We start from the raw sequence: 57,671 nt of genomic DNA, 5'->3' as shown, positions 1-57,671 counted from the left end.
TCCAGCAACTGGGAGCTCGGGGTAAAATGTGCCAGCGTAATGGGCGCCATCCGGAGATATTCAGCCAGACACAGCGTCGCCTCTGTCGGCGTAATCAAGGAATTATCAATCAGGTATTTCTCAAGCCGGATGGAGCTCAATTGCGCCCGCTCCTGCGCCTGCTTCAACGCCTCGGCGGACATGCTTCCCCGACGCAGCAGAATATCCGAAATCCTGGAACTATGTGAAATTGCACTCATGCCGGTTCATCTAGAGAACGTCACGGGTATCCCGGGCTTCCCTGACCCCTTTTTCGGAGGCCCGGTGCCGGGCCCGCCAATAGAGCCCCAGTGCGAACAGAGGGACCACTCCCGACTCAATCAGCACAAACAGCGCCAGATCCCGCGGCAGGTCGGCCAGTCGGGCCGTCGCTTCCGGCAACAGCAGAACCACCAGGGGATACAATACGACAAACCCTGCCGGCAGGACCACCAGTACACATAAGGTACGCAAAAAATAGAGTAGGGACTTTTTCATCTTTCAAGGCCCATGCGGCGGCAGCGCACCATTCTCGTTCAGGTACTCGAGGACATCCTCTGGCAACCGCCCTGCACCAGACCATTTAACCCTCAACGGAGGAATCCCGGCAGAATCACTCCCGCCCAACCGGAAAACCAACGGCATACGGGGCAGAATGATACAGGAGGGATACTCGCCGTCATGGAGTTGAATATATTTCGCCAGCTTGGGCGGGAGGTCCCCGGTCCCATTGTACTGGATATACGCGCCGCTAATCTGATAGAGCCGTTCTTCGGGCGCCGCCACAGCGGCTGCCACCTGGACCGGCACCTGCTTGCGTTTGATCTCCGGCACCTTCGCGCTTTGCTGCTTGCCATACACCGACCAGACAAAACCGGCCTCTTCCAACTTACGCACCCGGTCAACGGCCAACGACCCCATTTTCTTTCGGTGCCGTTGATTGGCCACCCAATTCGCCAGATCCGGCTCCGAGGGACAGGAAGAAGGCACATCACAATGCCCGTGTTTCTTCTTGTATTTCACCAGCCGCTGGAACATGTCATTCCAAACCTTGTCCGCGGGAGACCACACGAAGCCCATCTGCGTCAAACGGGCCAAATAAACCTTGGAGAGTTCCCCGATCTTATGGCGATAGCGCTGCATGGCCACCCACCGCCCCAGTTGCACATTCTTTTTCCAGTTGGCAGGAACCTGACAGTCGCCATGCTCCTTGCGGTACGCCTCAAGTGCGTGAAACATATTTTCCCAGTCTACACTCTGACGAGCCATGGTGTTCCTCGCAATCGTTCAATTACCTGATGAAACATAAACTCCACGTGCGACATGATTCTGTCACGCATGATCAGTCTCTGACAACTTCTTTCGGCGGGACGTCACGGACGGGAAAGGGGTCACTCCACTCCGTGCCGGGCCAGCTTCAAAGCCTCATCAATATCCCCTTCGGTAAAGCGGTCCGTCAGCTTCTTCGCCAGATGCCCCCGGACGTCGTAAAACCAGAACTGGGGCAACGACTTAATGCCCATCGCCCCACACACCGGCGCTTCGAAACCGGGCGCAACAATCCTCAGGATCACGATCCGGTTCGATGGCTTGGTCGCAAGCGCCTCAACATAATTCCCCTCGCGGATACTCGGCAGGAGTTTGGGATTATGGAAATGGACAATATTGATGAACCCTTTTTTCAAATGTTCCTCAATATCCACCTCTTCTCCCTTGCTGATGGTCAGGGTGTTTTTGGAATCCATCTCCCGCCACTTTCCGGACCGCTGCCATTCGCGGGCTTCGGCCGGCGACTTGGGATCCCCACGGACGGCCCTTGCCGCGGTCGCCAGTTCCTCAGGGGTCGGGGGCGGCGGTTTCACGGGCTCAGGCGGCCGTTTCACTGTCAGTGACTTCAGCATAATCACCCGCTCATCAAGCGGCTCCCCGTCCTTGGTGAGGTGGAGGGTGAACTCATCGAACGCACGGAACTCCACATCCTCGTATTGACTGCGAGCCAACTCCAGGGACACCTTCAGCGGCGCCGGCGGAAGAATGGACTTCACATTGACGGGATACTCCGAGACCATGGCCCCGGCCTCCGATTTGAATATGAATTTCCGCTCCGAAAACCCTATCAAACGCCCTTTGACCACCTCGCCATTACTCAACGTCATGGTGTCGGCCCGGGCCCCAAGGAGGGACCCCAGCACAAGGAACAGACAGGCTATTCGCTTCATATCCCCTTCTTCCTTATTCCCACTCGATGGTCGCAGGCGGTTTCGAACTGATATCATACACCACGCGATTAATGCCGGAAACCTCATTGATGATCCGGGTCGAGATGCGGGCCAGCGTATCATACGATACCCGGGACCAGTCGGCCGTCATGCCATCCTGACTCTCCACAATGCGCAAGGCGGCCACATTCTCATAGGTCCGGCTGTCGCCCATGACCCCCACGGTCTGAATGGGAAGCAACACGGCAAACGATTGCCAGATTTTCGCGTACATCGGGTCCTTCTGCATTTCCTCCTGCACCCGGAGGTCCGCTTTCTGGAGCAGCGCGACCCGCTCTTCGGTCACCTCGCCCAGGATCCGCACCGCAAGCCCGGGTCCGGGAAACGGCTGACGGTCCACCACATAGCCCGGAAGCCCCAACTCACGTCCCAGCAACCGCACCTCATCCTTGAATAGTTCCCGGACCGGTTCAATCAGCTTGAATTTGAGATCCTCCGGCAGCCCACCCACGTTATGATGGCTCTTGATGGTCACCGAGGGCCCACCCAGCGGGGAGGCGCTCTCAATCACGTCCGGATAAAGGGTCCCCTGCGCCAGGAACTGCGCCTCGCCAAATTTGCGGGCTTCAATAGAAAATACATCTATAAAGGTCTTACCGATAATTTTGCGTTTCTGCTCGGGATCCGTGATGCCTTTCAGCCCGTCGAGGAAGAGCTTCTGCGCATGCGACACATGCAGGTCGATGCCAAAGGCTTTACCGAAAAGCTCCTCCACCTGCTTGGCTTCCCCCGCCCGTACCAGGCCGTTATCCACAAACACGCAGTGCAGCTGTTTGCCAATGGCGCGGTGCAACAGCGCCGCCACCACCGAGGAATCCACCCCGCCGCTCAACCCGCACAGCACATGGCCATCCCCCACCTTTTCACGGATGGCCACCACGCTCTCCTTGATGAACTGGGCCATTTCCCAGTCAGGCCGGCACTTGCAGATATCAAAGAGGAACCGGCTCAGCAGGGTTGCCCCCTGGGGCGTATGCACCACTTCAGGATGGAACTGGAGTCCATAAATGCGGCGCGCCGGATTCCCCATGGCCGCCACGGGACAGGTATCCGTTTTGGCCAGCACGGAAAACCCGGGCGGCAGATGTTCCACCTGATCCCCATGACTCATCCAGACATCCAGCGACGCAGGCAGATCACGGAACAGTGAAGACGAGTCCACCACCGAAATCCGGGCGCTGCCATATTCACGCGCATGGCCCGGTTTCACGGATCCATTCAGCAGCTTGGCCGTCATCTGCTGTCCATAGCAAATCCCCAGCACGGGCACCCCAAGCTCATAGATCGCCGGATCACACAGGGGAGACCCCTTGTCCAGGACACTGGCGGGCCCCCCCGACAGGATGATCCCTGCCGGCTTGCGGGCGGCAAGTTCAGCCGCCGTAATATTGAATTTCAACAGTTCCGAATAGACCCGCTGCTCGCGGACCCGGCGGGCGATCAGCTGACTGTACTGGGATCCAAAATCAAGAATGGCAATCCAATTGTGACCCTGCATAACGTTCAAGCCTTTCGAATTAATTCACGGAACTGGGTAAACAGATAATAAGGATCATGGGGACCCGGCGAGGATTCCGGGTGATACTGCACACAGAACATCGGCTCTTTCTTGTGCGACAGGCCCTCAACCGTCTGATCGTTGAGATTCACATGAGTTATGTCGAGGATGGTCTTGTCCAGCGAATCCGGATCGACCGAAAAATTATGATTTTGAGAGGTAATCTCCACCGCCCCCGTCCGCAGATTCTTCACGGGATGATTACACCCGTGATGCCCGAACTTGAGCCGGTAGGTTTTCCCGCCACAGGCCAGCCCTAATATCTGATGCCCCAGACAAATCCCCATGAGCGGGACCTTCCCGAGCAGCTCGCGCGCCGCCTCAATCGCATAGGTCACCGCCGCCGGATCGGCCGGCCCGTTGGAGAAAAAGACGCCATCCGGCTTCAGCTTCAGAACCTCGGCCGCAGGCGTCTGGGCCGGCACCACCGTCACGGCCATGCCATTCCGCCGCAGGCTACGCAGAATGTTCCACTTGATCCCGAAATCATACGCCACAATGTTCAGATCGGGCTTGGGCAATTCGCTCGCAATACCCCAGCTTTGGGACAAGGAGTCATTGGGATCCCACGGGTAGGCTTTCTTGCAGGACACCTTTGCCGCATAATCCTGACCATCCAATCCGCACCACTCCGCGGCCTTGCGTACGGCATCCGCTTCATTCACCTTGCCCGATACGCTCATAAAGCCACGTTGCGTGCCTTCCATCCTGAGCCGCGAGGTCAGCGCCCGGGTATCAATGCCCGCAATCGCCGGAATGGACCATTTGGCAAGATACTCCGGAACCGAGCCATCCGCCCGCCAGTTACTCGGGATATTCATGTCATGGATGATAAAGCCGCTGGCAAACAGTTGGCGGCTTTCCATATCGGCCTGGTTCATGCCCGTGCTGCCGATTTCGGGATAGGTCATGGTCACGAACTGCCCGCTGTAGGAGGGATCACTTAAAATTTCCTGATACCCGGCCATCCCGGTATTGAACACGACCTCTCCATAGGCATCCACGGGGGCGCCGACAGAATACCCGCGTAAAATCGTGCCATCTTGAAGCGCCACAAACGCCTTACGCTCCCGTTGTTCCGCCCAATTCCATTTCGAACCCATATCTGATCCTCCCAATCCGGAAAAAGTTCATGCACTCTACCGATTCCTCACTCACTTGGCAACGGTAAGACGTTTACACCGCTCCACAGGTTGACCTCCCCGCCCGCTTTCCCCTACACTCCCGCCATGAAGGTTGTGCACATAATCCCCGGCACGGCGGATGTCTTCTATTGCCAGAACTGCATGCGGGACAAGGAATTGGTGATGGAGCTCCGGGCGCTGGGCCACGAGGTGATCCTGGTCCCCATGTACCTGCCCCTCTTCTCGGAGGGCGAGGAAATGGGCTCCGCCACCGTGCCGATCTTTTATGGCGCCGTGGGGGTCTATCTCGCCCAACATATCCCGGCCCTGAGCCGCGCTCCGCGCTGGCTCAAGCGCCTCCTGGACTCGCGCCGATTGCTCCGGTGGGTGGCCGGAAAGTCCGGCACCACCCGCGCCAACGGCCTTGAAGCCATGACCCTGTCGGTCTTGCGCGGCGAAACGGGCGGGCAAAAGGCGGAGCTGGACCACCTGATGGAATGGCTGATCCAGCAGGCCAAACCGGATCTCGTTCACCTGTCCAACGCCCTCCTACTGGGGCTGGCCGGGCGCATCAGGCGGGAATTGAACGTCCCCGTGGTCTGCACCCTTCAGGATGAAGATGCCTGGATTAACTCCATGGAGCCGGGTGCGGCCCACGAGGCCTGGCAACTCATGGCGGAAAAAGCCCGGGACATTGCCGCCTTCCTCCCCGTCAGCCACTACTACAGCCACCTCATGCAGCAGCGGCTGACCGGCATCGACGCCACCCGTTTTCACGAGATCCCAATCGGCATCTCCCCCGAAGAATACCAACCGGCACTCATTCCCCCGGAAAAGCCGGTACTCGGTTATCTTTCAAAAATGAGCGAGTCACTAGGCCTGGAAGCCTTGGTCGACGCCTTTATCCAACTCAAGCAAACGGCCCCACTCCGGGCCCTTCAGTTGAAACTCATGGGCGGCCAGACGCCGGATGATACCCCCTTTCTCCGGCGGTTGCGCCGCAAGCTCTCGGCCCGGGGCCTGCTGGCCGATGTGGAGTTTTGCGAAGGACTCACCCGGGAACACCGCGTCGAGTTTCTCCAGTCCCTGACCGTGCTGTCAGTCCCCATGCCACACCCCGAGGCATTCGGCATGTTCATCCTGGAGTCACTGGCCTGCGCCGTACCCGTAGTCCAGCCCCGGATCGGCGCCTTCCCGGAAATCATCACCGCCACCGGCGGGGGCCTCTGCTATGACCCGGCTGACCCCGACGGACTGACCGGAGCGCTGAAGCGCCTGCTTCTGGATCCCGGCGCCACCCATCAACTGGGTCAAGCCGGCCACGAGGCCGTCCGCAAGGAGTATAACATCCACACCACCGCAGAACAGATTCTTGCCGTTTACAAGCAATGCCTGGCGGCCACGACCGTCCTGTTGACCTCCTGCCTGTTATGCCAGGCAACTCCCCTCCAGGAGCCTGCCTGCTGGCCGACCTATCACGGGGACTCCGGTCTGCGCGGTGTCGCGGCCACCCCCTTGCAAAGCCCCTTATCTGTTGGCTGGCGCGTCAATGTCGGGGCCCCGGTGTCACAACCGCCCGTGGTCTGCAAGGGAGTCATCTATGCCGTGTCCGACCGTGGCGAGGCCATCGCCGTGGGGCTGAACGGGGTTAAACGCTGGGCGACCGCCCTACCCCGGCTGCCGCAGCCGGAACGCTTTTCAACCCCGCCCCTCTGCGTAGACACCCTCCTGCTCGCCGGAACGGACAAAGGCCAGCTCTATGCGTTCGATACCGGAACCGGGGCCATCAAATGGAAAGTCAAAATCGGCGAGGACCTTTATGGAGCCCTCAACTGGCTTGAGCCGGACGGCCCCCACGGCCGCACCGCCCTCGCCCTCTCGCGAAACAATGGCAGCCTGACGCGGATCGAATTGACCACCGGACGGATCCTGTGGAGTTCCAAACCCGCAGGGCGTTCCGACGGGTCCCCTGCCGTTGGCCGCGGGTTCATTGTATTCGGGGCCTGCGATTCCGCCCTGCACTTCATCGCTCCGGCCTCAGGCGCCCCTCTGGCGAGAACCGGATTCGACGAGCGCGGCCCCATGGCGGGCGGAGTGGCTGTGGAGGGGTCCCGCGTCTATGCCGGGACCCGGGACGGGTCGATCCTCTGCGCCGACGCGACCACCTTCACCCTCCTCTGGACCAATCAGGTGGCGGGCAATGAGATCTTCACCACCCCGGCCGTCACCTCCAACCGGGTGCTGGCCGGATCCAGTGATGGATTCATGTATTGCCTGAACCGGGCGGATGGCCGGAAACTCTGGAGCGTTCCTACCGAGGGCAGTCCCGCCTCTCCCGTAGTGGCGGGAAACACGGTGGTGGTGGCATCCGGCGGAACGTTGTCACTGTTGAGTCTGGCGGAGGGACAGACCCTGTGGCACGACAAACCCTGCGATTCACTCTCCCCGCCCGCCGTGGCCGGCGGCAATATTGTTATTGGAACCGATGACGGATTCATTATGCTCTACCAACCCAAATGAATACACCCAGCCCCCTGCTACACCTCGAGAAGATCAGCAAAACCTATCCCACCCCAACTGAAGGCGGGCTGCCGGTTTTGAAGGAGATCACGTTAAAAGTGGCTGCCGGCGAAACCATCGCCATTGTCGGGCCCTCCGGCTCGGGGAAAAGCACCCTGCTGAATATCATCGGCACACTCGACACGCCGACCTCCGGGCAACTCCTGCTCGATGGCCTGAATCTCAATTTCCTGTCCGCCCGGGATCAGGCCCGGGTCCGCAACGAAAAAATCGGCCTGATTTTCCAGACGCACCATCTTCTGAAACAATGTAATGTCCTCGAAAATGTGTTGGTGCCGGTTCTCGTGAACCGGAAGGCGGCAGGTGCAGAGCCGCGGGCCCGGCGTCTGTTGGAGCAGGTCGGCCTGTCCCACCGCCTGGAACACCGGCCCGGCCAGTTATCCGTCGGCGAACAACTCAGGGTGGCCGTGGCCCGGGCCATGATCAACCGGCCCCGTTTGCTGCTGGCCGATGAGCCCACCGGCTCCCTGGACCATTCCGGTGCCGAACGTCTGGCGGATCTTCTGGTCTCCATGAATAAGCAGGAGGGCATGACCCTCATTGTCGTCACCCATTCGTTATCGCTGGCCAGGCGCATGGACCGGGTCTATGAACTGATTGACGGCCAGCTGGTATTGAACACCCATGACGCTGCTTAAACTCACCCTCCGCAGTCTATGGTTCTATCGCCGGGCTCATGCGCTGGTGCTGGCCGGAACCGTGCTGGCCACCGCCATCCTGGTGGGGGCCCTGTTGGTCGGCGACTCGATCCGGTTCAGCCTCACGCAATCCGCCCTGCTCCGCCTGGGCACCATTCAAACGGTCCTGGACAGCCGGGGTCGATTTTTCCCGGCAGACCTTGCCGTCCGCCTGCAGAACGAAACGGGCGCCACCGTCTCCCCTGCGCTCCTCTTTCGCGGCCTTGCCGTGCGCTCAAAAGAGGACGGCCCCGAACCCCGTCCCTGCAACGGCATCCAGATACTGGGAGTACAGGAGTCGTTCTGGACCTTCGCCGACGCCCCGAAACCAGTCCTCTCCCCTACGGGCATTGCCATTAATGCCAGGCTGGCAGACGAACTTCAACTCCACTTCGGGGATCCTCTTTCCATCCGGTTCAGCAAGCCAGCCCTGATGTCCCGGGACGCCCCGCTCTCGTCCCGGGAGAAGCAGGACACCCTCCGGGCGACCTTCACCGTTGAGGCGATTATCCGGGACGCGCAACTGGGCCGGTTCAGCCTGGCCGCCAATCAGCAAATCCCCTGTACCGTCTTCCTCAACCTGTCCGGACTGCAACAGGCGGCCGGCCTGCCCGGGCAGGCGAATCTTCTGCTGACAGACGGGCAGACCGACCTGAATCAGGCGCTTCGCAAGGTCTGGCGGCTCGCAGATGCCGGGCTGACACTGCGAACCTTTGAGGACGGCCGCCTGTTTCAACTTGAATGCGACCGGATCTTCATGGACCCGAAGGTCGACACCACCTTGTCGCACCTGCCGAAATCAGTTGGCGCCCTGACTTATCTCGTCAACTCCATTGCCCGGACAGGGAGCCAGCCCCTCCGCGAAACCCCCTACTCTTTTGTCATCGCGCTCTCGCCCTCCGCAGATTCAGCGCTGGGACTGGTGCCGCCTGACATGAACGATGACGACATCATTGTGAACCGGTGGCTGGCGGATCAACTTGAAGCCCGGCCGGGCGACTCCGTGACCTTGACCTATTTCGAGTTCAGCGCATTGAATCACTTTGTGGAAACGAACCGCGTATTCAAAATCCGCCGCATCGCGGAGATGGCTGAGTTTTCCGATGAGCGGACCCTGGCCCCGGAGTTTCCGGGACTGACCGATGCCGGGCGATGTGCCGAGTGGGATATCGGGATGCCCCTGAAACGCGACCAGCTTGAAGACCCCGCCAACACGACTTACTGGAACGATTACCGGGCGATGCCCAAAGCGGTGGTCACCTTGAAGGCCGGTCAGGAAATGTGGGCCAACCGGTTCGGAAGTCTCACCGCGATCCGCTTCCGCGCCAATGAGGGGGGAGCGGAGGCGATCACAGAAGCCCTGGAGCAACATCTTGATCCGACCGAACTGGGCCTCCTCTTCCAACCCCTCCGCGAGACCGCGCTCAAGGCGGCGGCAGAAGCCATGGATTTCGGGCAGCTTTTTCTGGGCATGAGTTTTTTCCTGATTATGGCCAGCCTCATGCTCACCGGTTTGCTTTTTGCCTTTGGCGTTCAACAGCGGGCGGAAGAAACCGGAGTGTTGCTGGCCCTGGGTTTTCAGCCACGCCAGATCCGCCGCTTATGGCTTCAGGAATGCGTCCTGCTTGCCGCCGCAGGGACGTTGGCCGGGGCAGTACTTGGAACTTACTACACCCGCGCCATGATCTGGGGTCTGAGCCATTTCTGGCAGGGAGCTGTTGCCCGGGCGGAAATTCAGTACCATGCCACAGCCTCCACAACCGCCTTGGGGGCCCTGATGAGCTTCGGGTTCCTCCTGCTTGCCCTCATCTTCGTCCTCCGGCGGCAGACCTGCCAGGCCATTCAGCCACTCCTTTCCGGTGAGGCCACAGACATACGATCTCCGGCGACTCCTCTCCGGAGGTCGAAACTGGGGTGGATCAGTGGCCTAACCCTTGCCGGCCTCGTCTCCAGCCTCCTCCTGATCGGATATGCCTCGGTGGCCTCCCCTCCCGACGCCTCCTCCCTTTTCTTTGCCGCCGGCAGTCTGCTCCTGATTTCACAGCTCAGCCTCGCCGCGCTGCTCTATTCACGTCTGGCCCAGCCCGGTGGCCGTCTGACCCTTCTGACACTGGGGTTGCGCAACGCCGGCCGCCATCCCTCACGGAGCCTGACCGCCGCCGGCCTGCTCGCCTGCGGGTGCTTTTTAATCCTGGCGGTCGCCGCCATGCAGGAGGATGTCGGGGGCCACGCCGCCCGGCGCGATTCCGGGACGGGCGGCTTCGCCCTGTTCGGGGAATCCACGCTCCCGATTCAAGCCGACCTGAGCCGTCCGGAAGGACGGACCCGGTTCAACCTTGACCTGCACCCGGACTTAAAATCAGCACGGATCGTCTCAATGAAAGTCAGGGAAGGCGATGATGCCAGCTGCCTGAACCTCAACCGCGCCCAGGCCCCCACCCTGATCGGCGTTGCCCCCCGCGACTTTCAACAACGGGGCGCGTTTCAAACCTCACCGGCCGGCGCCCCGCTCTGGACGTTACTCACCACCTCTTGTCCGGACGGCGCCATCCCGGGCCTGGCGGGAGATGCCAATACCGCCGACTGGGGCTTAAAAATGAAGACCGGCGCCCTGAACGGCGACAGCGTGATTTTCAGAAATGAGCAGGGCGTCCCATTCCGCGTAAAACTGGTGGGCACCCTGCCCATGCGCCTGTCGGTATTCCAGGGCTCCATTCTGATTTCCGCCCGTGACTTTGCCGCGCAGTACCCCTCGGAAAGCGGGTCGCGCCTATTCCTGATTGACACCCCTCCCGGTACCGAGACGCGAGTCAGGGAGGCGCTCTCTCTCAAACTGGAAAAATGGGGTCTTGCGATCACCTCCACGACTGAACGGCTGAAGTCATTTTACGTGGTGGAATCCACTTATATGGCCATGTTTCTGGTGCTGGGCGGACTGGGCCTGCTTCTGGGAACGGCCGGTATGACCATCGTGATTTTGCGGAATATTCAAGAGCGCCGGCATGAACTCGCCCTGTTATCCGCTACAGGCTATACCCGTCGCCAGATTCTCAAAGGGGTACTGGCGGAACAGGGGCTCATTCTCGGATCCGGCCTGGCCATCGGCGCAACCTCTTCACTGGCGGCCATCTGGCCCAGCCTTCAGGCCCCCGGGGGCGAATACCCCTGGGCGCTCATCCTGCCCCTCATCTGCGGAATAAGCCTTTTTCAGATCATCTGGATTCTGCTGGCCACCTGGATCGCGCTCCGGGCGCCCCTGCTCGACGCCCTGCGAAATCAGTGAAGCAACGCCTGGGTGGCCGCCACCAATGCTCCGGGCTGATTTACGGACAGATGCTGTTTCACGCATCTGGCAAAGGTAGACTTTGATCTCTCCGCCTTCCCTTCGCTTAACCGTTCATCATAAAGCACCACCGGCAGACCGCTCAGGCTGGTCATCACATCAATCAGCCGGGCCACCGCGGAACCGTTCAGGCGCGGGAGCACCTCCTTCATCACGACCACATCTGGATTCATCGTGACCGCTTTATCCAGGACATCCGGCCCATTCTCCACCGTGACCACCTCGAACCCGGCCGCCGAAAAGGCCGCCGTCATCCCCGGAATCAGCAGGGGATCATCCTCAGCCAGCAGCACCGTAAACATCTGACCCTGACTGCGGACAGGGCGTTTCTGGGTGGATGCCAGAATTTTGCGGATCGTGCGGACCAGTTTATTTTCATCACAGGGCTTGGTGAGAAACCCGGCCACGGCCACCGAATCAAAAAAGTTTTCCAGCATGGAGCGCGCCGTCAGCACCAGCACCGGATAGGCGGTTTTGCCATCAGCGCCGGTAATCTGTCGCAGAAACCCTAGCCCCCCCATTCCGGGCATACTGATATCCAGCACAATCAAATCCGGCCGGGTCTGATCCAGAATGGCAAGGGCCTCTTCGCCGCTCGTCGCCGTCACCACATCAAACCGCTCGCTGACCAGATAGTCCTTAAGCGAGATCAGCAAATGCCGTTCGTCATCAACCAACAAAATCCGGTCCATTTTATCACTCATGTTGCATCATTCTCCTTGCTCAGACATCCAACCGTTTCCGACCCAGCACCACTTCCTCCACGCACGCCCATAACTCCTCCTGATTGAAGGAGGGCAGGAGTCTCGGGATTTCAAATCCCTCCAGAATTTCCCGTTTGGCGACCGCCGGCTCCGCATCCGTTATCGCCAGTACCGGCACCCGTGCCAGGGATTCCCCCCCCTTGAGCATGGAGATCACGATGCCGCCATTCATACCCGCATGAATCCACTCCAGGATCACCAGATCCGGCTTTACTCCCGCCAAGGCGGTCTCCCAGGTGCCATCAGCCAGTTTACCGGAACTGACCCGGTAGCCATATTCCTCCAACCAGGCGGTCACCCGATCCCGCACGGCATCATCCTCATAGGCCAGCAGGGCCCAGGGCGGGGGAACCACCGGCATCAACAGGGAGACTTGAGTGCCCTTATTGAAGCCCGCAGGCGGACTGGTCACTTCAATCATCCCCCCATGCCGGACCATCAGATCTTTACAAATGGCCAACCCCAGGCCGGCCCCGCTCACATACTCGCCCACCCGGAAAAAACGCTCGGTGATCCGTGGCAAGTGTTCCGCCTCAATGCCAATCCCGCTGTCAATCACCTCGATCACATGCTGCCCGCTCTCTTTTTCGTTGGAACGGAGCCGGATCTTAATGAACCCCTTGGCGGTATTGTACTTAATGGCATTCTTGACCACATTAAAGATCACCCGCTCCATTTTTTGCGGATCACAGGCGGCAAACCCTGCCCCTTCCACCCCCAGATCCAAGCTCAGGCCCTGCGCCTCAATCTGCATTCTCAGCGATTCGATGGTTCGCCGGAGAAACCGGCCGAAGTTCACGCGCACCAGATTCAGGCGGAGCGTATTCGATTCAATACGACTCATGTCCAGAATGTCATCCACCGTCCGCTGCAACCGCTGACAGTCCTCTCGAATCATACTCAGATAGGTTTTTCCCTGTTCCGTCATCGGCCCGGCAATCCCTTTGACCATATTCCCGGCCATGTAGTTGATGGATGAAAGCGGGGTTTTCAATTCATGGGACACATTTGAAACAAACTGCGATTTAGCCCGGTCATGTTTCTGAAGCTGTTCGATGGCCAGATTCAGTTCCGCCTCGATCCGCGTCCGTCGCGCGATCTCCTGGCTCAGCTCCTCGTTGATCCGGGTCCGCTCACGCACCTCCGCCTCCAGCGTGTCATGCGCCGCCTGCAAGGCGTCTTCCGCCTCCTTGCGCGCACTGATATCCCTTATAAAAAAACAGAGGTAGGTCTTGCCCGAGAGGGTGATCTTGCAGGTGGAAATTTCAGAGGGCACGAGTGACCCGTCCTGCCTCGCGCATTCCGCCTGGATAAGGGTAAACCGGTCATTCCGCAGATTGTCACCAATGGTTGCGAGGACGTGTTCCGTCATCCCCAGCACAATATCCATGATGGCGGCCTGCTTGAATTGGGCCTGCGTGTATAAAAACGACTGGGTCGCGCGGACATTCGCATCGACAATTTTCCCGTTCAGTTCGGTGATGAAGGCCGAATCATAGACGTTCTGGAACAATTCGCTTAAATCCGAATTCTGGACGGCGATCTCTCCAAACGTCTTGCGCGGACGGGTCCCGTCCGCCGCCTGAGCCGGGGTTAAGTGGCGTGGCCACCGGCCGGAAGGGGCCGCGGGAATATCAATCCGCATCGTTTTTGAAGACTGGTTGTCACTTGCCATGTCGCGATTCCTTCCAGCACTCCGTGCGGTCACCCGAAGAGGATACGCATCAGGGCATCCCCCTGCATCGCGCCGAGGCTGCCGCGGAGGCAGTCCATCTCATTGAAGGCCGCCACGCCATCGGGAGGGATCCCGGGACACCGCACCGACACCGGCACCGGCGTGCGCGTATGTTTGCCCAACCGGATGGGAACGGGATGATCCGGCAACACGGCATAATTCGCATCCGGCCCCACCGCCGCCATCACCGGGCAGATAATTCTGGAGTCAAAATCCTCAATGGCCTTGATTTTAAGAGTCAGGTTTTGCTCATGGGATACTTCATCAATGGCCTCCAGATGCAAGTACACAAAATCATGGGTCTGAATAGCCTCCACCGCCGCGGCGGCCTTGCCCTCATAATTGGTATCGATGTACCCCGTTGCCCCGGAAACCGGCACCACATCCAGCCCCAGGCATCGCCCCAGACCGGTAATCACATCCACAGCGGAAATCACCGCCCCTGTGATGCCGTACTTATCCTTGAGCTTCCTCAATGCCCCTGCCCGCCCGCCGCTCCAGGGCCATATGCCGTTTGCCATCGTGCGTCCGCCCGCCTTCAGCCGCTGGTTCACCGGGTGATTCGTGAGCACCGCCGTAGCTTCGTCCATCAGCCGCCTTAACACCGTCGCGGTGAACTCGCCCGCCGGACTCAAGGCACAGGGTAGATGCCCCGCCACCGGCTCACCGTGATTATCATCCGGCTTATCAGTCTTGACCTGAGCGGAAAATTCAGGCCCCGAGCACACAAGAATGTTCCGATAGCTCAATCCGGCATGGAACCGGATTTGACCCGTCCCCAGATGCTCATTCAACGCCTCAATCAGGAGCGCGGCCTCAGGGGACGCAATCCGTCCCCCCGAAAAGTCACGCAGGATTCCGTTCTCAACGGTGGTCAGGTTGACCCGGAAGGCAATATCGTCCAGTCCCAGAGGTACTCCCCGCCCCGCCGCCTCGAGGGCACCCCGCCCGCAATATTCAGAAGGCAGATCACAGCCCATGACGGACATATTGGCGACTTCACTGCTGGTTGGAAAACCGGCCGGTAGTGTTAACAAAGTACCCGATCGCCCTTCCCTCGCAATCCGGTCCATCCCCGGTGTAGCCGCCACCTGTAAGGGGGTTTTACCGCCGAGCTCCGCCATCGGCTCATCCGCCATCCCGTCACCGAGGAAAATGATCGTCTTCCGCCTGCTCATAATCATCGAATCAGGCTGAGAAACTCGGACCGGGTGGAGGAATCATTGTGGAAACTGCCCAGAACGGATGAGGTCGTCATCACTGAATCCTGCTTCTCGACCCCCCGCATAATCATGCAGAGGTGGCGGCACTCCATGACCACACCCACCCCCTCGGGCTTGATGTAATCCATAATGTCATGGGCGATTTGAGCGGTCAGCCGCTCCTGAATCTGAAGGCGCCGAGCATGACAGTCCACGATACGGGCCAGCTTGCTGACGCCCAGGACTTTCTTGCGGGGTATATAGCCGATGTGGCATCGACCGAAAAACGGGAGCATGTGGTGTTCACAGAGACTGTACACCTCGATGTTTTTGAGCAGGACCATGTTATTGGCTTCCGCCGTGAACACCGCCCCATTCACGATCCGCTTAACGGACATCCGGTACCCGGACGTCAGAAACTCATAGGCGGCGGCCACGCGTTCCGGCGTCTTGACCAGACCCTCCCGGTCAGGGTTTTCCCCGATTTCCCCTAATAATTCCCTAATTAACCCCGCCACACGCTTCTTATTCATACATGCCTCACCGTTCGTCCCGGACCCTTGTAATTTCCACTTCACTGCAAAGCGCAAACCGGAGCGCCCCCAGCTTTTGAACCGTGACATCCACCTGTTGCACCAGCTCGGATTGCAGGGAAAGCTCGGCGATCCGCTGAGCCAACCGCTCGATCAGCTTATACGGTTTAGACTCGCTCTCCGCCAAAATCGCTTTTTTCAATACGCTGTAATCAATGGTGTGGCGGAGATCATCACTCCGGCAGGCGCGCCGCAAGTCCGCGTGCAAGGTTACCGTAATCAATAGTTCCTGAGGCAGGCGTCGTTCAAAAGCAGTAACGCCCACCCGGCACCGTACCCGAAGATCACGAATTCGTATTTTATCCATGTGCGTTCGCCAGCACTTCCCTTACGACGCTTACTAACCGCGAAGGCGAATGAGGCTTGGCCAGGAATGGGAACCCCCGGTTTTGAATTGTCTGCCACCGCGAACGCTCATCGGTATATCCGCTGCTGATCAACACGGCCAGATCCGGGTTGCGCGCCAGGGCATTCTCAACTAATTCCACACCATTCCCATCCGGCAGCACCACATCACTGAACACCAGGTCAAAGTGGGCTCCCGGCTGAGTGAGGGCCGACTCACCCTCCGCGACCGTCCCCACCGCCACGACCTCATAGCCCGCTGCCACCAGCACCCGCGACGCCAGGACGCGCACTTCAGGTTCATCCTCAACCAATAAAATCCGCTCTCCTTTGCCCGGCGGGACAGAGGTGGGGGATTCCGCCGTCGCAGGCGTCCGCTCCCCTTCCCTCACCGGAAGATACAGCGTCATGGTCGAGCCCTTCCCCACCTGACTTTCCACCTGAACCCAGCCATTGTGCTGCTTGGCAATGCCATAGGCGACCGAAAGGCCAAGTCCGCTCCCATGCCCGATCCCCTTCGTGCTGAAAAACGGCTCAAAGACATGTTTCAACACCTCAGGCTCCATTCCCACCCCGGTATCAGCTACAGAAACGGCCACAAATTCACCCGGGCGCGCCCCCATCATCCCGGTCGCCTGGACCTCACTCACTTTCACCTGTCTGGCGGAAATGACCAGGTTCCCCCCCGAGGGCATGGCATCCCTTGCATTGACCACCAGATTCAGGAGCAGCTGTTCCAGCTGACTGGCATCGGCATAGATGGGCGGAAGGTGCGGGGCGCACTCGACGCTAAGATGAATGTCCCCGCCCACGAGATGCTCGATCAGGGAGCGAACATTTTCAATAACCACATTCATTTCCATCACCGTCGGCACCACCATCTGGCGCCGGCTGAACACCAGCAACTGCCGCGTCAACATGGCGGCACGCTGGGCGGCCTGATAGATATTCTCAATGCCCTCGGCCGAGGATTCAGACTTCGAGGTACTCCGCATGAGCACTTCCGAATAGCCCATAATCACTTGCAGGATATTATTAAAGTCATGAGCGACCCCGCCCGCCAACTGTCCGATCGCCTCCATTTTCTGGGACAGAATCACCTGATCCTGAAGGCGCTTCAACTCGCTGATATCCACCACACTCTCGATCAACTGGCGCCGGCCATTAATCACCACCTGCCGAACCGTCTTGAGAACGGGAATCTGGGTCCCATCCGCCCGGACCAGCACGCGTTCTGAATGATCAATCGACTGGCCGAGATCGGTAAGCGGGCACTGCCCCCTGGCCGCAGGACAGACAAATTTATGACAGACACTCCCCTCGATCTGATGTGCCGGCAACCCGACCATCTCCGCCAGTTCACGATTGACTTCGAGGATGACATGGCTTTCCGGATCTACAATCATGACCCCAGTCTGCACGGACTCGAGAATGACCCTTAGCCGGGCCTCGCTGGCACGGAGGGCTTCGTCCGCCCGGTCCCGGTCCCGCTGCACTCTGCGGTATTCGCGCCGGTCAGCCGCGTCCTTCATGGCGCGCTGCACCACCGGCACCAACCGCGTCAAGCGGTCCTTCAGGACATAATCCTGCGCCCCGGCCTTGACGGATTCAACCGCGCATTCCTCCCCGATAGCCCCCGACACGACAATAAAAGGAACGTCCCGCTTCCAGGTTTTGAACTCGGCGAGAGCATCCAGCCCGCTGAACCGGGGCATTTTATAATCCGCCAGGATGAGATCCCACTCCCAGTGCAAGAGTGCCCGCATGGACTCGAGGGTATCCACCCGCTCATAGACGAGCGTGTAGCCCGCCCGCCGCAGCTCCCGCACGATCATCTCGGCATCCTCCGCGGAATCCTCAACGATCAGAAGCCTCAATAACGGGGCAGGGTCCTGTTCATTTTTTATGTTCTCATCCGGCATGACTATTCCCTCAAATACCGCGATTTCGTCATCCGCTACTCAAACTGCGGCCTTACATTGCGACTATACAACTTGCGGCAAAAGAGTAAAGCAAAAGGCAACATGATAATCATTCCCCAAGGCCCCGTTATCGTCACGCACGGGCTTAACGGTACAGAGCGGTTTGAGGGCGATCGGTCAGGGTGTTATAATGCCGCATCGCCAGGAGCCACCATTGCGACAGGCTCGACTCAGGCATGCGCCACACCTGATCATGCAGGTCTGCCACCGCCTGGGCATTCATCAAAACAGCCATCTGCTCCCGGCGATTCAGCGCGGCGGGCCCCTTCGCCAGCAGGCGCACCTGGAGTTCATGCAGGTCACGGGTCACCCGGTGCCCCGCCGTGGGCTTATGCCGCAACAATGAACTGTGGGCCGCATTCAGATAGGGATCCAACACCACCTGCATGATTCCGTAATGAGGCGCCAACCAGTCCGGGGGATCCATCCGGTGCCGGATGGCTCTCAGGTTCTTATCCAGATGCCGGACCACCGCCGTGGGCTTGGTTTCAATGGGAATGGTGAAAAGCCGGAACTGACGCAGACGTTTACCCAATCCCGGCGCGCTTAACATCGCGGAAATCGGGATGGAAGCGATCAGCCCGAATGTCACCGGACTCAACCACCAGAAAAATACCGGACTAATCAAAAACGCAATCACTGCCCAGGTCACTCCGGTCACCGTATGCCCCATATGCGCCGAAATAATGGCCTCCCAGTCGATTCCCGTTCCCGCATCGCGCGACTGCGGATTCCATGGAACATCCCGCCCGCTGAGAATTTCCACCACAAACCGGGAATTGAACAACATCTGCACAGGCGCCATCAATGCGGACAGGGTATGCTCAATCAGGAACCCCAGTATGACCCGCCAAGTCCCGCCGAAGGTGGCGCGCCGTTCCCGGTTTGCAAGCACCAGAAGCACCGCCAGGATCTTCGGCAGGGTCAACATCGAGAGGGTTACCAAAAACATGATCAGTGCCAGTCGCCCGCCTCCAATATCAAGAAACGAGGAGAATCCCACATCGGAGTCAAACGTCAGCACCGTCCCCCCCGCCCAGAACATCCACGCGGAAACAGAGCCCAGAGCCAGGAAAATCAACCATAAGGGGGAGGCGACATAGGAGAGGATACCAAGGAAGAGGTGCAGGCGATTGATGGGGTGCAGTCCCTGGGCCGTAATCAACCAGGCGTGCTGAAGATTACCCCGGCACCACCGCCGGTCACGACAGGCGTGATCCAGAGGCGTGGGGGGCAGGTTCTCAAAGCTCCCGCCCACCTCGTAATTCATCCACACCTCATAGTTGGCCCGGCGCATCAGCGCGGCCTCCACATAATCGTGACTCATGAACCGGGTATTAGCACCCGCCGTCAACGTGGGAAGCGCGCAATGCTCCATAAACGGAGCGACCCGGATAATGGCATTATGCCCCCAGAAATTACCGCAGCCGGCCTGCCAGTAATTCAGCCCGGCCTGGAAAATCGGCCCATACAGGGTGCCCGCAAACTGCATCAGCCGGGCAAAGAACGTCCGCCCCTGTATCGGCGCAGGAACTGTCTGGATGATGCCCGTCTGGGGATTGACTTCCATCAATTGCACCAGCCTGACCAGGGTCTTGGCCTCCATGAGGCTGTCCGCATCCAGCACGACCATATACCGGTATTTCCGGCCCCAGCGCCTCAAAAAGTCACTGATATTGCCGCTTTTCCGGTTCAAGCCCAGCCGGCGCTTGCGATAGAAAATACGCCCGAATCCATTGACCTGCTTGCACAAGTCAATCCAGGCCACTTCCTCCTCAATCCATTTGTTGGGATTATTCGAGTCGCTCAGAATAAAAATATCAAAGCGACTGATATAGCCGGAACGGACCAGATCGAGATAGATGGTCCGCAGGCCCTCATAAACCCGGCTGACATCCTCGTTGAAGATGGGAATCGCAATCGCAGTGGCAGGCATCTCGGCCAAACTGGGCATGGCCTCGGGAACCGTCCGGGAAATACTGAAGGGGTCTTTTTTCCGCAACAGGATGAAAAACCCGCACACGGCCTGAACGAACCCCAGCGTCACCATCCCGAACAGGGGCACAAAGAAAAACAGAACCGCCATCTCGATCCCGCTCAGGCCGCCCCGCCAAAGGATATCCGCCATGACCCAGGTTGCCACCCCGGTCAGCACCACCACGGTCGTGAAAAAAAAAGCCTGTCGCAGGCCGGACCGGCGCAATTTAGAAACAGGCATGGAAGGGGAATCGCTCTTCATATCGTTTAACTCCGTGTATACCAGAAAAGCACGACCAGAAGAACGGCAAAAAGGGTCCACACAAACAACGTCCGCAATATGGGAAGCCGGTCAAAGGTATCCATGGCCGAACCTGCCCAGCCCTGGATCAGGCCGCGGTCCATCGACCGCGGCACCATGCTGCTGACCTCCAATTCAGGCCCCGTCTTCACCAGTCGCGCATGCAGGGTGTCGGCAAACCCCGGCGGCTCCTGCTGGGGATTCAGGAACGCATTGGGCCACCGCATCGGGGCATCGCACAGGTAGAGCGACAGGAATCCCTCGGCCATCGTATAGGGCCGTTCATGTTCCCGGGGCGGCAGCAGGCCCGCCATCCAGCGGTCAATCAAATCACGGGCCTCATCAATAGCCAGCGTGGCGAGGGGGACATCGGCCTGGCTCTCCCGGCGAGCCAGGGCGCGCTGCAAAATGAGGGCCGTCAGGCGCGCCCGGTGCAATCGACTGGCAACCCGGCAAGCCCGCAGATAATTTTCAACCTTACCAAACGCCTCATCCCACGCCGCTCCATCTTCCGGATTCCAAGCGGGCAGGGTTATGGCATCCAGCGATAACTCCATGTCTCGGTGCAAGGGGCCCCATCCTTTCGAATCAATGCGCGAAGTTCCACAGACCCTGAAGGCGTATCGGGGGTCACATCAAACGCCACCCGCCACGTCCTCTGAAACGGATTGAATTCATCGGAAATACCCGACAGCTTCCCGCCATCCGCCTGGACCACCACTTCCGGTTTCAGCGTCGCCCCCTCCCGCGCCAGCGTCGGCCATGAAAAATCGAGTACAAACTTGCGCGCATTGGACTGGGCTAACGTATTCCCTGACCGCATGGCCACCAGCCGCCCGGTAGCGGGAAGACTCGGGTTGTCCTCATACCAGATCAGATCGTACGCAAACTCAGCTGACTCCCCGGGCTTCAGCGCCTTTTCGGGCTGCCAATAGGCCACGATATTATCATGGAATTCATTCCAAGTCCCGATTTCCACCAGTCGCACGGCCCCCGGACCCCATGCCCCGACCGGCCGCACCCACGCCGAAGGGCGCCGGTGATACATGGTCTCAAGGTCCGCGTAGCAGGCAAAATCCCGTTCGCGCTGAATCAGCCCAAACCCTTTGGGATCCTTGTCCATAAAGGCACTCAATCGCAACGGACCGGTATTCTCCAAAGCCCGCCAGATCCACTCTTTATTCCCGTTGTAAATCAGAAGCCCATCGGAATCATGAACTTCCGGTCTGAAATCATCAAACCGCCGGACATTGTTTTTGCCGAACCAATACATACTCGTCAACGGCGCAATCCCGTAGTTCGTCAGATCCGTGCGCGCAAACAAGGCGATACGCATATGCATCACCGTTTCAACGCCCGGCTCAACCAGGAAGGATACGGCACCGGCCACACTGGGTCCATCCAGCAGGGCGTACATTTGAATCGTGGATCCCTCCCGATCGGGACGCACCACCCAAAAATCCTGAAAACGGGGAAACTCCTCCGGCTTGTCGGCCGCGCAATTCACCGTCACCGCCCGCGCGGAAAGACCGTAGATCAACCCCTTGGGCAGGGCGCGGAAATAGGAGGCCCCCTGGAATACCAACAATTCGTCCAGATATTCGGTTGTGTTCAGCGGATAATGCACCCGGAACCCGGAATATTTAATGCCCCGCAGGTCGAACCAGCTTAAATCATTCTTGCCGTAATCGAACAAATCCCGATCAAACGGAAAATCCTTGACCGTCTCCCCGTCGACCAGATGCATATCGATCTGATCCTTTTGCCCGCCTCCCGGGTGAAAAAATTGGAGCTGAAAGGGCAGGTGCTCCCTCCGCCAAACCGATTCCCGTACGTTGAACCGAATGTCACGCGTCTGATCGTACGAGAGGGTCTCAAGGGTTTTGGAAAGCGGGACGCGCGTATCTTTATAAGGCGCCAACGCGAGATCCCTCGCCATTTCCTTGATACGTTCAAACGTCGGAGCGGGACCACGCGTAGCGGCCTGGACCGGCAACGAACCCATAAACAAAAAGGCCATCGCGGCCCCGCAGTAGATAAGTTTAAGATTCATAAGGATATCAAATCAATACAGTTTATGACCCTTTCTCGTAACGCCCACTCAAACTGCTCAATGATTACCCGACAAACCATTGCCCTGCAAGGTAAAAGGCAGCACACATCATCCCTCCCTGACCACAGGCGGCAATCTCCTGTTGGCGATCAGGCGGCGATTTGCTACTTTGCTGGCCTTGGTGCCATGTGAAACCCAGTTCATCAAAAAACCGCAAAGACGCTCAGGATCCACTGCAATTGGACTTTCTGGCACGCGTTAACCCACCCCCTCCCCCTATGAAACCTATCGAACCCAGTCCGGACGGCACCCCGCCGTTACCCTTCCTGACCTCCGCTCCAGAACCTGCGGATGATGTCTTTGAGGCCGATCCCTTTTTCAATCCCCCTGACTCACCCTCCCCCGGGACTGATGAGCTGGTATCTGACGAAATCCCTTTTGACCCCGATCCGCCTCTTGTTCACGCCCCGGCCGTCACAACGACCGCTGAAGAGCGTCTTCTGGAAACCATTGTGAGCCCATCCGATGCTACGGATGACCCTCGCGTCCAGGACGTTACGACCGAACAGGAGACGCTGGCACGACAGGAGCTGGACCGCGCCAGCCAGGCATTGCGCCAGGCCGAAACCGTGCGCGCACAGATCCAACAGGAACTCCGCGCGGTTAAAACCCGTTGCGCCGCGCTTGAGGCCGAACTGACCGGAGCACGGACGGCCCTGAACGAGGCCCATCAGGCGCGCACCGAAACCGAGGCGCGGTTTGAGCAGGCCGAGAAGCAGTGGACGGAAAAACTCAGCCAGCTCCGCCATATGCTTGACGAGGTCGAGGACGCCCGCGATGACGTCTTTCAAAAACGGGTTCCAAAACTCCTGTTCATCGGAACACTCATTGCCGGAATCATCGCCACCCTTTTTGCCTACCTGATCGGAGCGGGCCAATCCTCGCCGCCCCCCGCCCCAACGGCTGAGTCCCTCCCTGCACCAGCCGCGATGGCCCCGATCCCCCGCCCCGTAGAGAACGTAACCGCCCCTCTTGAGCCGGCCAGCCTTACCCCCGCGCCTGCACCTGTCCTGATGCCGGAGCCCCCCGCCAACCCGACCCCGCCGCCCGCTCCCCTCCTCAAGGTTCCGACCATTGAAGCAACGCCTCCCGCGACTCCCCCTCGTCCGAAGCCAGCCGGCCGCGCCCCCGGCAAAACAGTCGCCTGGCCGGCCCTTTCAGGAAGTCACTGGGACACTATGTCATCCGCCAAGGAGCTGAAAGTGGTTTTCCACTACGGGATTTTCACACGTGGCACCGAACTCTCGAGCACGGCACGACAGGATCTCAACACCATCGCCGCCTCGCTCAAAGGCCAACCCTTCAAGGTCGAAGTCGAGGGGCACACCGACTCCACGCATGTCGCCAAAGCCAAGGGGAACGGAAAGGATAACCAGGCCATCGGCCTGGCGCGAGCGAAAGCGGCCGCCCGATATCTGATCGATTCGTGCGGACTCCCCGCTTCAATGGTATCCACATCCTCGGCGGGTGAAACCCACCCCCCCTACCCGAACACATCGGAAGCCAACCAGCAGAAAAACCGCACGGTTGTTCTCAAAATTTCAGCGCGTTGAAACCATCAGGGCGGGGGCCGGTGAGCGGCCCGCCTTTACTGCTTCAGGCGCTCAATAACCTTGAGTGAGTCGCCGACAAATTCCAGTTTCAGCACGGGATAGTCCTCAAACCCGCTCCGGCTCACCCACATCGTGTCATAGGAGTGATAAGGGCGTCCGGCGCGATCCCGGTACCAATACCCCGCATTCGAGGGCTCATAGCGGCTGACATAGCGCGAATTCACATAGGTCCAGATTTCGGTTTCACCGACTTCGGAAGTCCGGACATTCACCTGCCGGGGCAGGCCGAGGGCCAGCCGGACCATATCCCGGCTGAACCCGATCGCGACCTCACCCTTTTTAACCTTCGCCTGAACTTCCGGAGCGAGGGTCGCAAACAACCGGGGGTCTTTTTTAATGCGACTGTCGGGCGTACTGACACACCCCGCCGCGCACGCCAACAGGCCCAATACGGCCAAGATGCTGATGTTAGATTTCATATTGGAAGTGGCGGTTTTCACGGCGCATCGAGTTCTCCCGTGAACACGTAGACGGCGGGCCCCAGCAACGTTACACCCTGGGCGCCATCCCCGGTCAGGACAAAATTCACCTCCAGCACATCCCCCCCCGCGCAGGTGATCTTGACGGGCGGCTTGACCCATCCCATCCGCCCGGCAATCAAGCCAGACGCAACCATACCGGTCCCACAGGCCAGGGTTTCCGCCTCCACCCCGCGCTCATACGTCCGGACTCGCAACGAAGAGGGGCCCGTGACGTGGATAAAATTCGCATTAGTCCCCTTGGGCGCAAAATCCTTGTGATACCGGACGGACGCTCCGGTTTTGGCCACATCTTCCCGGTCCAAATCCTCCAGCGGCATGACCACATGGGGCACCCCGCTATTCACAAAGCCATAAGGACGTTTCACCCCGTCCAGTTCAAGCATCTGATTCAGGCGCCACTCCTTTGGCGTGGTCATCCCCAGGCGAACCTGATCCCCCACCATTTCGGCAGCGATAATCCCGGCGCCCGTTTCGAATCTCATGGTGGCCGGCGCCACCTTGAGATCATAGGCCAGGCGGGCCACGCACCTCGCCCCATTGCCGCACATATCCACTTCACTTCCATCGGGATTGAAAAACCGCATCGTGAAGTCGGCTTTCGTGGAGGGCTGAATCAAAATCACGCCCTCACAGCCCACCCCGGTCCGCCGCTGCCCGATCGATGACAACCAGAACCGGTCTGCGACCGGGGCCGTTAGCTTCCGGTCATCGATGAGGACAAAGTCATTTCCAGCTCCATGCATTTTCCAAAACGGGATTTTCATTATTATGCTCCTTTGCTTTCCACACACGCATGATATCCGCCAGTATTCTGGTGGACTCCTTCAGTACCAGATCCTTCTCCAGTGTCCCGGCCGGCGTTCCGTCCCCATCGGACTCATTCTCCCCCATGGCCTCATCCTGAGCCTTGTCCAGCACCTTCTCTTCACGGGCCAGCGTAATCCGGTCCTTCAGGTTCAATGAAATCCCTGAGATCGTCTGATGCGCCTTGACGCGCTCAATCACTTCATGCTGCGCCGCAAAACGCGGATCCTTCGCACGACGCGCCTCTGAAGCCGCTCTCAGCTGGGGAAGCACTGTCGAAAGATCCGTCACCGGACTGTAGCGCGCCATGCTGATCACGGTCCAGGGAATCGCATGAGGCAAGAACTCCTCCCCCACATCCAACACATCCAACACGGACGGAATGTGGATATCCGGCACCACCCCCTTCAACTGGGTGGATCCCCCCGCCACCCGGTAAAAGGAATGAGTGGTCACCTTGATCGAGCCGAGCGCGGATTTGCGTTCATCCAGCGGTTGCCACGACTGAACCGTTCCCTTCCCGTGGGTCTTCGAATCGCCCACAATAACGGCCCGCCCATAATCCTGCAGTGCGGCCGCCAGAATTTCGGAAGCCGAAGCGCTTCGCCGGTTCACCAGCACCACCAGCGGTCCACGGTAGAGGACATCCGGGTCCGGGTCCTGAAGCACCTGCACCCCCCGGCTTTCCCGTACCTGAACCACCGGCCCGGAGGTAAAGAACAACCCCGTCATCTCCACAGCCTCGGCCAGCGAACCCCCACCGTTATTCCGCAGATCCAATATGATGCCATCCACGTTCCGGGCTTTCATATCAGTAATGATACGCGCCACATCCCGGGTCGAACTCTTGAATTCACTGCCGCCGTTAATCCGGTTCTTCATGTCTGCGTAAAATACCGGCAACCGGATCACCCCCACCTGATTGGTCGACCCGCTGTCGTCCAGGACGGCAAGCGTCTCACCCTTGGCCTCCTGATCTTCCAGCTTCACCTCATCACGGACCAGGGTAATCTTGGACGTCCGGGCCCCGGTAATGTCGGAGGCCGGAATAACGGTCAGGGTCACTTTACTTCCCTTCTTGCCCCGGATGATCCCCACCGCCTTGTACAGGGGCCAGTGCAGAATATCCACACTCTCGCCCTTGTCCTGGGCGACACTGATGATTTTATCACCCGGCTTGAGGCGGCCATCCCGGGCCGCTGGGCCGCCGGGGATGATTTTCTCGATCTTGGCCGCCCCATCCTCACTCTGCAGCAAGGCGCCAATCCCGCCCAGCGACAATTTCATCCCGATTTCAAAGTCATCACTGGAGCTGGGCGTCATGTACTCGGAATGCGGATCATACGCCTGGGCGAACGACGTGAAGTACCGCTGCAACACAAACTCCGCATCACTGTCCTCCAGCACCATGAGAAACTGCTTATAGCGTTTCCGGAAAAACACCTCAGGGCTCAACTGGGCATCGGCATCGGATGCACGTCCCAGCGCCGTCCCGTTCGTGGACGCCGTCCCGCTCTTTGCCGCCGCCGCGTCCGCCCGGGTCACGGCATTGGTCTTCTCGTTCTCGGCCAGCTCTTTGGCCACCAACCGCGCCACATACTCATTCTTGACCTTTTTGCGCCAGAGCTCATCCCATGCCGCTTCATCCGCCGGCCAGGGGACATCCTTGCGCTTCCAGGTGAAGGTTTCTTCCGTGGTGCAATCAAACCCCTTGCCGATTAGCAGGTCGGCATATTCGACCCGGTTACGGACCCGCTCCTTGAACCGCTCAAAAATCCTGAACGCCAGCGAGACATCACCCTGGTGCAGGCGTTCAACCTGTAGCGGCGCTTCATGCATGAACGCCTCGACGTCGGAGGCCAGGAAAAAGGTGCGGTCATAATCCAGCATCGCCAGATAAAGTGCCATGGCATTGGTGGCAATCCCCTCATCCAGGGACTGATGCGACAAATGCAGCTGCGGCATCACCTTTTCAAAACATTTCGCCACTTCCGCCGCCTGGACGTCCGGATCCATGGGCTTCGAAGCCGCACACGCCGGCATCGCATACCACCACCCCGCCAGGATCATCAGGCCGAGCATGATCGCGCCCCCCACTACTGCAACACCGCGTTTCATCGTCATAGTACTCCCGCCTCCTTCACATCCACCACACATCCGTCTTTCATGCGAATCACCCGGTCACACCGCTTCGCAACGTCATCATTATGGGTCACCAGGATCAGAGTATGCCGCCGCTCCTTCGTGATTGAAAACAAACATTTTAAAATCGCCTCACCGGTGACGCTGTCCAAGTTCCCGGTGGGTTCATCGGCCAGCACCAGTTCCGGCTCATTCATCAGCGCCCGGGCCAGCGCCACCCGCTGTTGCTCGCCCCCCGACAATTCCAGCGGCGTATGCCCCAGCCGATCGGACAATCCCACCGTCCCCAGCAATGACTCGGCCCGCTGCCGGTGCACCGCACTCGCACGCCGCCTGCTCCAGAGCGCCATGGTGGGCAGCAGGACATTCTCCAACACATCCAGTTCCGGCAGCAAATGGTAGGACTGAAACACAAACCCGATATGACGCGCACGGATCAGGGTCCGCTCCCGCGGCGTCAGCCGGTACAGCTCCTGACCCTTAAACCAGATCGCCCCCTCCGTCGGCTGATCCAATCCACCCAAGGCATGTAGCAAGGTACTTTTGCCTGCGCCGCTCGGGCCGATGATGGCCACCGTTTCCCCGGGACAGACCGCCACCGAGACGTTTCTCAACACGGTCAAGGGGCGCCCCCCCATCAGGTAGGTCTTGGTAACCGCCTCTGCTCTGACGATGGACGGGTCATTCATGCCGTAAGGCCTCCACGGGATCCAGCCGGGCGGCACGCCACGCCGGAATCAGGCCCGCCAATGTACAGATCACCACCACCGACCCGGCCACCACAATAACATCCAGCGGTGCCGTCCGCGACGGGATCTCGCTCAGCCGGTACAACTCCTTGGGGAACAATTCCAGATGAAAGGTATCTGACAGCCACCGGAGCAAATCATTGCGGTAATGCAGCACCAGTAAGGCGGTGCCCACCCCGGACAGGGTTCCCACCATACCCTCGATCCATCCCTGCCAGAAGAAGATCCGCATAATGCTGCCCGAGGGAAACCCGATCGCCTTGAGCAGGCCGATCTCACGGGTTTTCTGCACCGTCACGGTGATCAGGGTGTTGGTGATCCCGAAGGCGGCGACAATGGTGATGAAGATCAGCAGAAAGAACATCATGTTTTTCTCGACCCTGAGCGCGCTGAAGATCTGGCGATTCTGCTCCATCCAGGTCGTGATATAATACTCGCCGCCCAACTGGGCACGAATGAGTCGCGCGACCTCCTGGATCCGATAGGGATCTTTGGCCATCAACCGGATGGAGCCAACCCCGTTCTCGAACCCGAACAGCGTCCGGGCCTTTCCGGTTGAACAAAACATGAACCCGGAATCATACTCCCACATACCGATCTCGAAAATGCCGGACACACGGAACTCTTCGGGCAGGGTAATCTCATCCTTGTTCACGAAACTGGCGGGGGAATTGATCAGCAATTTATCACCCACCCCCACCCCGATGCGCCGGGCCAGGTCTGCCCCGATCACCACGTCCTGCCCCTTCACACTAAAGATCCCCTGCTTCACACTCGCAGGGATCTGACTGACCGCCCCCTCCCGCGCCGGGTCAATCCCCCGCAAAAAGGGGGTATAAATATTCCGGCCATGCTGGACCACCACCTGACCTTCAGTAGAGGGGGCCACCCCCGCCACGCCCTCCAGCCGCGCCAGCTGATTCATCACCTCTTCTTCTTCCGTCACCCCCCCGGGGGCCGTCACCGTCAGATGGGCGTTAAACCCGAGGATTTTCTCGCGCCACATGTCATCAAACCCGGTCATGACCGACAGGACGATGATCAGAACGGCAACACCGAGCAACACGCCCAGCACCGAAATGATCGTGACCACCGAGAAATAGGTCCGCTTCGGCTTGAGGTACTTCAGCGCAAGAAATAGGGAAAAGGGCATCATATCCGGATTTCAAATCTCATATTTCAGATTTCAGATCTTCGCGCGGTTTTAACTGAGGGAACAAGATCACGTCGCGAATCGCCTCACTCCCGGTGAGCGTCATCACCAGGCGGTCAATCCCGATCCCCATTCCCCCGGCCGGAGGCATCCCATGCTCCAGTGCCGCCAGGAAATCCTCATCCACTTTCTGGGCATCTTCCCCGGCCTGCGCTTCGAAACGCCGGCGCTGTTCAAGCGGGTCATTCAGCTCCGAGTACCCCGGCGCAATCTCCTTGCCCCCGATCACCAGCTCAAACACATCCACCACCGAAGGATCATCCGCACACCGTTTGGCCAGCGGCACCAGCTCAACCGGAAGGCGGGTGACAAAGGTCGGGTTCTGCAACGTTTTCTCGATCAACTTGGAGTAGACTTCCTGGGTGATCTCATCGGTGCCCCAAGCCGGATCCACATACAAAGCAAGCGCTTCGGCCTTAAGCCGCATAGCCTGCCGGTCCAGCGAGAACCACTCCGCACCCATCCGCTCCATGACCAGATCCCGGTACGCCACCTCGCGCCAGGGCCGTGTAAGATCGATCGGCGACTCGGCACTCCCCACCATCAGGGAGCCCATCACCGTCCGGGCAACCTCTGTAATGAGCTCCTCGACCAGTTCCTTCATGCCACGCATATCGGAATAGGCCTCATAGACCTCCATCATCGTAAACTCCGGATTGTGGGTCCGGGACAGGCCTTCATTCCGGAAGTTTCGATTCAGCTCAAAGACCTTGTCAAAGCCGCCCACCAGCAACCGCTTGAGATACAATTCCGGGGCAATCCTCAGATACATCCGGCAATCCAGGGCCTCATAGTGAGTGGTGAACGGCCGGGCCGTGGCCCCGCCGGGCTGGGACTGCATCATGGGTGTTTCCACCTCCTGAAATTGACGCGCACAAAGCTGGTTCCGGATTTCACGGACAATCTGAATCCGCTTGTTGAACACGTCACGGACCCCGGGATTCGCAATCAGATCCAGATACCGTTGACGGTACCGCTGGTCTGTATCCTTCAACCCATGCCACTTTTCAGGCAACGGCAGCAAGGCCTTGGACAACATGGTCCACTTCGCAATCTTCAGGGTCGGCTCGCCGGTCCGGGTGGTGAACAGGGTGCCTTCCACCCCCACATGATCACCGAGGTCAAGTAGCTTGAAGGCCTCAAAGGCCTCGTCGCCGAGGGTGTTTTTCTGGGCGTAGATCTGAAAGCGATCGGAACCGTCACGAAGATCGGCAAAAATGCTTTTCCCCATGTCACGCCAGGTCGTGATGCGGCCGGCCAATGAAACCGGCCGGTTCTCCTCGAAGCCCGCGCGGACTTCAGCCAGCCGCCCGGTCCGTTTGAACGCACCCCCGAAGGGCGAAATCCCCTTGCCGGCCAAGGCTCCCATATTTGACTTACGCTGCTCCACAAATTCATTATCAACATGTTCCGCCATGACTATCACTCCCTGTTTTCCGTCTTCTCGCCCGCTTTGGGGCCATTTTTTTCCTTCATCATAGGCGGCATCGGCAACTCGGCTGCCTCCTCCTCGCCCCCCTCAAACAGTGACTCCGCCTTGCGCGCTCCGGGGGGCGGAACAAACTCAAAGGTGTCAGCGGGAAGGATCCCATCCACCACCCAGCCGGAGAACCGGTTGAACACCAGCATTTTCATGCCTTTCGGCGGTGCCATGTCCCCGGTCATCCCGGAAAAACTTTTCGCCATATCACTCACCACCTGCACCACCACCGGCTTGGGTCCGGAAGTTACCCACAAATCCCAGTCAAACTGGTCCTGCACGAACCTGACATGCTCACAGTCCATCCCCTCGATCCGCTCTTTCCCGACATAGGTGGCAGAGCCCACTCCCTCCATGATGGCCGCATAGATATCATTCACCAGCAGGTTGTCGACAAACAGCATATTGCCGGCCATCGGACCGACCCCTTCGGCCAACTGTTCGACCTGTTTCGGGGCCTCCCGTTCCTCAAAACGGTTCAGACTCAACGCATAAATATACAGCTTTTTCCCATTGCACACGACGGTATTACCGGTCATCCCCTTGACATAGCGCAAGGCCAGACGATTGGGTTTTTCGGCAGCGAGCTCATAGACTGCGGAGATTTCCTGCTTCATCCCCTCCATCTCCGTATTCACCTGCAATGCCACCGTGCATTTGAATGATTTGGCCGACTGCAAATAGGCCGCCATCCCCATCAACACTTTCCCCACCTGAGGATCCGGAGCAATGGCCGGAACCCCCGCAACCACAGCCGGCGCCGCCGTGGCCACCAGACTGACTGGGGCCGGATTGGTTACGGGAACGGAAGGAAGAATCACGACGGGTACAGGGGAATTGGATTCCGCCGCCGCACCCACCGCTACCATCGCCACCATAGACATCCAAACTAAACTTCTATTTCTCATATTGTTCCCTCCTCTTTCCCCTGCAAAAAAGGCAATTGAATGGCCTCAGGGCTTTCGACAAAATCTTTCAGACACATATGTAATCCCCCGGCCGGCATGGGAATATATTTCCCGACGGCCGTCGCCAGCACCGTTTGCCGGTCATCCACAATCCGGCCTTCGGTCTCCACCAGGCGTGACTTCGCCCTGACGATCCACCCCTCCACGCGGATGGACTGCCCCGCCTGAATCGGCTGCTGCAATCGCACGGTCAGTTCGGCGGCCACACACGCGCGCTTAAAGGCCAGAATGGCGGCCCAGGTCATCACTTCATCCAACAGGGTCATCGAGATGCCCCCATGCACCAGGTGGCGATATCCCAGATCCGCCTGACGGGTCACATGGGTCAGCACCACCCGCTCCCCCTCCACGCGGGAGCGCCCCTTCAAGCCATGCGGGTTATCCTCCCCGCAAACGAAACACGTTTTGGTCCAGGGCAGGATGCCCTCCGTATACTCCCAGTGTTTCATAACTCAAAACAACTCCGCAAACTTGACCACGCCCATTGACGCCAACACCCGGCCAGCCCCCCGGCGCTGGAGCGCGTTGAACAACTCAACCTGCCGGTTGTACAGCCCTTTCAGCAACTCAATCCGCATCTCCTGGACTTTGACCCGGTCACGCAATGACGAGAGCATCTCCAGTTCATCGACCGGAGCGCCGGTATCAAGCTGGACGAATACCCGGCTGATCGCAGCTGATAGCCGGCCCTCCGCCTGCGAACACTCCGGGACCCCTTCCACATTCGCCGCCAGATCACAGGCATTTCCCAGCACATCCAGAACCGAGGCAACACGGGTCGGAACTGCCGCGACAATATACGGGATCATCTCCCGCCGCTCCAGCAGGGCCTCCCGTAATTCCAGCCAGGCCTCCTGTATTTGACCGCGGGCATACCGCAACAGCTGAAAGCCCTGGGCGACCCACAACAGGCCTCCCAGAAGCATCATCGTCATCAGTATCAGCAAAACAGGTTGCAGCATCATTCGTCCTGACCGTTACTTCAAAAGCACATCGCCCTTGATCTCAAATCCCTTCGGCAACCGCGCCGCCAGCGTTTCCGCATCATGGGCATAAACCGGATCCACCTCCAGCTTCACCGCCACCCGCCCTGCCGCATCACGCGGCACCTTGACCCCGCACCGGGCAAACCAGCCTGCAAACTTTTCAATCATGGCCGCCCGGGAGGATGCAGGGGAATCATTCCCTTCCGCATTTTTCACAGGGGCAAACTCATCCTGTCTCAAAAACTCCAGAATGAGCGATTCCTTCGCATCGGGAAGCGCATCAAAAATGAACTTTTCGAACTTGCAGGCATTCGGCTTCTCCGGCTTGATGGTCACCCCCTTCTCGTCACAGAAGGCCACTTTCTTGAACGCCTGGTGCAAGGGCAGCCCGGCTGATGTCTCGCGCACCAGGAAATCCAACGAGAAAATATGGATGGCCACACTGCCGAATTTCAGCACCAGTTCGCCGTCGGACTGCCGCGCATTTTTCTGTTCCTCGGTCAGCTCGATATATTCAACCACCGAACAGCGGCCATCGCGGATCACGGTGACCCCAAGGCCTTCACCGGCGTCGCGTTTGGCGCAGACCTTAAGGGACATGTCCGCTTTGCGCTGAAGATGCAAGCCGACAAACACCGGATCGGCAATATCCACCAGCGGGTTATCCACCTGGAAATAGTAGAGCGTGGTCAGCTTGCGGGCCTTCATATCGGCCAGCATGCCCCGCCGCTCCAACGCCGCCATGATGCCGCCATGCCCATCCGGTGCGGCAAACAGTTTATCAGGCGCTTCCAGGATGATCCGGCCGTCCGGCAGGAACGCCGGGAGTGTCCCCTGGATAAAGAACTTCACCCGCTCCGCGCTTAACCCGAAATACCGGTTCGATTCAAAAAAGGCGCGGGTATCCGCATCATTCCCCTCACTCGTCATGATGTAAAAGGGGATCCGGGCCTTATAATGCTGCTCCAGGGCGAGAATTTTACGGGCATGGATCTCAAACAACGACGCCTGCGTGATTGGCGCCAGACGGTAGGTGCCTTTCGGGCCATCGTATCCCAGCCGGGTCCCCTGCCCGCCCGCCACCAGAATCACCCCCACCTGACCGGCTTTCAAGGCCGCCTCGCCCACCGCACGGGGCGCCGCCACCTGATTGGGCGCGAGCGATACCACGGGAGCAGGCTTCACGGCACCTGTCGCCACGGCCGATTCTCCTCCTGCCTTCAATAGCGCCTGAATGCGGGCGATGGTTTTAAAATCCAGGGCTTCAATCTGTCCCAATAAGGAGGCCTGCTGCGTTGCCGTCAAGCACTCCCAGAACTTCAACACATGCTCCTGCCCGTACTGTTCCAACACCCGCTTTGCGTCTTGATAGGTCATGTCTGCTCCTCGTTCCTGTTCCTGCCTTATTTCTGACGGACACGTCGACTGATCTGCCGGAGTTCATCCTGTTCCGCCGGGCTCAACCCCGCAGGGTGCCCCAGCAGATTTTCCGTCAGCTCCGCCGCCTTCCCAGAATCGCCTTTTTTATCATACAGCACCGCCATATGAAACTGAACGGAGGTGGATTCCGGCTCCAGCGACAGTGCTTTCTGGAACGCCTCGCCTGCGTCGGCCCATTTGCCCCGTTTCATCAGAATCATCCCGAGTGTGTCCCAGCCGACTCCCATTTTATCATTCGTTTTCAATACGGAACGAATCAGCGGCTCAGCCTCATCCAACTGGCCCTTCTCCTGCAGAACCCAAGCGAGGTCATTCATCACGGATGGATCCTTTGAGCGGGCCAGGCTTTTCCGGAGTGAGTTTTCCGCCTGGGTATACTCCTTGCGCTCCAGCTGCATGGAGGCCAGGACCTGATTGGCAAAGGGATGGCCGGGATCCAGCAATAACAAGGAACGGATATGTCCGCCTGCCCAGTCGCGCCGCCCTTCCTGAACATCCAGCCGCAACAGCAGATCCAGCAGGAGCGGGGTGCCGGGCCGCATCACCAGCGCCTGATCCAGATAAGTCCGGGCCTCAACGGGCCTTGCCCTGCGCAAGGCAATCTGGGCCAGCACCACCGTGGTGATGAAATCCTGCCCCTTCGCCCGGGTCAGCTTCCGCTCGCATTCGTCCAGCCCCTTCTCGTCGTTTTCCATCATAAAGACCCCGGCCAGCAGGGCCCAGGCGGAAGTCATGCCGGGACTCACATCCACCAGCTCCTGCAAAATAACCCGGGCTTTTCCTGGCTCGCCGGACGCCAGATGCATGACGGCATATTCCATTGCAATCCGCTCCCTGGGCACCCCCGCCTTTTGAGCCCGATCCAACAGTATCCCGGCCTCATCAAACTGGTTCTTGCGGGCGGCCAACCGCGCCAATGACAGCAGAACGCTGGTATTCCCGGGTTCTTTCTCGAACAGTTGCCGCAAAATCTCCTCACCCGCCGCCGACTGGTCCTGAGCCAGATAGGCCATCGCCAAGCCCTGACTCAACTGATCCTTCCGGTCCGGCGCCAGCTCAATGGCCCGCTTATAGCCAGCCACCGCCATACCGGGTTGCCCGGAAAACGCCCAGCTCATCCCGAGGTTGGCGTAGGCTTCAGGCATGCGGACATATCCATACACGCGCGAGAGCGACCAGATCTGGAACTTCTGTTTAATCGTCTTCAGGAACTCCTTGAATTCCTGCCTGACCGCGTCCGCATCTGCGGCCGCATAGCCCCGATCCAGCATAGTCATCTGATTCAGGAGCGCACTGATGTTCCCGGCATCCAGCGCCCGCGCCTTGACATAGGACTCGTACGCCTGCTTACGCTGGCCGGCGTCTTCCATCAGCACCCCCAAATTATTGGCCACCATGCTGAGATGCCGCATTACATTTGCCGCCGGATAGGCCAGCAGGGAATCTTTTTTGGCAAGTGCGGCCAGTTCTCCAATAAACGGCTGGCCCCAAAACTCCTGATGCCGCTTCCAAAGCGCCTCCACATCGACCTCCGACAGGGCGCGTACCCCGGTGAAATGGACGCAGTCCGGCACCGGTTGCAGGGCGGCGGAGACCCATAAATCGGGGAAACTCATGAAAGAGACCTGCCGGGAAAAATTAGTATCCGCGTCCATCCACTCCCGGATGAAGGCCAGTCCGTCCACTTCCGCCAGACTCTTCATTCGCACATTTTCGAATGAGCGGGCGATCTGCTTCATGTACAGCGCGCTGTTTCCCTGCTGGAGATTCAGCAGGTGCAGGGGAATGCCCTGCTCCCTGGCCGCCAGTTCGATATTGCTATCCATCATTCCATCCGTCACCAGCCAGGTCCGCCCGGCCATCGCCTGCGCCACCGCCCCGGCATACTGGTTCAGTGCGCCGGCCGGACGGGCATCCGCGGCGGAAAAATTGAGCCCTGCCGCGACGATCGCCGCCGCCAGAAGCAAACCGCCCGGGAGACTGCCCCCATATTCACGAAACCATAACTTACCGCGCTCGTCCTCCTCGGCATTCTGGAAAAACAGGTGAGGGAACAGACTCCAATACGCGGTCAGGTACCCGTAGCAAAAGGCCAGCAAGACATAAGGCGTCACCAGCACACGCCAGGGCCCCAAAATACGCCAGGGCGAGAAAGGGGCATTGAACGCGACCGCCAGCACCACGGCCGTAAGACTCAGGTGCAGACAGTACAGCCCCCAGTCCCGCTCCTCGTTCAACCCGCGCCGCGCCACCACCAGCACCGCCAGCCAGGGCACAATGCCGACAATAATCACCAGCAGCCAGCCGATTTGAGGCAAACTGGAGACAATCAGGTGATATTGGTTTTTTACAACAAAAGAGAGGGCCACCCAAAAGCCATGCCCTTGATTCAACTCAAACGCATTACTGCCCTCCAGACGCCAGGCGGCGGGGACATACAGCAACAGTCCGAGCAGCAGGCAACCGCCGATGGGAAGCACACGGCCCCAGCGGAGATCCCCATTCATCCAGAGGGAGAGCATCACCGCGGCCAGCACCAGCGGGGCAAACACAATCAGGGTTGTAAACTCTATCGCAAAGGCCCCATATAAAACGGCCAACACCAGCCCCACCCTCAGCTCAGCCCGTCGCATAAACGTCAGCAACAGCTTTGCCAGAACCAGGAGCAATAGCAGATCAAACGCCGCCGGATGAAAGCGATTGGCCACATACCAGAACGGCATGGAGCCCATCAGGGCCACACTGCCGACCACGCCCGCCCATAGTGAGGCACGGCTGGCCACCCCTGCATTCTGATCGTTCACCGGAATCACGGCCCAGACGACATCGGCCATTACCCGGAAAAAGAGCGCCACCGTGGCAGCGGCACATACCGCGCTCAGGAGATTTAACCGGTAGACGAGGGACCCCAACGGCAGTTTCCCCACCCCTTCCACCACCCAACTCCAGAGTAGATGCGAAGAGGTTCCCAGGGGATTCAGCCCCAATTCTGTCATCATCAGGCTGGCGGACTCCCCCGGGTACGCGCCCCGACTCAGCGTGGTGACATATAACACCAGGGCCATGATGCCCAGCAAGGGGCCCATTCCCACATACAACTTATTTCGTGTGTTTGCCATAGGTCCTATAGATTCGCCGATTTACCCAAAAGAGGCAAGAGTGAAGCGGGGCCGAGTTGACAGCCTGTTATGAATGCGCGATAATTCCCGGTGTAGGGAAGAAACAAGAGTTCGAGTCATGCGGTGACTCACGCATAACAGAAAGGAGGGTGCCATGAACTCGAAACACCTAGTCAAACAGGAACTCAGGAAGCCCCCAATGGTGAGGCGACCGACCCCAAAAACCTTGGCCAAAAAAGACCCGGAGAAGGTCCCCGTCGTCTGGGATAAGGTTTTCAGGGATGAATTAGCCCTGGAACGGAATATGGACCGGATGTTAGACGAAATCTCTGAAGATTTCGGCATTCGCCCCATGTGGCTGTGGGAGGAGCCTACCTCTGCAGTTTTTACACCTCAAGTCGATATCCAGGAGACCCCTCAGGCCATTCTGGTCAGGGCGGAACTTCCCGGAGTGGAGAAGGATGACCTTACGCTCCGCCTGGAAGGGGATACGTTGAGGATCCGGGGCGAAAAAGCCTCCGAGAATGAGAAGCAGTCCAAACAGTCCTATCATTTTGAACGGTTCTATGGATCGTTTGAAAGGGCCATCCCCCTTTCAACCCCTGTGGACCCTCAAAAGATCGAAGCCCGCCTGAGGAACGGGGTACTGTCCATTACGCTTCCGAAAACACACTCAGAAAGGAGGCATGAACGGAAGATTGAGGTTAAAGCGGCCTAAAAAAATGAGGCGCGGTCCGTTCCCGGGCCGCGCCTCAACAAGGATTTCGAGCTTGCCAATGGGTTAAATCAAATGCGCTTCAGCAGAAGCGAGGCATTGTGACCACCAAACCCTAGGGAATTATTCAGGCAGGCGCGGATATTAAACTCACGAGCCTGGTTGGGGACATAGTCCAGATCCAATTCCGGATCAGGGGTGGTGTAGTTCATTGTCGGAGGAACTATACCCTTCTGGAGTGCCAGGGCGCAGATGATGGTTTCCAGTCCACCGGCGGCCCCGAGCAGATGCCCGGTGACCGACTTGGTGGAGCTGACCATCACCTTTTTAGCTGAGTCACCAAAAGCCACCTTTACGGCATCCGTTTCGCTCTTATCACCCACGGGGGTACTGGTGCCGTGCGCATTGATATAATCGACCTGATCAGGCATCAAGCCGGCTTCATTCATGGCCTTCACCATGGCCCGCGCGCCGCCTTCGCCACCCGGAGAGGGGGCGGTAATGTGATTGGCGTCGCAGGTGGCCCCGTAGCCACCGACTTCAGCATAAATTTTCGCTCCGCGCTTTTTGGCGTGCTCGTACTCTTCCAAAACCACAATGCCCGCACCCTCGCCCATGACGAACCCATCGCGATCCTTGTCAAACGGACGGCTCGCATGGGTCGGATCATCATTCCGGGTGCTCATGGCGCGCATGGCGGAGAACCCGGCAATACCGAGCGGACACACGACGGCTTCGGTACCGCCTGCCAACATGATATCGGCATCCCCGTACTGGATCTGACGCGCCGCTTCACCAATGGAGTGGGTACCGCTGGCGCAAGCGGATACAACGCAGAAGTTGGCGCCTTTCAGGCCGTGCTCAATCGCCACCAGACCTGAGGCCATATTCACAATCATCATCGGAATCATAAACGGAGAGCTGCGATCGGGACCGCGGTTCAGCAACACACTGTGCTGATCCTCCATGGTGATCAAGCCACCCACCCCGGAACCCACCATACAACCGGCCCGGAAGAGATCTTCATTGGCAAACTGGATACCCGAGTCATCAACCGCCATCTTGGCGGCAGCCACGGCGTAATGACAGAACGGATCCATCCGGCGCTGCTCTTTTTTAGGAATGAACTTATCAATCTCAAACTCAACGACTTCACCGGCGATCTGTGTAGCCATGGCGGAAGCGTCGAATTTTGTGATACGGCGAATGCCAGAGGTTCCACTGATCAACCTCTGCCAGAAGACATTGAGGTCCGACCCCAACGGCGACACCATACCCAAACCCGTGATAACTACTCTTCGCTTTTCCATAGCCAACTCCTTGTAATTCATTCCGGCTCAACAACTAAGACGGAATCGGGGAGATGTTGCCATCTCCCCGATTCCACGCAACTTCAGAACTTAGGCCGTGATGCCCTTGCTCTTCAGGTACTCAATGACCCCGCCGACGGTGGTCAACTTCTCGGCATCTTCATCCGGGATTTCAGCGCCGAATTCCTCTTCGAACGCCATCACGAGTTCGACTGTGTCCAGGGAATCCGCGCCCAAATCCTCGATAAAAGAAGCTTCGGGTGTGACCTGTTCGGCATTCACGCCCAACTGTTCGACGATGATATCTTTGACTTTATCTTCAAGTGCCATGTTCATTCTCCTTCTTTTTTGTACTTACTGCATCACCATTCCACCGCAGATCGGAAGAACCTGCCCTGTCATGTACGAGGACATATCACTCGCCAGGAACAGAACCACGTTCGCCACATCCTCCGGCTGACCAAACCGTCCCATCGGGATGGCCCCCAACATCTTCGTCCGGACCTCTTCAGGTAGCGCCTCGGTCATCTTTGTCTCGATGAAACCGGGGGCAACCGCATTCACCCGCACGTTTCGCGTAGCCAGTTCCTTTGCCGCCGACTTGGTCAAGGCAATCACCCCAGCTTTTGACGCTGCGTAATTACACTGACCGGCATTGCCAATCAAGCCAATAATTGAGGCCACATTGACGATCGCGCCGGACCGTTGCTTCATCATGGGGCGGGCAACCGCCTTGGTGAAGAGGAAGGTCCCCTTCAAATTGACGGTGAGCACGGCATCCCAGTCCTCCTCCGACATGCGGATCATCAGGGTATCCTTGGTAATTCCAGCGTTATTCACAAGAATGTCAATTTTGCCGAATTCCTTAACGGCCCCGGTCACGGCGGCGTCCACGGCCTCGGCATTACCGACATTGACCTCAAAACACTTCACCTTCCGGCCCATGGCCTCGATCAAACCGACCGTTTCGGCCAGCCATTCGGCCTTCAGGTCACAGAGCGCCACATCGCACCCCTCAGAAGCCAGTTTCTTCGCAATGGCCTGCCCGATCCCCCGTGCCGCACCGGTCACTAATGCCACTTTACCTGTCATTGTCGCCATAATAACGCTCCTAACACCCTCAAGAGCGAGGGTTGTTTGAATCTCACGCTTTCAACACCGCCACGGCCTTTTCCAGTGTCGGCACATCCTGGATGCTCACCGAAGACGCATCCTTATCAATCCGCTTGATCAACCCAGCCAGAACTTTACCGGGCCCGCATTCAATATACTCGGTCACACCCATCGCCTTGAAGGTTTCGATGCTGGCCACCCACTGTACTGACGACGTGACCTGTTTCAGCATCTGGACTTTGATTTCTGCCGGGGAGCCATGCGGTTGGCCCGTGACGTTTGAAAGCACGGGAATGACAGAGGCGTGAAGCGGCACTTCGTTGAGCACCTGCTCCAGTTTGCCGGCCGCAGAGGCCATCAGAGGCGAATGAAAGGCCCCCGCCACCTGCAAGACGACCGTCTTTTTGGCACCGGCCGCCTGGGCCAGCTTCTCGGCTTCCGCTATTTTATCCTTATCCCCCGACAACACAATCTGCTCCGTCGAGTTGATGTTCGCCATCTGGACCCCGGCCGCCTCACACACTTTGACCAGTTCCGCCATGGGGAGCCCCATCACGCTGACCATTCCGCCGGGCCGCTCCGTGCAGGCATCCTGCATGGCTTTCCCGCGAACCTGAAGAATTTTAACCGCCTCCTCAAAGGAGACGACGCCCGCCGCCCATAGCGCGGTCCACTCGCCCAGACTGAGCCCCGCCGTGCCCGCTACCTGAAGGTCGGGATACAGCTTCTTAAGAGCGGTGAAACAGGCCGCACTGGTCACGAAAATAGCCGGCTGACATTTATCCGACTTGGTGATCTCCTCGATCGGGCCTTCCGCGCACAATTTGGCAAGATCATAGCCCAGTACCACGCTCGCGCGGTCAAACAGCTCTTTGCACTCAGGATAGGCCGCCGCCAGATCCTTACCCATTCCAACAAATTGAGCACCCTGCCCTGCAAACACTACGGCTCTTTTTTTCATCTTCGCGTCCCTTTCACATCTCACGTCTTACATCTCTCGTCTCACATCTTACATCTTCACAACCATGGCACCCCAGGTGAGCCCGCCGCCAAAGGCGACCAGAATCACATGGTCGCCCTTCTTGATACGCCCAGACGCCATGGCTTCATCCAGCGCCACCGGAATCGAGGCCGAGGACATGTTTCCATACTTATCCAGATTGATGAAGAATTTCTCAGGCCCCACCTCCAGGCGCGACCGGATCGCCTCGACGATACGCATATTGGCCTGATGCGGCACCACGCAGGCGATATCCGCCATGGTCAGCCCGCTTTTTTCCAGCGCACGCCGGGCCGATTCGCCCATGGCCCGCACCGCATGTTTGAAGATCTCCTTGCCTTCCATCCGCATGTAATGCAGGCGGGCTTCGACAGTCTGGGCGGACGCAGGCGTTCGACTGCCCCCCGCCGGAAGATTCAGCAAGCCACTCAATCCGCCATCGGAACCGGTCACGGCCGAGAGAATCCCTTCCCCCGTTTCGCGCGCCTGCACCACCACGGCCCCGGCGCCATCCCCGAACAGCACACAGGTCGTCCGGTCCTGCCAATCCACGATCGTGCTCATCTTTTCGGCCCCGATGACCAATGCTGTCTTGAACCGCCCGGTCAACAGATATTGGGACGCCGCATCCAGGGCGAAAAGGAACCCGGTACAGGCCGCTTCCAGTCCGACACACGTGGCGTTTTTCGCACCGATCAGTTTCTGGACGAAGCAGGCGGTATTGGGAAACGGCATATCCGGCGTAATGGTCGCCACAATGATCAGGTCAATGTCCTCGGGCTTCACCCCGGCAGACGCCATCGCCCGACGTGCCGCCTCAGCCGCCAGGTCCGACGTGGCCTGATCGTCCCGGGCGATGTGACGCTCCCGGATTCCGCTGCGGGTGACAATCCACTCATCCGTGGTGTCGACCATTTTCTCCAATTCAGCATTGGTTAGTATGCGCTCAGGGACATAGTGTCCTGTTCCAATGATCGCGGCGTGGCGTTGGGTGGTACTCATGATTTGTTACTCAACTTCCTGGCTTCTTCAATAATATGATCGTTAACATGATGCCCCACCGATTCGCAGGCGACCCGCACCGCATGATAGATCGCCGTCCGCGACGAGGATCCGTGGGTGATAATACAGATCCCGTTCACTCCCAACAACGGAGCCCCGCCAAACATCTCAGGATCCATGCGCCGCTTGATGGTCTTCAGGGCACCCCGGAGCAACAGGGCCCCCAGGATCCGGATCGGGTTGGCCTTGAACTCTTTCTTCAGCCAGGAACCGATGGCATGGGCCACACTCTCACTGGTCTTTAACACGACATTCCCGACAAATCCGTCGCAAACCACCACATCCGTCTCCCCCAGGAATAAATCATGTCCTTCGACATTCCCCCTGAAGTTAACGGGCGCCGCGCTAAGAAGCCGGAACGCCTCCTTGGTGGTCTCGTTTCCCTTGGAATCCTCGCCCCCGATGCTCATCAAGCCGACCACGGGATTCACCTGACCGAGGATTTCCCGGGCATAGACGCTCCCCATGACCGCGAATTCGGCCAGCAATGCCGGCGAGCAATCGGTATTGGCGCCCGCATCAATCAACACAATCGGACGCCCCATCGTCGGCATCACGGTGGCGATGGCCGGCCGTTGGATGCCCGTCAAGGTACGCAACTTGAGCGTGGCCGCCACCACCATGGCTCCGGTATTTCCGGCCGAAACGGCAGCATCCACCTCGCCCGCATTGATCATATCCATCATCCGGCTGATGGAATTATCCTTTTTCTTGCGAATCGCCAAAGCAGGCGTTTCCTCCATGCCGATGATTTCGGAGGCATGACGGACTACCAACTTTGAAGGAAGGGGGCCATACGCCTTAAGCTCCTGACGGATCACCTCTTCCTGGCCAACCAGGACGAGGGTCGTCAAGTCTTTCAGCTCCCGCGCCGCTTTCACGGCACCGGCCACAATCTCTTTGGGGGCAAAATCGCCCCCCATCGCATCGACGGCGATACGCATAGGCTTAGTCAGCCTTGACGCTCACCACTTGACGCCCGCGATAGTAGCCGCATGAACGGCATACCCGGTGCGGCTCCTGAGGAGCCCCGCACTGCGGACAGTTCTTGATCGTCATCACACGAGCCTTGATACATGCCCTTCGGGTACGAATCTTAGCTTTCGATTTTTTTCTTTTTGGAACTGCCATTTTTCACCTCAATATTGTCCAGACCGCTAAATGCCGTCCAACACATTTCCTTAAGCGGCTTACACCCGCACTTCGCCCGATTCAGGTTTACGCCGCACACGGGACACAACCCACGACACGATTCCTGACACACCGGGTAATTTGGAAAGGCGAGGATAATAGTTTCGCGAACCTCATCCGTCAAGTCTAGCGTCTCATGAAGATTGACGACTTCCTGCTCGTAGAAAAAGGCCCTATCCTCCACCTCTTCCACGATGATGTCCGCACAGCGCGAACACACCAACTTCACCTCGGCCCGCACCTGCCCCGTCACGAGCAATTCATGCTCGAGGCATTGGACATGCAACTCGTAGTCGATGGGTCCGGCCGCAGGAGCGTTCACATCCTCTTTAAGATCAACGACTTCCGCAGGAACCTGTCCCTCGATATCCAACCCCTCCTCGGGAATCCGCCAAGGCTCAATTTTGATAGACATGGTCACCTTCCCATCTTTTTGTCGATAAACCGCTTCACCGCCGGCGGAACAAAGGGCGTGACATCCCCGCCGCGCTCGGCAATTTCCCGCACCGTACTGGAGCTGATGTAGCTGAAGGTTTCCTTCGGCATCAGGAAAATCATTTCTATTTCGGGGGCCATTTTCCGGTTGGCCAGCGCCATCTGGAACTCGTACTCAAAGTCAGAAAAGGCGCGCAACCCCCTCAACAGGACATGAATGCCCTTGGCACGGGCGTAATTCACCAGCAGTCCATCAAAGGCATCCACCTTGACGTTTTTCATCCCCTTGACCGACGCCTTGACCATGGCCATCCGCTCCTCGGCGCTGAACACGGTTTTTTTCCGGGAGTTGACCCCCACCGCCACAATGACCTCTTCAAAAATATGGGATGCCCGTTCGATCAAATCCAGGTGGCCTAAGGTTAGCGGATCATATGACCCGGGATAGATGGCTGAATGTTTCATGATTTCCTCATTTTCCTGTAAAGCGTTACCCGCGTCCCCCCGTACACCTTTGAGGTCATGCTCTCCCAGGCAAAATGCCGGGCTTCAGCCTCTTCACGGGACTGTTCCATTACAAAAACGCCATCATCCGCCAGAAGTCCGCCCGCCGCCAGCATATTCAACAGCCGGCCCGCCCAGTTGGCCGTACCAGGCCGGTCATAGGGGGGGTCCGCGAAAATAAGGTCATAGCTCCGTGTGCCCCGCAACCCTTCAATGAACCGGAACACATCACTCCGCGTGGCCAGCCACTCCTGATCCCCGGTCTTGCCGGACAGCCCACCACACAAGGCCTCCAGATTCGACTGCAGGACAGGAAACACCTTGGCCCCGCCTTCCACCCAGTCAATACGGGCGGCACCCCGGCTCCACGCCTCCAGCCCCACGGCGCCGGTTCCGGCAAACAGGTCAAGAAAAGAGGCGCCGGGAATCCGGTCAGCCAATGAAGAGAAAACCGCCTGCCGGACCATATCCTGCGTCGGCCGCACCTCATCCCCCTTGGGCGCCTTGATCAGACGCCCCCGTAATATGCCTCCCGTTACTCTCATGCCGGGCACTATAGCCATTGATCGGCGTAGATGCAACCGCAGGAGATTCCCCCAAAAAAACTGCGGCACACCATCGGACTGGATTGGACAAAACAACCACTTGGCAGCCGCAGCGGCTCACCGGGACGGTTCGCCCTACCCAAATGCAAGTTCCGGGTAACGATCCGGCGGCGATGGCGAAGCAGGGGGATCAGGAGAAGACGGCCCGGAAAGCCCGTGGGCGCATACACGCGGGTCTCCCGATCCCGGATCATCTCCAAAACGAGCGTTTTGAAGCTTTTTCGGCGTAGATTCCTAAGAAAATCGAAATTCCAGTCCAGTTGACTGGACTGGGAAAGAGGCGATTCTTGTGCCCTGGCTCCGGTGGTTGAAAAACAAGCGGTTTAAGGCCATTTAATTATCTACCCGTTGTCCCTGCACCCCGAAGCGGGTGCCACTCCTCAGCCCGGGGAGAAACCCCGGGTTCATGTTCTCAGGCGCCCACGTTGTGGCCAAACCGTGCGAAAAAAGGCTTCGGACTCCTCCACTCAACTCGGCCTCAATGTCCGCTTTCATACAATGATTGTAGGGGTTAAATCCCCTGGCTTTAGACTTCAACCCCTTCAGGTTTGTTGATCTATTCGTCATCCTTATTACAACCCCAATCCCCCGAATGGATTTGAATTGAAGGCCGGCCTGGCGGAAGGGCGTGGACCGTTCCCCGGCCCGCGCCGTTCGCCGGGCCTGTTGGCGCCCCGGTCGGCTCCGGAACCCGGACTGGACCCGGTCCCTGCCCGGCTACCGCTTTTCGCGCTCAGGGCGATCCGCTTGCGCTGGGCGTCCACATCCTTGACCCAGACCTTGATCCGGTCCCCGGCCTGCACCACCTCGGCGGGATCGGTGATATACCGGTCGGCCAGTTCGGACACATGCACCAGGCCATCCTGATGCACGCCCACATCCACAAACGCCCCAAAGGCGGTGACATTGGTGACAATACCCATCAACTCCATACCCGGCTTGAGATCTTCGATGGCATTGACGTCATCCCGGAAGCAGGGCGCCTCAAACGTCTCTCGGGGATCGCGCCCCGGCTTCTTCAATTCCGCGATAATATCCTTCAAGGTGGGCTCCCCCACCTCGGCACTGACATATTTGCGGATCTCAATCTTGTCGGCCAGCGTGGCATTCCCCACCAACTCCTTCAGCTCTACGCCAAGATCAGCCGCCATTTTTTCAACCAGCGCATAGCGTTCCGGATGCACCGCCGAGCCATCGAGCAAATGGGCTCCGCCCCGGATCCGCAAGAACCCGGCAGCCTGCTCAAAGACCTTGGGCCCCAGACTGGGCACCTTCAACAAGGCGGCCCGGCTGGTAAAGGCACCATGCTTGTCGCGATAGGCCACAATCTTCTTGGCCAGACTGTTTCCGACCCCCGAGACCCGGGCGAGCAGAAAGGCGCTGGCCGTATTGATTTCAACCCCGACGTGATTCACACAGCTGACGACGACATCCTCAAGCTTCTGAGCCAACAGCGGCTGATGCACATCATGCTGATATTGCCCCACCCCGATAGACTTCGGATCCAGCTTCACTAATTCCGCCAGGGGGTCCTGCAACCGGCGTCCAATCGATATGGCACCACGCACGGTCAGATCCAGATCTGGGAATTCATCCCGGGCCACTTCAGAGGCGCTATAAATACTGGCCCCCGACTCATTGACCTGGATCACCATGATATTCGACAAATTGGCCTTTTTGAGGGTGTCGCGGATAAAGGCCTCGGTTTCACGCCCGCCGGTCCCGTTGCCCACGGCGATCGCGGCCGGCTGCACCTTGGCGATCAGTTTGGCCAGATCAATCCGGGCCTCCATGCCCGCGCGCTCGCCCTGGCTCAAATACAAGGTCGTATTCTCCAGGAACTTGCCGGTGGCATCCATCGCCGCCACTTTGCAGCCCGTGCGAATCCCCGGATCCACCGCGATCACCGCGCGTCCGCCCAGGGGTGACGCCAGCAACAGGCTCCGCAGGTTCTTGGCAAATATTTCCACCGCCGCCCGGTCCGCCTTCATCTTCAGGTCCACCGATACATCGGTCTCAACGCTCGGCGCAATCAGGCGCTTATAGCTATCCTCAATGGCGGTCCGCAGGTGAACGGCAAACGGGGACCGCTCATTCACCTTCATGATCTCCCCGATCCGGCGCAGCACCGGCTCGGCCTCAACGGTGAACGAGCGCTTCAAGACCCCTTCATTTTCGCCACGCCGAATCGCCAGATAGCGATGCGAGGGGATATCCACCGCCTTCTCCTTGAAGTCGTAATACTGCTCAAACTTGGTCGGTTCCTGCGTCTTCTCCTTGACCGCCTCGGACACAATCACCCCGTTGGCGGCATAATACTGGCGGCCCAATGCCCGGATATCCGCATTTTCAGAAATCAGTTCAGCCACAATGTCACGGGCACCTGACAAGGCGTCGGCCCCTGACTCGACCTTCTTTTCCACATCGATAAACGCTTCGGCCTCCTTGTCGGGATTTCCGGTGGCAGGCTGAGCCAGGATCATCAGGGCCAGCGGCTCCAGCCCCTTTTCCCGGGCGATCATCGCACGGGTCCGGCGTTTGGGCTTGAAGGGCAGATAGAGATCCTCCAGCACCGTCTTGGTGGTGCAGGCCAGAATCTTGGCCTTGAGTTCTTCGGTCAACTTCCCCTGCTCCCCGATGGAATCCAGAACGGTTTGTCGGCGCTCCTCAAGATCCTTGTAATACTGGAGCCGCTCCTGGATCTTTCCAATCTGGACTTCATCAAGATTCTCGGTCACTTCTTTGCGGTAACGGGCAATAAAGGGAATGGTCCCCCCCTCCATCAGCAACTTGGCCACAGCCAGAACCTGCCGGGGGGCGATGGCCAACTCCGCCGCCAGGCGGGGAATTGACGAGGCATCTAACGCATCATTTTGATCAACTTCAGCAACCATGGTGTTCTCCTCAAAAAAGGGGGGCATTTTTACTGATTCCCGACAGGAAGAAAGAAAAAAATTCAATCTCGGCAGAATGCCGCCCGCCAGAATTCGAAATATCGGCATTTCTTGACATCAATCCTCGCTCTCGGCAGGATATGAACTTTTTCATAAGCCGTCATATTTTTTTAAGGGAGCAGCCATGTATCGAGAAGAAACATATCTCAAGCGGTATTCCGGAAACCCCATCCTACGCCCCAACATGCTGCCGGGCGCTGAAGCCATGATGAATGGCTGCCCGTTCATCTATCGCGATAAGATCCATCTCCTGCAACCGGTCATCTGGCGCAACAAGGAGTTCACCTCGATGCACGTCTGTGACAGCGACGACGGCATTCACTTCAACATCAACCCGGAACCGTTCATTCAATTTACGCCCCAGGCCCAGGGTGAAGACAATCCCCTCTTTCATCTCGACCGCTGGGCCATCGACCCGCGGGTCACGAAGATCGGGGACACCTATTACATCATGCGGCCTGGCGATAGTTACCTGGGTACCGTCGCCCTATTGGGTTGCACCAAGGACTGGAAGACCTATGAGCACATCGAAATTGTCTCACTCCCCATGAACCGCGTCCCCTGCCTGTTCTCTGAAAAGATCGGCGGAAACTATGTCCGCCTCGACCGCCCCTCCGGCCGGCGGGAAGGCGATATCTGGATCGCCCGCTCCCCGGACCTGATTCACTGGGGTCAGTTCCGCCCCCTCCTGCGCGCCGGCTTCCACTGGAACAGCAAGAAGGTCGGACCGACTGTCCCGATCCGGACGGAACAAGGCTGGCTCGTCATCACCCACGGCGTCCAGGACTCGTGTGCCGGCTCGCGCTATTCCCTTGGCGCCATGCTTCTGGACCTGGAGAACCCCGAAAAAATCGTTGGCCAGATGAAAAGCTGGATCCTGACCCCTGACCGGGACTACGAATTTAACGGCAACGTCCCCAATGTCGTCTTCGCCTGCTCCGCACTCGCTGATGTCGCCCGCGATGAGCTGCGGGTCTATTACGGCGCCGCGGACACCTACATGTGCCTGGCGACCGGTTCGTTGAGCCAGATCATCAATGCCTGCCTGAAAGGGGAATGAGATGAAGATCGCAGTATTTGAAAGCGCCGGGTTTCTTCCCCTTCCGGAATTCACGGCAGAGGATGTCCGCCGGGTCGTGACGGCCATGAATGATTCCTGTCTGACCCTCGATGCCGCCGGGCTTGAGACCCTGCAGCGCAGCCAGATCGACACGCTGATCCTGCCATATGTCCGGGGCAACTTCTCCCCGGAGGCGCTCTCCAGCCTGATCCGGTTCCATGCAGCGGGGGGCAGTCTGTTGTTCCTGGGCGACCTGCCCAATCATGACGCCTGGTTCCCCTTACGCAACATGGAGTCCTGGCGGCTGAACCTGACCCGTTGCAATGATGGCGTCAACGTGACCGGCCTGACACCATTCGGACGCGCGATCCTGGGCGACCTGCCCGGACTGGACGTCATTGCCGGTAAAGATCTTCCGGGCCTGCGAGTCACCGCCTTTCCCCCGGATGAAACGCATTGTCTTTTCACCATCAAAAGTTATGACCATTCCACCACCTCCCACGCCGTCGTCTGCGTAGAGCGGAAACGGGAGCAATTCCTCGGAGCCAAACTGGCCGTGATCGGATTCACGGGCGGCGAATTCCGGGAAAACGTGCAGGGGGTTTACTACCGCCCCTGGACCCATAACCCCGGCCTGCTCGACCGGAATTGGGTCGGCGCCACCCCGCTCGTACAGGCCCTGCTCCGCTGGCTCGAACCGGCCCCCGTCGCCGGAGCCATCGAACTCGAACCCGTCCACACGCTGAGTGCCGGCAGCCAGGTGCGGGTTCGCATGACCACGCCCTGCGGCCACCCCGTCCTCATTGAAAGCGTCCAGTTGATCCATGGTGAGACCAGGCAGATACTGGACCTCCCCGAACTGCGCGGTCCCTTGAGCGGGACCACTTCCCGACTGGTTCAACTCCCGAAACGGCCGTTCGGCATCACCCGTTATCAGCTGGTCGCCCGCATTAACGGCCGGGATATGACCCTTGCTGAAACGAATGAATATGTGGTGCCGGATGATGCCGCCACCCACCTGGGATTCGGAGCCTCCACCTTCTGGGCCTTCCAGGGCGGAACCGTTCCCGAAGAATACCGCGCGTTCGTCCGCGAACTGCGCCGGCGCGGGTGTCAATACATCCGTGCCAATCTGCCCTGGGAAGATATTGAACCTGAAGCCGGACGCTACGACTGGACCATTCCGGACGCCCTGGCCGCGTTTGCCGCCGAGGAGGGTGTGGTCTTCTCGTTCTGGCTGTTTCCCGTCACCCGCGGCGCCGCGCTGGGGGATGGGGGTGTACCGGCCTGGACCCTGAAAGAGCCCGCCATTGACAAAGACGGTCACCCGGGCAACTTCCCCACCTTATGGAGTCCGTTCTATCGCCAGCACTATTTCGCCATGCTGGATCAACTCACCAAGCGGTACGCCCGACACCGGGGTGTGTGGCGCTTTATTCCCGATTTCGGCAATTCGGATTTTCCTTACGGCTATTACTACTACGGGAATCCGTCCACCCTGTTCGATTATTCCCCCATCGAGCGCAAGGCCTTCAGCCGTTATCTACTGGAACAGCGCGGCTATTCAATGGACCAGATCAGTGCCCTCTATGGCCGTGCCTTCACATCGCTGGAAGAGGTGCCCGTCCCTCTGGCCGACCTTGATCCCGATGCCTGGCGGGTCTATCTCGACTTCCGTGCCTGGACGATCCAGGGCGGCATTCAGGAAGCGTTCAGGGTCTGTGCGGCGAATGCACCGGACAAGGTTCCGCCCGACCTTCCCGGCCATGGCGCCGGATCGATCTCGGACCTCTCCTCTTTTTATCTGGAAGCCAAGGCCAAACACTGGCTCGAGGAGCGTAAGTTCGAGCCCCACCATGTGGCGCTCCATAACGCAGGTCCCGAATGGGGCGGCGAAGCCTGGCAGGTCGGAGGCGACTACCGGCAGTACGACGACGCGCTGTATCAATCGCTGCGGACCAACGCCAACTACTACACGATTCCCGGCCCAGACCTGGGGTTGACCGGCGACACGATCGCCCGCAACGGGTTTATCAGGCGGACCATCATGGGGGCCCAGCGGCTGGATCCTGAACTGGCCGTTATTGACCGGATTGGCTGGACCGACTGGTCCTCACTGGCCAATGTGGCTGCCCGGCTCGACCAGAGCGCCGCCTTGCTCTGCCGTAACCACCGGTTCGACTTCTCCTGCTACCGTCTGCTGACGCTTCCGCCCGATGAGCTCATGGGCCAAACGGCCACCATCGGGACGGGCGGATCCATGCTGCCCAATGATGAAGGGTGGTATTGGCTGATCAGGGAATCCGTGGAGAAGGGCCTGAATCTCCTTGTGTTCCCGAACTCATGTCAGGCGGGCCGCACCCCTATCCCCCTCACCTTCCTGCGCAAGATCCTGAAACTTGAGGATGTGACGTATGGGGAAAGCCGGCCCTGCACCATTCTCTGGCCCCCCTCGTTTGCCGGCGGACAGTCGTCCGGTCACGCCAAACCCGTTCACGCGGACGGCGAGGTGCTGGTCCGCGACACGGCGGGTCACCCGCTCCTCGTACGCCGTCCCTATGGACGTGGCTCCATCCTGCTGGCGGGTTATGACTGCGGGCCGGACTCCCCGGATGGCGCTCACCAATATGAGCGTGATGCCTGTATTGCACATCACTCGCTTAACCGGCTATGCCTGCATCTGGGGATTGTCCCGCGAAATCTCAAGACAGGGCAGCTCTATGTGGCCAAGGAAGTGGTCAGCCGGGCGGGTAAAGATTACCTGCTGATGTTCGGACACCTGCCTGGAACGGTCCGGGCCTCCGCCCAGGTCAAACTCCAAAAGCCCTCCTCCCAGGCCTATGATCTGGCCACGGGGGAACGCTTCCCCGTAACCACCGGAGTGGATGGCTGGTCCTCACTCGAATTTCCCCTCCATCACCGGGTAGGCCGGTATCTCGCCTTCCACGACTAACGCCCCCCTGATATACGCTTTTGACGGGCTTTCCATTCTGTGATAAAAAAGCAGCATGATTCCTGCCATTGATATACAAGGCTTGAGTGTTTCCTTTTCCGCGCCCACCGGAACCGTTCAGGCACTGAGCAACCTGACGATCACGGTCGCACCGGGCACCGTTTTCGGATTTCTTGGCCCTAACGGCGCGGGGAAGACGACGACGATCCATGTCCTGCTCGGGTTCCAGGAGGCCGATCAGGGCGCCGCCCGGCTTTTCGGCAAACCGGTCACCGAAACCATCGCCCGGGAAAAAATCGGCTATCTCTCTGAAAATCCGGACACCTACAATTTCCTTACCGGCCGCGAACTCCTGACCATCGCCGGGCGCCTGTTCAATCTCCCCGCCTCTGAAATCCGGACACGCGCCGATCAGCTCCTGCATGAAACCGGGCTCACCTTCGCCGCTGATCGCCGGATCGCCGGCTACTCCCGCGGCATGCGGCAGCGAATTTGTATGGCCCAGGCCCTGATCAACGACCCCGAACTCCTGATTCTGGATGAGCCCACAGGAGGACTGGACCCCCTGGGCCGCATGGACATCCGGCGGATTATTGCCGATCGCAAAAAAGCCGGGAAAACCGTTTTCTTCTCATCCCATGAATTATCCGAGGTTGAACTGGCCTGCGACCGGGTGGCGATCCTGTCACAAGGCCGGCTCATCGCCGAGGGACCGGTCAGTGAATTGGTTTCCCCGGGAGAAAATCTGGAACGCTATTTCATCAAGGCCGTCACCACGGCACACCCCGCGGAGCAGCCATGAGACAGATCTTTACATTAGCCGGAGTCGTATGGCTCGAGATGGTGCGGCGGAAAGAGCTCTCGGTGCTCCTGATTCTCCTGGCCACCCTGCTGGCCGGCCTGCTTTCCTTCGACGTCTTCGGCCTGTCCCAGGTGACCGGATACGTGAAAGACATGGGACTGCTGGCCGTCTGGGTCCTGTCGTGGATCCTGGCCATCAACACCTCGGTCCGCCAGTTGCCTCAGGAAGAACAGCGGGGCACGCTGTTTTCCCTGCTGGCCAAACCGGTCTCGCGCCTGACCCTGATCTGCGGGAAGTGGCTTGGAGCCTGGTCCATCACCTGCCTGTCCCTCGTGGGTTTCTACCTGACGGTCAGCCTGGCCGTCTGGATCAAGGGCGGCACCTTCAACCTGGCCACGCTGCTACAGGCCATCCTGCTCCATGCGGCCGCCATCGCCCTGATCACGTCCCTTGGGCTCGCGTTCTCCACCCGGCTGAACCGGGATGCCGCCACCGTGACCACCTATATCATCACCGGGGCGGGCTTCCTGCTGTTGCCCCGCATTCCCAGCATGCTGGTTGAGGCCAGGGGCATCTCCAGTTACGCGCTCTACACGGTCTACTACCTGTTCCCCCATTTCGAGTTATTTGATCTGCGCCGCCGGCTTGTTCATGACTGGGGTTCCGTTCAATGGCTCACGCTGGCCGAGATCCTCCTGTATGCGGCCTTGATGACGACGGTCTTTTTGTCACTGGCCTGGCTGGGATACCGGAAGCGGCGGTTTTCTCGCGGAGACATCCTGTGAGTTCCCGCTCCTCAGCATGGGGTGCGGGACTCCTGGTGGTCAGCGCCTGGGGGCTGGCTTTTTCGCTGGCCGCCCACCTGACGTCCACCCACTCCGAGCCGGGTCCAGCCGCAGGGCTGGCCGATTGGCTTCTGGGAGAAAGTCGGCAGGCCCTGAGCCTCAATCTCTTTAATGAAGCGGACCTGTATTTCCACAAAGGGGTGGCACACCGGGAAACCGCCATTCAGATTTCCGGCCCGTTCCATCGTTGGCAGGCGGACATCACGCCCGTACAACATGCACATGCAGAGGGTGACGCCAGCGCGGAGATCCTCCCCTGGCTCAAGCTGGCCACCCGGGCCGACCCTCATAACGTCGAGGCCTATCTGGTTGCCTCATTCTGGGCCAATACCGGCTTACACCGGCCGGATCTCGCCGGCGACATCCTGAATGAGGCCCAACGCCTGAATCCCGGCGACTATCGCATCGCGCTTGAAAAAGGACGACTGGCCATCGTGAGCCATCGTTTCGATGCCGCCATTCCGCCGCTCGAGTCCGCGCTGACACTCCAGACCCACACCCCGGCCACACCCGACCGGCTCCGTGAACTCACCCTTGACCGGGCAGAAATCCTCACATTTCTCGGCTTTCTCAAGGAGGCACACGGAGAACGAACTGAGGCGATCCACTGTTTCAGAACCGCTCTGGCGCTTTTTCCCGAGCGAATCTCCCTAAAAGAGCGGATCACCCTGCTGGAAAAGGGGCAAATGCCAAGGGAATCCGCGCAACACCAACTGGAACAGCTTACCCGGAGAACCGCTGAGGATACCTGTAAGGACGAAGACCACGCCCCTGATCACCCTGAACATATTTCCTTGTAGCGGAAGCAATCCGCGACGTGGTCGTTCACCATGCCGACTGCCTCCATGAAGGAATAACAGATGGTTGGTCCCACGAAGTTGAATCCCCGTTTCTTGAGGTCTTTGCTCATCTGGTCGGACTCCCTCGTCGTCACAGGAAGGTCCGTCATGCATTTCCAATGATTCTGGACAGGGGTGCCATCCACATAGCGCCACAGGAACGTGTCCAGTGTCCCGTATTCCTTCCGGATGGCCAGAACGCCCCGCGCATTCCGGATCGCCGCCTCAATTTTGAGGCGATTTCGCACAATGCCGGGATCATGGAGCAGCCGGTCGATGTCCTGCGGCCCGTATCCGGCAATGCGCTCGACGTTGAAGTCATGAAAGGCCTTCCGGTAGTTCTCTCTCTTCTTCAGTATCGTCAGCCAGCTCAGGCCCGCCTGGGCCCCTTCCAGAACGAGGAATTCAAACAGGCGCCGGTCATCATGAACCGGCACACCCCATTCGTCATCGTGGTACGAAACATAGATCGGATCGCCACCACACCATTCACACCGTTTCTTCATATCAGATCCATTCCCAACCGCAGTTCTGAGGCGCGCGGGGTCCACGCTCTGGTCCGGTACCGGATCATTTGCGAGCCTTGCCTGTGATTGATTCCACCCGGATCCTGAACACCTTGGTTTTGTCGATGAACGCGTCAACGTACTCAAGCCCCTCTTTGAGGTAGCCGGGCGAGTACTTTTCGAGCAACAGGACAAGGCCTTGTTTCTTCTCCTCAGCAAAAAGCTCCTCCACGAAGCCTGAGGCACTAGCACTTTCGTACTTGGTCCCGAACTTCTCGGGTAACATTTTTGTTCGGCCGACCACGCAAAACGAGACTCTCGTGTTCGCGGTGAGAATCTCGATCTTCCGGCCCTCCGGAGCACAGTGGAAGTAAATGTCGTCACCCGCCAGTGCGAAGTTCAGGGGGATACCATAAGGCACCCCATCTGGACACGCCATGGAGAGAACGCCGTATTCGGCTGATTCGAGCAGGTTTCTGGCTTCCTCGATGTTGATTGCCCTGTCGTTACGTCTCATTATTCCTCACTGAACGCATTTTTCATCAGTTTCTTTGCGTCGCCGATCTTCTGTAGTAACCGGCGTGTCACCGGTATGCGCCAAGCGTGCCGCCGCCATGTAATGAGGCTTTACCAGGTTTGAGTGGCAGATTCAATGGTGACGGCCAAGGTCGCACGCAGCCAGCTGAACTTCTCTTTCATGAAATCAAAATCAGGGCCGGACGTCACGAACCTCGCCTTTCCCTTGATCAGGAAACCGGCACCCGCTCCATGCAGCCCCTCCACCTTACTGCTCCCCAGGGTAATCAAGACATCTGGATGGCGGGCAATGTTGGCCTCCGTCTTGTGCATATATCCGGCGGGGATGAACAGCCGTTCATCTTGCGATATCCTGAGGTAACTATTCCACGTATTGACCAGATGGGGCCCATCAGGCCCTAGGGTGGCAATCGCAACCACGCCGTCCTTCTTCATGATTTCCTGCAGTTTTTCTGAGATCATCGTATCTTCCTCCTGTTGTTTGTCTTGGTATTGTACCGAACGCCCACCTTGAGTTTCGGAGCGTCAGCGACGTAAACTCCGAGGTGTTGTTCGCCGAATTTCAAATCGCCAAAACAAGTCGGATTCCGTTATCGACTTCCGCCATGACAGACGCCTCCACCTTTTTGACCTTTTCCGTCAGACACTGCTTGTCAACCGTGATCACCTGAGACACGTTGACCACGGAATCCTTGGCAAGGCCCGCATGTCGTGCCTTGATCAAGATATTGCCAGGAGCCTGGGCGAGCGCAACATTGGATGTCAGAGCCGCAACAATGACGGTGCCGATCCGGCTACGGTTGAACTCATCTGATTGAACAATAAGGACAGGTCGCCGATAGCCCGGCCCCGACCCTTCCGGTTCCCCCAGAGAAGCCCTCCAAATCTCGCCCCGGTTCATCACCATTTCTCCTTGGAAATCGATGAGGCCTGCATTCTTGCGAGCGCCGGATCAAGGTGGGAGTTTTCCTTGTCGTACAGTCGGTTGAGGCGTTCCGTCACCCCTTCGTTCCGACGCCGGGACAAGAACTCCACCAAGGCGCGCGTAAACAAGGCACTTCGGCTCAAATGGCTTTGATGCGCGAAATTCTCAGCTGCACTAAAGACGTCATCCGGTATTGATATGGCGGTTTTCATGATTCAATGGTATAACCACGGTAATACTTTCGTCAATAATCATTTCCGGGCGAACGGTCACAATCTGGCTGAGGAGCGGAGCGACGATAGCCAGAATTGTGTGGTTCGCAGTTTATAGATTCATTTATCAGGCAATTTTCAGAGTCAACCGTTTGCCAATAGCCTCGGCGAACTTCTCTAGTGTGGATAACCTGATATCCTCCGCGTGATTCTCAATCCGGGAGATGGCCGATTTCTTTGTGCTCAGGCGTGTGGCGACTTCATCCTGCGTGAGCCCCGCTTTTTCGCGAGCCGTACGAAGGACGAGTCCGATCTTAAACTGTTCGTACCCAGTTTCAAATCCGACCGCGAAAGCGGGTGACCGCTTTTTCCGCTTCTCAATGTATTTCTCTAGATCAAAACCAGGGACATACTAATTGAGGTGAGCGCCGAATTACCAAAACCAGGGACATACTAATTGAGGTGAGCGCCGAATTACCATCTCATTATTGTTGTTTTTGAAACATGACATCCTAA

At 58.6% G+C, this 57,671-nt stretch carries 52 protein-coding genes (1 of these 52 running past the window's edge); 10 read left to right on the top strand and 42 right to left on the bottom strand.

The window, feature by feature from the left end:
- From WCS52_00260 to carA, 6 genes are all read right to left on the bottom strand, one after another.
- Nucleotides 1-239 carry the beginning of an ATPase, T2SS/T4P/T4SS family gene (locus WCS52_00260; protein MEI6165603.1) on the bottom strand. Its footprint begins 1,504 nt before the window's first position, so only the first 239 of its 1,743 coding nucleotides appear in the window; it begins with the start codon at nt 237-239; its stop codon lies off the left edge, out of view.
- A 10-nt stretch (nt 240-249) separates the two neighbouring features.
- Nucleotides 250-516: a hypothetical protein gene (locus WCS52_00255; GenBank protein ID MEI6165602.1), complete on the bottom strand. Its 267-nt coding sequence runs from the start codon at nt 514-516 to the stop codon at nt 250-252.
- 3 nt (nt 517-519) lie between these two features.
- Nucleotides 520-1,287: a helicase associated domain-containing protein gene (locus WCS52_00250; GenBank protein MEI6165601.1), complete on the bottom strand. Its 768-nt coding sequence runs from the start codon at nt 1,285-1,287 to the stop codon at nt 520-522.
- 122 nt (nt 1,288-1,409) lie between these two features.
- Nucleotides 1,410-2,237, bottom strand: coding sequence for a hypothetical protein (locus WCS52_00245; protein MEI6165600.1), 828 nt, complete (start codon nt 2,235-2,237; stop codon nt 1,410-1,412).
- 13 nt (nt 2,238-2,250) lie between these two features.
- Nucleotides 2,251-3,795, bottom strand: coding sequence for a glutamine-hydrolyzing GMP synthase (gene guaA, locus WCS52_00240; GenBank protein ID MEI6165599.1), 1,545 nt, complete (start codon nt 3,793-3,795; stop codon nt 2,251-2,253).
- A gap of 5 nt (nt 3,796-3,800) precedes the next feature.
- Nucleotides 3,801-4,958, bottom strand: coding sequence for a glutamine-hydrolyzing carbamoyl-phosphate synthase small subunit (gene carA, locus WCS52_00235; protein MEI6165598.1), 1,158 nt, complete (start codon nt 4,956-4,958; stop codon nt 3,801-3,803).
- Nucleotides 4,959-5,093: 135 nt separating this feature from the next.
- Between carA and WCS52_00230 the strand changes: the two genes are divergently transcribed.
- Genes WCS52_00230 through WCS52_00220 form a run of 3 tightly spaced genes read left to right on the top strand, consistent with a single transcriptional unit; the run spans nt 5,094 to nt 11,519 of the window.
- Nucleotides 5,094-7,499 carry a PQQ-binding-like beta-propeller repeat protein gene (locus tag WCS52_00230; GenBank protein MEI6165597.1) on the top strand — a complete coding sequence of 802 codons (2,406 nt, stop codon included), beginning with the start codon at nt 5,094-5,096 and terminating at the stop codon, nt 7,497-7,499.
- Complete coding sequence (locus WCS52_00225) at nt 7,496-8,197, top strand: ABC transporter ATP-binding protein (protein ID MEI6165596.1); 702 nt, start codon at nt 7,496-7,498, stop codon at nt 8,195-8,197. Before WCS52_00230 ends, WCS52_00225 begins: the two co-directional genes overlap by 4 nt.
- A complete protein-coding gene (locus WCS52_00220; protein MEI6165595.1) occupies nt 8,184-11,519 on the top strand; it encodes an ABC transporter permease in 3,336 nt (1,111 codons plus the stop codon). The genes WCS52_00225 and WCS52_00220 overlap by 14 nt, the downstream gene beginning before the upstream one ends.
- Here the strand turns inward: WCS52_00220 and WCS52_00215 are convergent.
- The 9 genes from WCS52_00215 to WCS52_00175 form a co-directional block, all read right to left on the bottom strand.
- Nucleotides 11,513-12,283, bottom strand: a complete 771-nt coding sequence (locus WCS52_00215; protein MEI6165594.1) for a response regulator — start codon at nt 12,281-12,283, stop codon at nt 11,513-11,515. The two genes, WCS52_00220 and WCS52_00215, sit on opposite strands and share 7 nt — an antisense overlap.
- A gap of 19 nt (nt 12,284-12,302) precedes the next feature.
- Nucleotides 12,303-14,018 (bottom strand): ATP-binding protein, encoded by a 1,716-nt coding sequence (locus WCS52_00210; protein MEI6165593.1) that lies wholly within the window; start codon nt 14,016-14,018, stop codon nt 12,303-12,305.
- 29 nt (nt 14,019-14,047) lie between these two features.
- Nucleotides 14,048-15,256 carry a cofactor-independent phosphoglycerate mutase gene (locus tag WCS52_00205; protein MEI6165592.1) on the bottom strand — a complete coding sequence of 403 codons (1,209 nt, stop codon included), beginning with the start codon at nt 15,254-15,256 and terminating at the stop codon, nt 14,048-14,050.
- 2 nt (nt 15,257-15,258) lie between these two features.
- On the bottom strand, nt 15,259-15,813 hold the full coding sequence (folE, locus tag WCS52_00200; GenBank protein MEI6165591.1) for a GTP cyclohydrolase I FolE: 555 nt from the start codon (nt 15,811-15,813) through the stop codon (nt 15,259-15,261).
- A gap of 7 nt (nt 15,814-15,820) precedes the next feature.
- A complete protein-coding gene (gene folB / locus WCS52_00195) occupies nt 15,821-16,180 on the bottom strand; it encodes a dihydroneopterin aldolase (GenBank protein ID MEI6165590.1) in 360 nt (119 codons plus the stop codon).
- On the bottom strand, nt 16,173-18,140 hold the full coding sequence (locus tag WCS52_00190; protein MEI6165589.1) for a response regulator: 1,968 nt from the start codon (nt 18,138-18,140) through the stop codon (nt 16,173-16,175). The genes folB and WCS52_00190 overlap by 8 nt, the downstream gene beginning before the upstream one ends.
- Nucleotides 18,141-18,285: 145 nt before the next feature.
- Nucleotides 18,286-20,439 carry a glucans biosynthesis glucosyltransferase MdoH gene (gene mdoH / locus WCS52_00185; GenBank protein ID MEI6165588.1) on the bottom strand — a complete coding sequence of 718 codons (2,154 nt, stop codon included), beginning with the start codon at nt 20,437-20,439 and terminating at the stop codon, nt 18,286-18,288.
- Between the two features lie 5 nt (nt 20,440-20,444).
- A complete protein-coding gene (locus tag WCS52_00180) occupies nt 20,445-21,047 on the bottom strand; it encodes a hypothetical protein (GenBank protein MEI6165587.1) in 603 nt (200 codons plus the stop codon).
- Nucleotides 21,011-22,531 carry a glucan biosynthesis protein gene (locus WCS52_00175; GenBank protein ID MEI6165586.1) on the bottom strand — a complete coding sequence of 507 codons (1,521 nt, stop codon included), beginning with the start codon at nt 22,529-22,531 and terminating at the stop codon, nt 21,011-21,013. The genes WCS52_00180 and WCS52_00175 overlap by 37 nt, the downstream gene beginning before the upstream one ends.
- A gap of 278 nt (nt 22,532-22,809) precedes the next feature.
- On the opposite strand from WCS52_00175, the gene WCS52_00170 reads away from it, so the two are divergent.
- Complete coding sequence (locus tag WCS52_00170) at nt 22,810-24,144, top strand: OmpA family protein (GenBank protein ID MEI6165585.1); 1,335 nt, start codon at nt 22,810-22,812, stop codon at nt 24,142-24,144.
- Between the two features lie 35 nt (nt 24,145-24,179).
- On the opposite strand, the gene WCS52_00165 is transcribed toward WCS52_00170, so the two are convergent.
- From WCS52_00165 to WCS52_00115, 11 genes are read right to left on the bottom strand one after another with little or no spacing between them, the layout of a single operon-like run.
- On the bottom strand, nt 24,180-24,644 hold the full coding sequence (locus WCS52_00165) for a hypothetical protein (protein MEI6165584.1): 465 nt from the start codon (nt 24,642-24,644) through the stop codon (nt 24,180-24,182).
- Nucleotides 24,641-25,450, bottom strand: coding sequence for a diaminopimelate epimerase (gene dapF, locus WCS52_00160; GenBank protein MEI6165583.1), 810 nt, complete (start codon nt 25,448-25,450; stop codon nt 24,641-24,643). Before dapF ends, WCS52_00165 begins: the two co-directional genes overlap by 4 nt.
- Complete coding sequence (locus WCS52_00155) at nt 25,410-27,614, bottom strand: carboxy terminal-processing peptidase (protein ID MEI6165582.1); 2,205 nt, start codon at nt 27,612-27,614, stop codon at nt 25,410-25,412. Before WCS52_00155 ends, dapF begins: the two co-directional genes overlap by 41 nt.
- Nucleotides 27,611-28,321, bottom strand: coding sequence for an ABC transporter ATP-binding protein (locus WCS52_00150; GenBank protein MEI6165581.1), 711 nt, complete (start codon nt 28,319-28,321; stop codon nt 27,611-27,613). Before WCS52_00150 ends, WCS52_00155 begins: the two co-directional genes overlap by 4 nt.
- Nucleotides 28,314-29,537 carry an ABC transporter permease gene (locus tag WCS52_00145; protein MEI6165580.1) on the bottom strand — a complete coding sequence of 408 codons (1,224 nt, stop codon included), beginning with the start codon at nt 29,535-29,537 and terminating at the stop codon, nt 28,314-28,316. The genes WCS52_00150 and WCS52_00145 overlap by 8 nt, the downstream gene beginning before the upstream one ends.
- Before the next feature lie 16 nt (nt 29,538-29,553).
- Entirely contained in the window at nt 29,554-31,011 is a 1,458-nt protein-coding gene (lysS, locus tag WCS52_00140) for a lysine--tRNA ligase (protein MEI6165579.1), read from the bottom strand.
- A gap of 5 nt (nt 31,012-31,016) precedes the next feature.
- A complete protein-coding gene (locus tag WCS52_00135) occupies nt 31,017-31,982 on the bottom strand; it encodes a DUF2092 domain-containing protein (protein ID MEI6165578.1) in 966 nt (321 codons plus the stop codon).
- Nucleotides 31,979-32,491: a PaaI family thioesterase gene (locus WCS52_00130; GenBank protein MEI6165577.1), complete on the bottom strand. Its 513-nt coding sequence runs from the start codon at nt 32,489-32,491 to the stop codon at nt 31,979-31,981. The genes WCS52_00135 and WCS52_00130 overlap by 4 nt, the downstream gene beginning before the upstream one ends.
- A 3-nt stretch (nt 32,492-32,494) precedes the next feature.
- Nucleotides 32,495-33,007, bottom strand: coding sequence for a LemA family protein (locus WCS52_00125; GenBank protein MEI6165576.1), 513 nt, complete (start codon nt 33,005-33,007; stop codon nt 32,495-32,497).
- Between the two features lie 12 nt (nt 33,008-33,019).
- Nucleotides 33,020-34,405, bottom strand: a complete 1,386-nt coding sequence (locus tag WCS52_00120; GenBank protein MEI6165575.1) for a UDPGP type 1 family protein — start codon at nt 34,403-34,405, stop codon at nt 33,020-33,022.
- 26 nt (nt 34,406-34,431) lie between these two features.
- Entirely contained in the window at nt 34,432-37,587 is a 3,156-nt protein-coding gene (locus tag WCS52_00115) for a tetratricopeptide repeat protein (protein ID MEI6165574.1), read from the bottom strand.
- Between the two features lie 154 nt (nt 37,588-37,741).
- Between WCS52_00115 and WCS52_00110 the strand changes: the two genes are divergently transcribed.
- Nucleotides 37,742-38,305, top strand: coding sequence for an Hsp20/alpha crystallin family protein (locus tag WCS52_00110; protein MEI6165573.1), 564 nt, complete (start codon nt 37,742-37,744; stop codon nt 38,303-38,305).
- 68 nt (nt 38,306-38,373) lie between these two features.
- On the opposite strand, the gene fabF is transcribed toward WCS52_00110, so the two are convergent.
- From fabF to WCS52_00055, 11 genes are all read right to left on the bottom strand, one after another.
- On the bottom strand, nt 38,374-39,612 hold the full coding sequence (fabF, locus tag WCS52_00105) for a beta-ketoacyl-ACP synthase II (GenBank protein ID MEI6165572.1): 1,239 nt from the start codon (nt 39,610-39,612) through the stop codon (nt 38,374-38,376).
- Nucleotides 39,613-39,702: 90 nt separating this feature from the next.
- On the bottom strand, nt 39,703-39,942 hold the full coding sequence (gene acpP, locus WCS52_00100) for an acyl carrier protein (GenBank protein ID MEI6165571.1): 240 nt from the start codon (nt 39,940-39,942) through the stop codon (nt 39,703-39,705).
- A 24-nt stretch (nt 39,943-39,966) separates the two neighbouring features.
- Entirely contained in the window at nt 39,967-40,713 is a 747-nt protein-coding gene (gene fabG, locus WCS52_00095) for a 3-oxoacyl-[acyl-carrier-protein] reductase (protein MEI6165570.1), read from the bottom strand.
- Nucleotides 40,714-40,756: 43 nt separating this feature from the next.
- Nucleotides 40,757-41,686, bottom strand: coding sequence for an ACP S-malonyltransferase (fabD, locus tag WCS52_00090; GenBank protein MEI6165569.1), 930 nt, complete (start codon nt 41,684-41,686; stop codon nt 40,757-40,759).
- A gap of 48 nt (nt 41,687-41,734) precedes the next feature.
- Nucleotides 41,735-42,727, bottom strand: a complete 993-nt coding sequence (locus tag WCS52_00085) for a beta-ketoacyl-ACP synthase III (GenBank protein ID MEI6165568.1) — start codon at nt 42,725-42,727, stop codon at nt 41,735-41,737.
- The gene (gene plsX / locus WCS52_00080) at nt 42,724-43,731 is read right to left on the bottom strand and encodes a phosphate acyltransferase PlsX (protein MEI6165567.1); all 1,008 of its coding nucleotides are present in this window, start codon (nt 43,729-43,731) and stop codon (nt 42,724-42,726) included. Before plsX ends, WCS52_00085 begins: the two co-directional genes overlap by 4 nt.
- 4 nt (nt 43,732-43,735) lie before the next feature.
- A complete protein-coding gene (gene rpmF, locus WCS52_00075; GenBank protein MEI6165566.1) occupies nt 43,736-43,918 on the bottom strand; it encodes a 50S ribosomal protein L32 in 183 nt (60 codons plus the stop codon).
- Nucleotides 43,884-44,393: a DUF177 domain-containing protein gene (locus WCS52_00070; GenBank protein MEI6165565.1), complete on the bottom strand. Its 510-nt coding sequence runs from the start codon at nt 44,391-44,393 to the stop codon at nt 43,884-43,886. Before WCS52_00070 ends, rpmF begins: the two co-directional genes overlap by 35 nt.
- A 2-nt stretch (nt 44,394-44,395) precedes the next feature.
- Nucleotides 44,396-44,878, bottom strand: coding sequence for a pantetheine-phosphate adenylyltransferase (gene coaD, locus WCS52_00065; GenBank protein ID MEI6165564.1), 483 nt, complete (start codon nt 44,876-44,878; stop codon nt 44,396-44,398).
- Nucleotides 44,875-45,462: a 16S rRNA (guanine(966)-N(2))-methyltransferase RsmD gene (gene rsmD, locus WCS52_00060; protein ID MEI6165563.1), complete on the bottom strand. Its 588-nt coding sequence runs from the start codon at nt 45,460-45,462 to the stop codon at nt 44,875-44,877. The genes coaD and rsmD overlap by 4 nt, the downstream gene beginning before the upstream one ends.
- Before the next feature lie 632 nt (nt 45,463-46,094).
- Nucleotides 46,095-48,416 (bottom strand): Tex family protein, encoded by a 2,322-nt coding sequence (locus WCS52_00055; GenBank protein ID MEI6165562.1) that lies wholly within the window; start codon nt 48,414-48,416, stop codon nt 46,095-46,097.
- A 184-nt stretch (nt 48,417-48,600) separates the two neighbouring features.
- On the opposite strand from WCS52_00055, the gene WCS52_00050 reads away from it, so the two are divergent.
- The 5 genes from WCS52_00050 to WCS52_00030 are packed head-to-tail and all read left to right on the top strand — an operon-like array spanning nt 48,601 to nt 54,936.
- Nucleotides 48,601-49,536, top strand: a complete 936-nt coding sequence (locus WCS52_00050; GenBank protein ID MEI6165561.1) for a glycoside hydrolase family 130 protein — start codon at nt 48,601-48,603, stop codon at nt 49,534-49,536.
- A 1-nt stretch (nt 49,537) separates the two neighbouring features.
- Entirely contained in the window at nt 49,538-52,489 is a 2,952-nt protein-coding gene (locus WCS52_00045) for a beta-galactosidase (GenBank protein MEI6165560.1), read from the top strand.
- Between the two features lie 55 nt (nt 52,490-52,544).
- Nucleotides 52,545-53,291 carry an ABC transporter ATP-binding protein gene (locus tag WCS52_00040; protein ID MEI6165559.1) on the top strand — a complete coding sequence of 249 codons (747 nt, stop codon included), beginning with the start codon at nt 52,545-52,547 and terminating at the stop codon, nt 53,289-53,291.
- On the top strand, nt 53,288-54,076 hold the full coding sequence (locus tag WCS52_00035; GenBank protein ID MEI6165558.1) for an ABC transporter permease subunit: 789 nt from the start codon (nt 53,288-53,290) through the stop codon (nt 54,074-54,076). Before WCS52_00040 ends, WCS52_00035 begins: the two co-directional genes overlap by 4 nt.
- Nucleotides 54,073-54,936 carry a hypothetical protein gene (locus WCS52_00030; protein ID MEI6165557.1) on the top strand — a complete coding sequence of 288 codons (864 nt, stop codon included), beginning with the start codon at nt 54,073-54,075 and terminating at the stop codon, nt 54,934-54,936. Before WCS52_00035 ends, WCS52_00030 begins: the two co-directional genes overlap by 4 nt.
- Here WCS52_00030 and WCS52_00025 read toward each other — a convergent pair.
- The 5 genes from WCS52_00025 to WCS52_00005 all read right to left on the bottom strand — a co-directional run bounded on the left by WCS52_00025 (nt 54,912) and on the right by WCS52_00005 (nt 57,537).
- Nucleotides 54,912-55,481, bottom strand: coding sequence for a DNA-3-methyladenine glycosylase I (locus WCS52_00025; protein MEI6165556.1), 570 nt, complete (start codon nt 55,479-55,481; stop codon nt 54,912-54,914). The genes WCS52_00030 and WCS52_00025 overlap by 25 nt on opposite strands.
- Before the next feature lie 64 nt (nt 55,482-55,545).
- Nucleotides 55,546-55,998, bottom strand: a complete 453-nt coding sequence (locus tag WCS52_00020; GenBank protein MEI6165555.1) for a pyridoxamine 5'-phosphate oxidase family protein — start codon at nt 55,996-55,998, stop codon at nt 55,546-55,548.
- A 110-nt stretch (nt 55,999-56,108) separates the two neighbouring features.
- Nucleotides 56,109-56,480, bottom strand: a complete 372-nt coding sequence (locus WCS52_00015; GenBank protein MEI6165554.1) for a pyridoxamine 5'-phosphate oxidase family protein — start codon at nt 56,478-56,480, stop codon at nt 56,109-56,111.
- Nucleotides 56,481-56,580: 100 nt separating this feature from the next.
- On the bottom strand, nt 56,581-56,919 hold the full coding sequence (locus tag WCS52_00010) for a type II toxin-antitoxin system PemK/MazF family toxin (GenBank protein ID MEI6165553.1): 339 nt from the start codon (nt 56,917-56,919) through the stop codon (nt 56,581-56,583).
- Between the two features lie 363 nt (nt 56,920-57,282).
- A complete protein-coding gene (locus WCS52_00005) occupies nt 57,283-57,537 on the bottom strand; it encodes a helix-turn-helix domain-containing protein (protein ID MEI6165552.1) in 255 nt (84 codons plus the stop codon).
- Nucleotides 57,538-57,671 lie beyond the last annotated feature (134 nt).

It is taken from the genome of bacterium (assembly GCA_037128595.1).
Lineage (GTDB): Bacteria > Verrucomicrobiota > Kiritimatiellia > CAIKKV01 > CAITUY01 > JAABPW01.
This window is presented reverse-complemented; position numbering and strand designations above follow the sequence as displayed.

Bases quoted from the DNA above. Each gene is read 5' to 3' on its own strand.
- WCS52_00220 (MEI6165595.1), top strand. From the start codon at position 8,184: ATGACGCTGCTTAAACTCACCCTCCGCAGTCTATGGTTCTATCGCCGG.
- WCS52_00150 (MEI6165581.1), bottom strand. From the start codon at position 28,321: ATGAATGACCCGTCCATCGTCAGAGCAGAGGCGGTTACCAAGACCTAC.
- WCS52_00025 (MEI6165556.1), bottom strand. From the start codon at position 55,481: ATGAAGAAACGGTGTGAATGGTGTGGTGGCGATCCGATCTATGTTTCG.
- guaA (MEI6165599.1), bottom strand. From the start codon at position 3,795: ATGCAGGGTCACAATTGGATTGCCATTCTTGATTTTGGATCCCAGTAC.
- WCS52_00040 (MEI6165559.1), top strand. From the start codon at position 52,545: ATGATTCCTGCCATTGATATACAAGGCTTGAGTGTTTCCTTTTCCGCG.
- WCS52_00035 (MEI6165558.1), top strand. From the start codon at position 53,288: ATGAGACAGATCTTTACATTAGCCGGAGTCGTATGGCTCGAGATGGTG.
- WCS52_00125 (MEI6165576.1), bottom strand. From the start codon at position 33,007: ATGATGCTGCAACCTGTTTTGCTGATACTGATGACGATGATGCTTCTG.
- mdoH (MEI6165588.1), bottom strand. From the start codon at position 20,439: ATGAAGAGCGATTCCCCTTCCATGCCTGTTTCTAAATTGCGCCGGTCC.
- WCS52_00115 (MEI6165574.1), bottom strand. From the start codon at position 37,587: ATGGCAAACACACGAAATAAGTTGTATGTGGGAATGGGCCCCTTGCTG.
- WCS52_00045 (MEI6165560.1), top strand. From the start codon at position 49,538: ATGAAGATCGCAGTATTTGAAAGCGCCGGGTTTCTTCCCCTTCCGGAA.
- WCS52_00250 (MEI6165601.1), bottom strand. From the start codon at position 1,287: ATGGCTCGTCAGAGTGTAGACTGGGAAAATATGTTTCACGCACTTGAG.
- fabD (MEI6165569.1), bottom strand. From the start codon at position 41,686: ATGAAAAAAAGAGCCGTAGTGTTTGCAGGGCAGGGTGCTCAATTTGTT.
- WCS52_00010 (MEI6165553.1), bottom strand. From the start codon at position 56,919: ATGAACCGGGGCGAGATTTGGAGGGCTTCTCTGGGGGAACCGGAAGGG.
- WCS52_00170 (MEI6165585.1), top strand. From the start codon at position 22,810: ATGAAACCTATCGAACCCAGTCCGGACGGCACCCCGCCGTTACCCTTC.
- rpmF (MEI6165566.1), bottom strand. From the start codon at position 43,918: ATGGCAGTTCCAAAAAGAAAAAAATCGAAAGCTAAGATTCGTACCCGA.
- WCS52_00110 (MEI6165573.1), top strand. From the start codon at position 37,742: ATGAACTCGAAACACCTAGTCAAACAGGAACTCAGGAAGCCCCCAATG.
- acpP (MEI6165571.1), bottom strand. From the start codon at position 39,942: ATGGCACTTGAAGATAAAGTCAAAGATATCATCGTCGAACAGTTGGGC.
- WCS52_00155 (MEI6165582.1), bottom strand. From the start codon at position 27,614: ATGACGATGAAACGCGGTGTTGCAGTAGTGGGGGGCGCGATCATGCTC.
- WCS52_00210 (MEI6165593.1), bottom strand. From the start codon at position 14,018: ATGGCAAGTGACAACCAGTCTTCAAAAACGATGCGGATTGATATTCCC.
- carA (MEI6165598.1), bottom strand. From the start codon at position 4,958: ATGGGTTCGAAATGGAATTGGGCGGAACAACGGGAGCGTAAGGCGTTT.
- folB (MEI6165590.1), bottom strand. From the start codon at position 16,180: ATGGATAAAATACGAATTCGTGATCTTCGGGTACGGTGCCGGGTGGGC.
- WCS52_00130 (MEI6165577.1), bottom strand. From the start codon at position 32,491: ATGAAACACTGGGAGTATACGGAGGGCATCCTGCCCTGGACCAAAACG.
- WCS52_00015 (MEI6165554.1), bottom strand. From the start codon at position 56,480: ATGATCTCAGAAAAACTGCAGGAAATCATGAAGAAGGACGGCGTGGTT.
- WCS52_00215 (MEI6165594.1), bottom strand. From the start codon at position 12,283: ATGAGTGATAAAATGGACCGGATTTTGTTGGTTGATGACGAACGGCAT.
- lysS (MEI6165579.1), bottom strand. From the start codon at position 31,011: ATGGCGGAACATGTTGATAATGAATTTGTGGAGCAGCGTAAGTCAAAT.
- WCS52_00205 (MEI6165592.1), bottom strand. From the start codon at position 15,256: ATGAGCAGGCGGAAGACGATCATTTTCCTCGGTGACGGGATGGCGGAT.
- WCS52_00255 (MEI6165602.1), bottom strand. From the start codon at position 516: ATGAAAAAGTCCCTACTCTATTTTTTGCGTACCTTATGTGTACTGGTG.
- dapF (MEI6165583.1), bottom strand. From the start codon at position 25,450: ATGAAAATCCCGTTTTGGAAAATGCATGGAGCTGGAAATGACTTTGTC.
- WCS52_00145 (MEI6165580.1), bottom strand. From the start codon at position 29,537: ATGATGCCCTTTTCCCTATTTCTTGCGCTGAAGTACCTCAAGCCGAAG.
- WCS52_00050 (MEI6165561.1), top strand. From the start codon at position 48,601: ATGTATCGAGAAGAAACATATCTCAAGCGGTATTCCGGAAACCCCATC.
- WCS52_00175 (MEI6165586.1), bottom strand. From the start codon at position 22,531: ATGAATCTTAAACTTATCTACTGCGGGGCCGCGATGGCCTTTTTGTTT.
- WCS52_00245 (MEI6165600.1), bottom strand. From the start codon at position 2,237: ATGAAGCGAATAGCCTGTCTGTTCCTTGTGCTGGGGTCCCTCCTTGGG.
- fabG (MEI6165570.1), bottom strand. From the start codon at position 40,713: ATGGCGACAATGACAGGTAAAGTGGCATTAGTGACCGGTGCGGCACGG.
- WCS52_00135 (MEI6165578.1), bottom strand. From the start codon at position 31,982: ATGAGAAATAGAAGTTTAGTTTGGATGTCTATGGTGGCGATGGTAGCG.
- WCS52_00190 (MEI6165589.1), bottom strand. From the start codon at position 18,140: ATGCCGGATGAGAACATAAAAAATGAACAGGACCCTGCCCCGTTATTG.
- plsX (MEI6165567.1), bottom strand. From the start codon at position 43,731: ATGCGTATCGCCGTCGATGCGATGGGGGGCGATTTTGCCCCCAAAGAG.
- WCS52_00085 (MEI6165568.1), bottom strand. From the start codon at position 42,727: ATGAGTACCACCCAACGCCACGCCGCGATCATTGGAACAGGACACTAT.
- WCS52_00225 (MEI6165596.1), top strand. From the start codon at position 7,496: ATGAATACACCCAGCCCCCTGCTACACCTCGAGAAGATCAGCAAAACC.
- WCS52_00070 (MEI6165565.1), bottom strand. From the start codon at position 44,393: ATGTCTATCAAAATTGAGCCTTGGCGGATTCCCGAGGAGGGGTTGGAT.
- rsmD (MEI6165563.1), bottom strand. From the start codon at position 45,462: ATGAGAGTAACGGGAGGCATATTACGGGGGCGTCTGATCAAGGCGCCC.
- coaD (MEI6165564.1), bottom strand. From the start codon at position 44,878: ATGAAACATTCAGCCATCTATCCCGGGTCATATGATCCGCTAACCTTA.
- fabF (MEI6165572.1), bottom strand. From the start codon at position 39,612: ATGGAAAAGCGAAGAGTAGTTATCACGGGTTTGGGTATGGTGTCGCCG.
- WCS52_00055 (MEI6165562.1), bottom strand. From the start codon at position 48,416: ATGGTTGCTGAAGTTGATCAAAATGATGCGTTAGATGCCTCGTCAATT.
- WCS52_00120 (MEI6165575.1), bottom strand. From the start codon at position 34,405: ATGACCTATCAAGACGCAAAGCGGGTGTTGGAACAGTACGGGCAGGAG.
- WCS52_00020 (MEI6165555.1), bottom strand. From the start codon at position 55,998: ATGAGACGTAACGACAGGGCAATCAACATCGAGGAAGCCAGAAACCTG.
- folE (MEI6165591.1), bottom strand. From the start codon at position 15,813: ATGAATAAGAAGCGTGTGGCGGGGTTAATTAGGGAATTATTAGGGGAA.